Source organism: Nocardia sp. NPDC005745 (assembly GCF_040630775.1).
Lineage (GTDB): Bacteria > Actinomycetota > Actinomycetes > Mycobacteriales > Mycobacteriaceae > Nocardia.
Genome location: NZ_JBEXYF010000005.1, coordinates 115344 through 173014, shown reverse-complemented (window position 1 = coordinate 173014; position 57671 = coordinate 115344). Strand labels below are relative to the sequence as shown.

Below are 57671 nucleotides of genomic sequence, written 5' to 3'. Positions count from 1 at the left end.
GCAAGGCCCCCGAGTTACGCGCCATGCTCGCCCGCACCACCGACCTGGGTGGGCAGATCGGAATGGTGACGAGCTGGGCCTTCGGCAATGGCAGCCTCATCGCGCCGGGAATCCGGCAGGTCTCCTACGACACCGCCGGGCTCACCCATTGGCCATTGCTCGCCGGCGTCACCTCGCTCGGCTCGGCCGTCACCGCCGTCACTCAGTGGGTGTACAACCGCCCGGTCAAGCGTTGTCCAGCACCACGATCGCCGGACACGGGCGCAGTGCGCGCAGCTCGGTCAAGGTGCGGGCCAATTCGGACGCGCGGTTACGCGGGGCGATGACGACGGTGGTCTTCGCCACGGGCACCGCGCTCACGCCGACCGTCCCGCGAGCAGCGTCGAGCAGGTCCCTGGTCAAGGCGTCGACCGCCGGGAACCCCCGTCGACGCGCGCGTTCGCTTGCCTGCTGCGCCGGACACCGGTGCCACCGCTGGTCGAACGCGCCTGCGGCGGCGGATCGCTCGGCGGAGACCAGCGCGGGCCGGTCCGATGCCCTCGCCTGCGTGGTGACCTTCCCTCCACCCGCGATGGGGTCGACTGCCGAGACCGGGACACCCGCTCACAGTCCCGGCGCCGAACCGTGCGAGCACGTGGTGACCAGCGCGTCGAGGCAAGTACCCGCATGTGTCCGCGCGTACCCGCTGCACCGCAGGTCAATCCGCCGCGCGAGCGGTCACTCCGCTCGGTGACCGCACCGTCGAACATCTTCTAGTGGGGCGCCGGGCGCAGGTGCACGACCTTCGTCCGAGTCATCTCGTCGAGCAATTCGGGTCCGTAACCGAAGCCCGACCCGCTGGCCCGCCGCGGGTGCGCCGCTCCGCCGGGCGCCCCACCGAACACAGCGTTGATCTTCACCGTGCCGACCGGCAATTCTCGCCAGGCGTACTGGGCATGGGCCATCGATGCAGTGAGTACGGTCGCCGCGAGCCCGTAGTCGTCGGCGGCGGCCTCCGCGATGCCCTGCTCGAACGTGTCCACCCGCCGCACCGGCGCGACCGGACCGAAGGTTTCCTCCCGCATGACGCGCATGTTCGAATCGCAGTGTGCCAGCACGGTTGCCGGATAGTGCGCCCCGGCGCCGTCGGGCACCACTCCGCCGGTCAGCAGATCGGCCCCGAGGTCCACCGCGTCGCGCACGTGGGCGTGGACCTGATCGCGATGACGCCGATCGACCAACGGCGCCGTCTTCCAGGACTCGGCTTCCGCTACCAGCGCCGCTAGAAAGGGCTCCGCGACATCCCGGTGCACGAAGATCCTTTCGACGGACACGCAGATCTGGCCGGAATTCGCGAACGCGCCGAGCGCCGCCTGCCCGGCGGCCCAGACGGGATCCACCCCGGCGTCGATGACGAGCGCGTCGTTGCCGCCGTTTTCCAGCAACGCCTTGGTGCCCGTAGCCGCCACACTCTTCGCGATCGACCGCCCCGTGGACGTGCTGCCGACGTGCGCGACGACGTCCACATCGGTGCGCGCGGCGAGCAGCGCGCCGATCCTCCCGTCGCCTTGGACCGTCTGCAGCACCCCCTCGGGAAGCGCACGGGCGAGCAATTCGCCGAGTAGACCGCCGGTATGCGGTGCGCGTTCGCTCGGCTTGTAGACGACCGTGTTCCCGGTGGCCAGCGCCGCGCCGAGCAAGCCGCAGGACACCGCGACCGGGTCGTTCCACGGTGTCAGCGCGACGACGACGCCGCACGGCTCCCACACCATGAGGTCGGTTGCCTCGAAGTCACCTTGCAGGGTCTTTCCCCGGTGCAGTGGCCCCAGCTCGGCATACTGCTCCAACGTCGCGGCGCCGGTCAGCACACCTTGTTCGCCTTCAGACCGCGGGCGGCCTGTTTCGACACGGTTGAGCTCGGCCAGCTCGTCGGCGCACTCGCGCAGCAAGGCGGCACCGGCACGCAGTGCGGCGGCCCGCTCCGCCGACGCGGTGCGCGCCCACGTCGGCTGAACCCGATTGGCCAGCTCGACCTGCCGATCGATCTCCGCGAGGCCGGTCATGGGCACATGGCCGACGGTGGCACCGGTGGCGGGATCGAGTATCTCGATCATTTCGGTTGCCCGATTCGCGGTGGGAAACGTGACAGCGTTCGGTGCGCTCATATCGCGAGCCATTGCCTGGGACCCACTGTTCAAACTCGTCGGCACCGCCCTCCGCGTCAGCGGCCACCGGGAAGCGACGGCACACGCACGTCGATAGCTGACAGATTGCTAACAGGTGCGGAAATCGGGTTTGGTCGCGGTGGTCATAGGCAAGAGCTACCGGCATGGCCGCAATCACCGAACGGCTGACCGTGCTGCTGTGGCACGTGCACGGCTCATGGACGACCTCGTTCGTCCGAGGGCCGCACCGATACCTGGTGCCGGTGGTGGACGGCGGTGGCCCCTGGGGGCGCGGACGGTGCGGCCGCGACTGGCCCTCCGCCGAGGAGGTGCCCGCGACGGCGTTGCGCGACACCGAGCCGGACGTGGTCGTTCTCCAGCGCCCGGAGGAAATCGACCTCACCGAGCGATGGCTCGGGCGTCGTCCCGGCGCCGACATTCCGGCGATCTACGTCGAGCACAACACACCACGTCCCAGCGCGGCCACCACCAGGCATCCGCTGGCGGATCGCACCGACATCCCGATCGTGCACGTCACGCATTTCAACAACCTGATGTGGGACAGCGGACGCGCGCCCACCCGGGTTGTGCCGCACGGCATCGTTGACCCCGGCCCGCTGTACACCGGCGAACTGCCGCACGGCGTGGCCCTGATCAACGAACCGATGCGGCGCGGAAGGATCACCGGAAGCGATCTGTTGCCCGACTTCGCGATGGCGGGACCGGTCGATGTGTACGGCATCGGAGCGGACGCCTTCACCACCGACCGGCCTACCGCCCACCCGATTCGCGGCATCGGTGACCTCCGGCAGTCGGTGTTGCATCCGGAAATGGCGCGCAGGAGGGTGTATCTGCACACCGCGCGGTGGACCTCCCTCGGATTGTCGCTCCTGGAGGCCATGCACCTGGCCATGCCGGTGGTCGCCCTCGCCGCCACCGAGGCCGTCGGCGCGGTGCCGCCGGAAGCCGGTGCCCTCTCTTCCGACGTCGCGGCGCTCACCGCGAAATTCCACGAATTCCTCCACGAACCCGATCTGGCGGTGCTCGCGGGCAAGTCGGGACGGCAGTTCGCGCTGGAACATTACGGCCTCGAGGTCTTCCTGCGCCGGTGGGATTCCCTCCTCGCCGAGGCCACCCGATGAAGGCAGCAGTGCCCCGGAGACAGAAGGCGGAATCATGAAGATCGCGATGGTGTCCGAGCACGCCAGCCCACTCGCCGCGCTGGGCGGGGTCGATGCCGGCGGACAGAACGTTCATGTGGCGGAACTGTCCGCGGCCCTGTGCAGACAGGGGCACGAGGTCACCGTCTACACGCGCCGGGAGGAGGCGCGGGCGCCACACACTGTGACCACCGAACAGGGCTATCGCGTGATCCGCGTCCCGGCCGGGCCCGCCCATCCCCTGCCGAAGGACGAATTGCTCCCGCACATGGGCGATTTCGGCGCATTTCTGCGAGCGCACTGGCGGCATCAGCGCCCAGACGTGGTGCACGCGCATTTCTGGATGTCCGGCCTGGCCGCCCTGCGAGCCGCTCGTCCCGCCACCCTGCCGGTGGTGCAGACCTTTCACGCGCTGGGGGTGGTGAAACGCCGCCATCAGGGGGCGGACGACACCAGCCCGGCCGACCGGGTGCGCCTCGAACGATTGATCGCCGCACAGACCGACCGCATCATCGCCACCTGCACCGACGAGATCTTCGAATTGGCCGGGATGGGTGTGCCACGGTCGCGGACCTCGGTGATTCCGTGCGGCGTAGATCCCCTCCAGTTCACGCCCGACGGACCGAGCGCACCGCGGTCGGCCGGGCACCGGATGGTCAGTGTGGGCAGATTGGTGCCGCGCAAAGGTTTCGACACCGCGATCACCGCGCTCACCAGCTTGCCCGACACGGAGTTGGTCTTGGTGGGCGGCCCGGACGACGGCGACGTGGCCGATGACCCCGAAGGCAGGCGGCTGCTCGCGCTGGCGGCGGAACTCGGTGTGCGCGACCGGCTCCATCTGCTGGGCCAGGTGCCACGGACTCGGATGGCCCCGCTACTGAGGTCGGCGGACGTGGTCGTGTGCACGCCATGGTACGAACCCTTCGGCATCACACCGCTGGAAGCGATGGCTTGCGGGGTTCCCGTGGTCGCGACCGCGGTCGGAGGTCTCATCGACACCGTCGTCGACGGGGTGACCGGCAGGCTGGTCCCGCCCCGGGCACCGGCGGAGCTGGCCGACGCGGTCCGCGAACTTCTCGCCACGCCTGCGCTCAGGCAGAACTACGGTCGCGCTGGGCGCGAACGCGTCGAAGCGCGCTACTCGTGGGATCGGATCGCCACCGAGACCCTGCACGCGTACCGGCGGGTGGCCGCCGCGACCGTACGGGCGCGGAACGAAAATGGGCCCACCGACGGCCGCGCCGGGGACAGCGACGGGCTTGCCACCGGGTCATCCTCGATAGATCACAGCGTTCCCGCGAACGGCAACGGGTAGGCGAGACCATGTCCGCACAATACGAACGCGCCTTGGTCACCGGCGGTTGCGGATTCGTCGGATCGCACCTGTGCGAACAGTTGCTGGACGCGGGCACCGCCGTGGTCGCGCTGGACAACTTCGCCACCTCCACGGTGGACGATGTCGCCCGGCTGCTTGACCGCCCCGAGTTCGACCTCATCCAGCACGACGTCACCGAGCGATGGCCCGCGCTGGGCTTTTTCGACGTCGTCTTCCACCTCGCGTCGGCCGCCTCGCCTCCGGACTACCTTCGGCTGCCGATCGAGACACTGCGCGCCGGATCACTCGGCACTGCCAACGCCCTCGACCTGACCGAGCGGAACGACGCGCGATTCGTCCTCGCGTCGACGAGCGAGGTCTACGGCGACCCGGCTGTGCACCCCCAGCCCGAGCAATACTGGGGACACGTCAATCCGGTCGGTCCGCGCAGCGTCTACGACGAGGCGAAACGGTATGCCGAAGCGTTGACCATGGCGCACCGCCGGGAACGGGGCCTGAATACCGGAATCGCCCGGATTTTCAATACCTATGGTCCCCGCATGCGTACCGACGACGGCCGGATGGTGCCCACATTCATCGCACAGGCGTTGTCGGACGCACCGCTCACCATCGCCGGAACCGGCGAGCAGACCCGCTCCCTGTGCTATGTCGACGACACGGTGCGCGGCCTGCTGGCGCTGGCGGCCACCGACCATCCGGGACCGGTCAACATCGGCAATCCGCACGAGATCTCCGTGCGCCGCCTCGCCGACGAGATCCGCTCGGTAACCGGCAGCCGGTCGGCGGTGACCTATGTCGACGGCGCGATCGATGATCCGAAGCGGCGCTGCCCGGACATCACGCTGGCCCGTCGGGCACTGGGCTGGGAGCCGTCGGTCGGCAGAGCGGAGGGACTGCGCCGCACGATCGACTGGTTCGCAGGGCGCGCGGGCGAGTCTGCTGAGAAGTTGCTACGACGATAGCCGTCAGGCATGAATCGGTTTAGTGGTGACTTCAGCGGGTAGCGCCACCCGTATGTCAGCGGGCAGACCGACAGGTCCCGCGTCTCCAACAGAAAGGCGGCCCGTGCGCATTCTCGGAATCAACGCGGTATTCCACGACCCTGCTGCCGCCCTGATCGTGGACGGAGAAATCGTCGCGGCGGCCGAGGAAGAGCGGTTCACCCGGCGCAAACACGGCAAGCGGCCGGTGCCGTTCTCGGCGTGGGAGGTGCCCGAGCAAGCGGCCGCGTGGTGCCTGGAGCGAGCGGGATTACGGGCCGATCAGCTCGACGCGGTGGGCTATTCCTACGACCCGAATCTGGTCGATCATTCGCTCGGCGGTCTCGATCAGAACAGCGAACCGACCCGGACGGACTACGCGTTCCGCGCGCCCGCATTCCTCGCCGCCGCCTTGCCCGGCCTGGATCCCTCGATCGTGCGCTTCGTGCGCCACCATCTGGCCCATGCCGCGTCCGCGGCTCTCGCGGCCCCTTTCGGCGACTCCGCGGTCCTGGTGGCCGACGGGCGCGGCGAAAGCCATTCCTATCTCGCCGGAGAATATCGGGACGGCAAATTCGTCGAATTGGCGGCACAGCGGTTGCCGCACTCACTCGGACTGATGTACGAGGACCTCACCGAGCATCTCGGATTCACCCGGTCGAGCGACGAATACAAGGTGATGGCTCTCGCCTCCTACGGCGCGCCCCGCTTCCTCGACCGATTCCGCGAATTGCTTTATTCCGTCCGGGACGGCGGTTTCCACACCGAAAAGGTGGACTGGGAGGAGTTCGCTCCCGCCGTGACCGGCGGTGTGCTCGGCCGGGACCATGCCGACCTCGCCGCGAGTGTCCAGCGGCGACTCGAGGACGTGTTGCTGGAACTCTGCTCCTGGCTGCATCGCCAGACCGGACAGCAGAACCTCACGCTGGCCGGTGGCATCGCGCTGAACTGCGTGGCCAACAGCCGGCTGCACGCCGAAGGCCCCTATCAACGGATCTGGGTGCAGCCGGCCGCCGGTGACGCGGGCACCGCGCTGGGCGCCGCACTGCAATTGACGGCCGAGTTCGGTGAGCGAGCCACCCCGATGCGGGGGGCCGCCCTCGGCCGCGAGTGGACCGACCAGGAACTGGAGGTCATTCTCCGTACGGCGAAGGTCAAATACACCAGGTCCGAGGACATCGCGGCCGAAGTGGCGCAAGCGCTCGCGGACGACCACGTGGTGGCCTGGTTCCAGGGCCGCGCCGAATTCGGCCCGCGCGCCCTCGGGCACCGCTCGCTGCTGGCGCATCCCGGCCGGTCGGCGAATCTCGAACGCCTCAACGAGGTGAAGGGGCGCGAACAGTTCCGGCCGCTGGCACCGATGGTGCTCACCGACCGAGCGTCCGAGATCTTCGGACGCGGGCCGTTGCCGAGCCCCTACATGCTTTTCGTCCACGACGTGGATCAGGCGTGGCGGGAGCGGATCCCGGCCGTGACGCATGTGGACGGCACCGCCCGGGTGCAAACCGTCGATCCCGCGGACAACCCGCTCCTGGCGCGGATGTTATCGGAGTTCGACAAGCGCACGGGGTTGCCCGTGGTGATCAACACGAGCTTGAACACCGCGGGCAGGCCGATGGTCGACTCGCCACGCGACGCTCTCGAGTGCTTCGGTTCCGCCCCGATCGACCTGCTCGCTCTCGGCTCGTTCGTGGTCCGCCGCTCATGAACGGCCACACCGTGGACTACAGCATCGTGATCCCGACTACCGGCCGGGAAAGCCTTCGGCTGCTGCTCGAGTCGCTCGCCGCCGCGTCGGGTCCGAAGCCACGGGAGATCATCGTGGTGGACGATCGGCCACGGGGCGGGGAGTTGACGCTGCCCGAGACAGCGCCCCCGGCGCGGGTCATCCGGTCGGGTGGCCGCGGACCCGCCGCGGCGCGGAACGCGGGGTGGCGGCACGCCGCGGGCACGTGGATCGCCTTTCTCGACGACGACGTGCTCACCGCGCCGGATTGGCCCGCCCGCCTGGCCGACGACCTGCGCGATCTGGACCAGCACACCGCGGCGTCCACGGCCCGCATCGAGGTTCCGCTGCCGAAGCACCGGCGACCGACCGACGCGGAACGCGCGACGGCACGGCTAGCCACGGCGCGGTGGATCACCGCGGACATGGCCTACCGCAGGTCCGCGCTGGTCGCGGTCGGCGGCTTCGACGAGCGGTTCCCGAGGGCCTTTCGCGAGGACGCCGACCTCGCGCTTCGGGTCTGCCTGGCGGGGTACGCCATCGCGTCCGGGAACCGGCTCACGCGCCACCCGGTCCGCGAATCGGGGCCCATGGCGAGTGTGCGAGCGCAACGCGGGAACGCCGACAACGCCCTGCTGCGACGGAAGTACGGCGCTCGATGGCGCCGGCGCATCGGCGAAGACCAGGGACTGCTGCCCCGCCACACGCTCACCACGGCAGCGGGCGCGGCGGCCATGGCGCTCGGCATCGCGGGCCTGCACCGGTCCGCGATCCTGCTCGCGGCGGCATGGACGGCGCTGACCGGTGCGTTCGCCGCGCGCCGGATCGCGCCGGGGCCCCGCACACCGGCGGAGATCGGCCGGATGACGGTGACCAGCGCGCTCATACCACCGGCCGCGTGCTGGCACCGACTGCGCGGTGAGCTGCGCCACCGGAACGCGACCCACACCTCGCCCTTGGCGTTGTTGTTCGACCGGGACGACACCCTCATCATCGATATCCCCTACCTCGCCGATCCCGGCCGAGTGCGACCGGTGCCGGGGGCGCTCGACGCACTGCGGAAGCTGCGCGCGGCCGGCGTCCAGCTCGGCGTCGTGAGCAACCAGTCCGGGGTCGCGCGAGGGCTGATCAGTCGCGAACAGCTCGCCGCGGTCAACTCCCGGGTCGAGGAGTTGCTCGGACCGTTCGCCACCTGGCAGGTGTGCGTGCACGGCGAGGACGACGGCTGCGCGTGCCGCAAACCCGAGCCCGGCTTGATTCGGCAGGCCGCCGCGGACCTCGGCGTCGATGTCGGCAGGTGCGTGGTCATCGGTGACACCGGCGCGGACGTCACCGCCGCGATGAGCGCGGGCGCACGCGCGATCCTGGTGCCGACCGCGAGAACTCGCCCCGAAGAGGTGCATCGCGCGCGTCGCGACGCGACCGTGGCGCAAGACCTGGCCGAAGCCGTACGGCTGGCGATGGCGGGCGTGCCGTGACAGGCCGGGCGCTGGTGGCACGCATGGACAACTTCGGCGATGTGCTGCTGGCCGGTCCGTGCGTGCGCGCGGTGGCGGCGCACGTCGATTCGGTCACACTGCTGACCGGGCCTCGCGGCCGCGCCGCCGGTGACCTCTTGCCCGGTGTGGACCAGGTCTCGAACTGGTGCGCGCCCTGGATCGATCCGGAGCCGCCCCCGGTCACCTCGGCGGACTCCACCGCGTTCATCGAGCGGATACGCGCTCTCGAGGTGGATCTCGCGCTGATTCTCACCTCTTTCCACCAGTCCCCACTGCCGCTGGCGCTCCTGCTCAGGATGGCCGGAGTCCCCTGGATCGGCGCCATCTCCGAGGACTACCCCGGTTCGCTGCTGGACCTGCGTCATCGCGTCCACGGCGATCCGCCCGAAGCGGAACGCGCGCTGTCGCTCGCGCAGGCGGCGGGTTTCCGGCTGCCGCCCGGCGACGACGGGAAACTCGCCGTTCGGCAACCGTTGCCGAAGGTCGGTGGTCTCACCGGCGAACCGGGGTACGTGGTGGTCCATCCGGCCGCGTCGGTCCCGGCGCGGCAACCGTCGTCCTCCCGTTCCGCGGCCATTGTGGCAGCGCTGACCGCCGCCGGACACCGGGTGATCGTGACCGGCGACCGATCCGACCGGCCGCTCACCCACGCGGTCGCCGGTAGGCACGCCATCGACCTCGGCGGAGCCACCACGCTGCCCGAGCTCGCCGCCGTGCTCCGCGACGCGAGCGTGGTGGTGGCGCCCAATACCGGGCCCGCGCACCTCGCCGCGGCCGTCGGCACGCCCGTGGTCTCGCTCTTCGCACCGGTCGTGCCCGCCGAGCGGTGGGCTCCCTACGGCGTGCCGGTGGCCATGCTCGGTGACCAACGCGCCCCCTGCCGCGGCAGCAGGGCGCGCGAGTGCCCGGTGCCAGGGCACCCGTGCCTCGATTCGATCACCCCGGAGCAGGTCGTCACGGTGGCGGAAGAACTCGGTGCGGGCAGGCATGAGCGTCTGCGGACAGGAGGTGCGCGGTGATCGAGGAGCATTTCGCGGCTTTGGCCACGGCACTGGAGCGCACCAGTCGCTTCGCACCGAATATCCGCAGGTGGGGACGGGAACTGGCGATCGTGCTCGACAACGGTGGCAGGTTGCTCGCGTGCGGCAACGGTGGCAGCGCCGCCGAAGCCCAGCACCTGACCGGGGAACTGGTCGGCCGCTTCCGCAACGAGCGGCGCCCGTTCTCGGCGATCGCCCTGCACGCCGACACCTCGGCGGGCACCGCGATCGTGAACGACTACGGCGGAATCGAACTGTTCGCGCGGCAGGTTCGCGCGCACGGCAGGCCCGACGATGTGCTCATCCTGCTGTCCACGAGCGGCACCAGTCCCAACGTGGTGGCCGCGGCGAAGGCGGCGCACGACATCGGCGTCACCACGTGGGCCATGACCGGCCCCGTGCCCAATCCGCTTGCGGCACTGTGCGATGACGCCGTGGCCGTGGAGGCGGCCACCACTGCCACCGTGCAGGAAGTGCATCTGGTCTTGGTGCATGCCCTGTGCTCGGCACTCGACGACGCGCTGGGGGTATCGACGTGAAGCCGTTGGTCGTGGTCGGCGACAGTATTCTCGACGTCGACATCGAGGGCGTCGCCAACCGGTTGTCGCCCGAAGCGCCGGTGCCCGTGGTGGACGTCGAACGCCGGTGGGTACGTCCCGGCGGCGCCGGTCTGGCCGCGGCGCTCGCCGCGCAGTCGGTCGCCGACGTTTCGCTCATCACCGCGACGACCGACGACCGGGACGGCCACACCCTCGCGCGGCTGCTGGGCCGGGACGTTCGAGTCGTCAGGATGCCGCTGCGAGGTGAGACGGTACGCAAGACCCGCATCCGCGCCGCCGGTCAGTCGCTGCTTCGGCTGGACACCGGTGACGGGACGGCGGATGGCGGCCAGCTCACCGCTTCGGTCACCAGGACCCTGCGGGCGGCCGGCGCGATCCTCGTCGCGGACTACGGCCGGGGCGTCGCCGCGCACCCGCAGATCCGGCACGTGCTGACCGAACTGACTCGGTCGGTACCGGTGGTGTGGGATCCGCACCCCCGCGGCCCCGCCCCGACGCCGGGTGCCTCGCTGGTTACGCCGAATCTGAAGGAGGCGCGCCAGTTCGCACCGGGATATGTCGAAGCCGACGAATTGGCGAAAGTACTCCGTGACGAGTGGGCCGCGGATTCGGTCGCGGTCACCACCGGTTCGGCCGGGGCGGTGCTGGCCAATGGGAAGCGTCTCACCGTGGTGCCGGTGCCCGCCGAGATACGGATCGCCGGGCACGCCGGTACCGACACTTGCGGCGCGGGCGACCGATTCGCCTCCGCCGCGACCGCCGCACTGTGCCACGGGTCCACGGTGGCCGAGGCGGTGTCACACGCCGTGGACGCGGCGGCCAGGTTCGTCGCGGCGGGCGGCGCGGCCACGTTGTCCATCTGCGACAGCACCGCTGCCGCGGAGTCCGACACCACGGAAACGGGCAGGTCGGCGTTCGAGGTGGCGGCGCGAGTGCGGGCGGCGGGCGGCAGGCTCGTTGCCACCGGCGGCTGTTTCGACCTGCTGCACCCCGGCCATGTGAGCCTGCTGCGCAGGGCTCGGGCCATGGGCGACGCGCTGGTGGTCTGCCTCAACTCCGATGCGTCGGTGCGGCGTCTGAAAGGTCCGCACCGCCCGATCGTGCCCGCGCGCGATCGAGCCCGGCTGCTCATCGCCCTGTCCTCGGTGGACGCCGTCGTCGTGTTCGACGAATCCGCACCGAGCGCACTGCTGGACCGCCTTCGCCCGGATGTGTGGGTCAAGGGCGGCGACTACACCGGCGTCGACCTCCCCGAAGCCGCGGTGGTCCGCGGTTACGGCGGCGAGATCGCGCTGATCCCGACTGTTCGCGGTTACTCGACAACACAACTGGTCGCCGCGACCCAGGCTCGCGGCTGACACGACGTAAGGAGCGCGATGCGAACCCTCGGCAATGTCTTGATCACCGGTGGCGCTTCCGGGCTCGGCGCGGCGGTCACCGCCGCCGTCCGCGAGAACGGGGGCCGCCCCTATGTGATCGACCGGGTGGAGCCGGAGACCCCCGTCGACTTCGTGTGTGCCGATCTCGCCGACACCTTCGCCGCCGAACAAGCCGTGCGCGAACTCATCGAACGCGCCGGTGGCCGGATCGACGGCGTGTTCACCGCCGCGGGAATCGACGCGTGCGGGCCCCTGGACAAGGTGCCCACGAAGAAGTGGGAGTACGTGGTCCAGGTCAACCTGCTCGGCACCGCCGCCGTCATCCGCGCCGCCCTTCCGTCCCTGCGGGAGAGCCAGGGCACGGTGGTGACCTGCGCTTCCACCCTGGGAATCAAGGCCGTCGGTGACGCGACCGCTTATTGCGCCTCGAAATTCGGTGTCGTCGGCTTCACCCGGGCGCTCGCCGCCGAAACAGCAGGCAGCGTCGGGGTGACCTTGCTGATCCCGGGCGGAATGCACACCGCGTTCTTCGACGACCGCGACGAGCAGTACAAGCCGCCGCCCGACGCGAAACTCAACCGGCCCCGGGACGTCGCCGACGCGGTGATCTTCGCGCTGCGTCAGCCGCCGGGCTGCGAGGTCAGGGAGATGGTCGTGTGCGCCTCGGAAGAGGGATCGTGGCCCTGAGCCACTCCATTCTCGTGCTCCGCGCACTCGGGCTCGGTGACCTGCTCACCATCGTGCCCGCCCTGCGCGGGCTGAGAAAGGCCTACCCGGACGACCGGGTGGTACTGGCCGCGCCGGAAGCGCTCCGCGATCTGGTCGGTCTCATCGACGCGGTGGACGACCTGCTGCCGACCGCGGGACCGGGTGCGCTCCGATGGGACGGCGCGGCGCCGAAGCTGGCGGTGAATTTGCACGGCAGTGGGCCGGAGAGCATTCGGGACCTCCTGGCGGCACGTCCCGGCACTGTGCTGACCCACCACCATCCGGATTTCCCCGATCTCCCCGGCCCCGAGTGGCACGACGACATGCACGAGGTGGATCGCTGGTGCCGGCTGCTGCGATTCGGACGCATCGACGCCGATCCCACCGCCCTGCTGCTACCCGTGCCACCGGAGCCCGCCCCCGAGTCGAACGTGGTCGTGCTGCATCCCGGCGCGGCCTATCCCGCACGTCGCTGGCCGTCCGAACGCTTCGCCCGAGTGGCACGGGAACTCGGCGCCGACGGCCACCGCGTGGTGATCACCGGTACGTGCGGCGAGATCCCGTTGGCGAACGCCGTCGCCGAACAAGCCGGACTACCACCCTCGGCGGTGTACGCGGGACGCACCGGCCTCGCCCAACTCGCCGCGCTGGTGGCCGGCGCGGCGCTGGTCGTGTGCGGCGACACCGGCGTAGGGCATCTCGCCACCGCCTTCGGCACCCCGTCGGTGCTGCTGTTCGGCCCCACGCCGCCGCACCGCTGGGGACCGCCCGCCGACGCGAAACACCATGTGCCGCTGTGGGCCGGGGCCGTGGGCGATCCGCATTCCGACCATCCGGATCCCGGGCTGCTCATGCTGCGACCCGAGCATGTGCTCACCGCCGCGGCCGGGCTGCTCGGCGAGAAGGTGCGCCATGGGTAGTCGCGTCGGTGTGGTGGGTGCCGGTTACGTGGGGCTCACCAGTGCCGCCTGCCTCGCCCATTGGGGACACCATGTGGTCTGTGTCGACAACGACCGGGCCAAAATCGCGGAACTTCGCGCGGGCACCGTCTCTATCGCCGAGCCGGGCTTGCCGGAAATGGTCCGGGAAGGACTTTCGGAGAACCGACTCGTCTTCACGCCGAACCCCGGCGAGTTGCACCGATGCGAAGTGGTTCTGCTGTGCCTGCCCACGCCGATGGGGACCAGCGGAACGGCCGACCTGGGTGTGATCGAGGAGGCGCTCGAGACGTTGTCCACCGTCCTGTCGCCGGACTGCGTGCTGGTCACCAAGTCCACCGTCCCGGTGGGGACGGCCGCGCGGATCCCCGACCGGCCCGGTCTCGCGGGCACGCCGGTCGTCAGCAACCCCGAATTCCTCCGGGAGGGCCACGCGGTCGAGGACTTCCTGCGCCCCGGCCGCGTCCTCGTCGGTGCGGCCGACGACGACCGGGAAGCGGCCGACCGCGTCGCGGCACTGTACGCCGCAACGGGCGCGCCGGTGCTGCGATCGGACCCGGCCAGCGCGGAACTGGCCAAGTACGCCAGCAACGCCTTCCTCGCGGTCAAACTCTCGTTCGTGAACACCTTGGCCGAGCTGTGCGAACGGGTCGGCGCCGACATCACGAAGGTCACCGACGCGATGGGAATGGACGACCGGATCGGTCCGGCCTTCCTCGCGCCGGGCCCCGGTTGGGGCGGATCGTGCCTGCCCAAGGACACGCACGCGCTCCTGCGGGCCGCGGAGGCATCCGGGGTGGATTTCGCCATGGTGCGTGATGCCCTGCGCGCCAACGACCGTCAGCAGGCGATGGTGCTGCGTAAGATCCGCCGCGCGGTCACCGGCGCGGTCGACGGCTCGCTGTCGGGGACGCGGATCGGCGTGCTCGGCCTCGCGTTCAAAGCCGGGACGGGAGACCTGCGCGACTCCCCCGCCCTCGCGATCGCACGGCAGCTCGCGAGGCACGACGCCACGGTCACCGCCTACGATCCGTGTGTCCCGGCGGGCACCCCAGGCCTCGACGGCGTTCGGGTGGTGGACGACCCGTATCTGGTGGCCAAGGACGCCGGTGCGCTCGTAATCCTCACCGAGTGGCCCGAGCTCCGTTCGCTCGACTGGGCGAAATTCGCGACCGTCGTCGACCGGCCCGTCGTCGTGGACACCCGCAACCTGCTCGACGAGCACCTGCTGAGCGGCACCGGCTTCACCTTGCTCGGCACCGGCGTTTCTCTCCGAGGCCCACGGATCTGAACGGCGCGCCGGCACGCCGCTCCTGCGACCCGTACCGCCACAGCTCCGGCACACCTGCTGCGGCACTGGGCCGTGGACGCAATGGACGCGGCCATCCGCGCGCTGATTGCGTCCTATCACACGGCCTCGACGTGACACAGAGGAACATGCCGAGACGCTCGCGGTCGCCCCGTCAGCCGCGACAGGCTGATCGGGGTGCGGCGTGGCCCATGCCCGGGGCCGTACGCTCCGCCCCCGTCCGAAATCCGGCCCGATCCGGCCGGTGCCTCCCCGCGCCGGATATCGGTTCGGTAACCGTCGTGGGGTCCGAGGGCTGCCAGATAGCCGGCACGCCCGCAGGCCGGGACGAAGCTTCCCCCACGCTCACGCCCCCTTTTCGAAGCCATGTCACGATTCGATCACGCGCGACCACTCCTGGTCGTAAGAAAAAACAGGCCTTTTCTCGTTCTGGCATTACCGCCACACTGTCGGTAACCGATAGTTAGCCTCATGAACGTCGTAGAGCGGCTGTAGTGCCCGCCTCACGCGACGACTCGGCCGCCGGTGACGGCGATCGAGCGTCCTGTTCCATACCGAATCGCTACCTCGGTCGATCGGAGCGTCGGCCCGGAGAACGTTATGGCTATCCCAGCGTCCATGCCCAGCCCATTCGATGCGGCCGGTAGCGGCGGCCCCCCTGCCGCCCGATCGAGCCGCGGCGCCACCGCGGACCCGGCGCGGTCCGCACGCGGCTTCGACGAGCAACTCGCGCCGCTGAGAATCCCGGCGCTGGTCCTGGGCGCCCTGATGATCTGCCTGGGCCTCGTGGCGCTGCTGCCGTTGCGGGCATGGTTGCACGACTACGGCGCATGGCTGGTGATCGCCGCCTACGTGCAGTACTTGGGCGTTGCGGCGACCTTGGAGATCTGGGGTCTGCGCATGACCGCGAAAGGCGGCCGCGCCAGGTGATATGCGGCGAGGCGAGCACGTCATGTGAGGGCGCGTACCGCAGAGAGGCCTGACCACGTTGGTCACCGGCGAGGGGATCGGCGGTTCCGGCCCGAGGTTCCGTCTTCGACTGCGACCGGATCGTTCGAGCGGCGCCCGGACGACGGGCTTCACGATGGCTCGGTCTGCATCGGCGACGACGATGCCACCGCACCGGGACTTGCCTTGACATCGGCGGCAAGGTTTACCGTTGCGACGCCGGGGTGGTGCGGAGGTCGCCGGTACCAGGGTGCGACCGCATGCAACCGCTCCGCTCTCCGTCCGAAGGTCTCTACCGATAGATCCGCGCCGACGCGCGCGCAAAGGATTGTCTGTGAAATTCGCGATCAGTTACAGCACGCCGTTCAACGGAACCGATCCCGACCGGCTCGTCACGTTTGCCCAGCATGCCGAGAGGTGCGGATTCGAGGCGCTGTATCTACAGGATCACATCGCGCTGTATCCCGGTGCGTCTTACGGGGCCGGAGAACTGCCGCCGGAATCGCCCTACTTCGATCCGCTCGATTGTCTGAGCTTCGTCGCCGCGGCCACGCGACGGCTGCTGCTGGGCACCGGTGTCCTGTTGCTGCCCTACCGCCACCCGGTGGTGCTGGCCAAACGCTTGGCCACCATCGACGTCTTGTCCGCAGGACGCATGCGGCTGCTCACCGTCGGACTCGGCGCCCTGCCGGGCGAGGCGCGGGCGATGGGAGTGGACTTCCACACCCGCGGTCGCCGCGCCGACGAGGCGATCGACGTGCTGCGGCTGCTGTGGTCGGGCGGCCCCGAGGGCGTCGACTATCACGGTGAGTTCTACGCCTTCGACAAGCTCTGCAGCTACCCCAAACCACTGGGGACAACCGAGCTTCCGATCCATGTGGGCGGGTCAAGCCGAGCTGCCGCACGCCGCGCCGGTCGACGGGGCGACGGCTACTTCGCGGGTGGCATGCTCGACGACACCGAGCGTGATCTGCAAATCGAACTGGCACGCAAGGCGGCCGCCGAAGCGGGCCGTGACCCGGCCGCTCTCGAGTACACCCGCTGGGGCTCGGCCGATCTGTCGGTCGAACAGGTCCGGCAACTCGAAGATCGAGGAGTGACGCGGATCGTCGTCAACCTGGTCCCGGGGACGGCCGATGAACAGCACGACCGAATGTCGGAATTCGCCGAACGATTCGATCTCACGAGGGGTTGGATCGAGAGTTGCGCATCCGCGATGCGATGACCCGGGCGAGGAAGAACGGCGCTTTGACGTCGACCGCGTAGACGCGGCCGAGCAGGTCCTCGTCGGCGGTGACCGTGGTCGACGGCGGGATAGATTCCCTGGATGAGGCGACCCGACCGAGATCGGCCGCTGACACGCCGCATACCTGATCGGTGCCGCAGGCCGGGCCGCGAAGCGGACATTCCAGCTACCATCTGGCAAATGTACGTACAGCGCTGGTTCCCGGCCGGTGATCCGCATCCCTCGACCTGGTCCGCAGCGGCCCGGAGCAGGCAGGCCACCCCCGTCACCCGGACAAGTCGTCAGGACCGGTTTTCCCAGACCTGACAAGTTCGGCGCTCCGGAGCCGCTGCGGCGCGACCTAGGATGATCTTCCCGATCCCGAGCACGGTGGGCCGCGAACGCGGAGGGAACGACATGCTCTCGACGACGAACGAATCGGAATCCTTCGGTCATCGAACCGGAAGAAAGAGGAGGGATGCGGGTGGGCTCGGCAGAGCGATCTGGGAAGCAGCGGGTTGTTCGTGGTCGGCTGAGAAAGACCGGCGCTGTCATGGCGACAGCCGTGCTCATGTCATCGATCGGGGCGACCGTGGCTACAGCCGCGCCGATCCACGCACCGATAGCGCGCGCGCCGGTGGGCGGATACACGGAGCTATCCGTGCCATCCAGCATGGGGCCGATCAAAGTCCAGGTCCAGTGGGCGGCCCGCGGCGGGAGCGCGGCGCTCTATGTGCTCGACGGTCTGCGTGCCCCCGCCGATCACAGTCAGTGGACGACCGATACCGACGCCCTGCGCCAGTTCGCGGACGACAACGTCACAGTGGTGTTCCCGGTCGGTGGCCACTCGAGCTTCTACACCGACTGGTACCGATCCAGTAGCACCAACGGTCAAGCGGCGACGTACAAGTGGGAAACCTTCCTCACCAAGGAACTGCCTGCCTATTTGCAGGGATACGGCGTGTCGCGCACCAACAACGCCATCGTCGGCGCCTCCATGGGCGGCAACGCCGCGCTGACGCTGGCCGCCTACCACCGCAATCAGTTCAAGTTCGCCGGATCCTTCTCCGGATTCCTGCACCCGACATTCCCGCTCTGGAGCGAAGCGATGCGCGCCGCCATGTGGGATGAGGGCAACTTCAACGTCGACGACATGTGGGGTCCGGCCGGGGACCCCGCCTGGAGCCGCAACGACGCCACCGAACAGGCGGAATTGCTGCGCGGACTGCCGATCTACGTCTCGAGCGGCAACGGCCTGCCCGGCCCGCTCGATGTGCCGTTCGGATTCGGGAACACCGTCAACGCGATGGGGCTCGAGACGATGACGATCACTTCCGCCCAGATGTTCCGCGATCGGCTCGCGGAACTCGGCATCACCGCCCGCATCGACATCATCGATGGAACGCATACCTGGCCCTACTGGCAGCAAGCGCTCGCGACGGCGCGTCCGATGATCCTCGATACGCTCGGCGCGCACTGAAGGCAGCGGTCATGGGGTCGGGCAGCGGGACAACGGTCCAGCCTTCGCGGTATAGCGGGGCTCGAAGACGCGATCAGGGTGCCACCGCCGCCGGAGCATCGCAAGGGCGGGGTGCGCTACCCGATTCACCGGCGCACCGGGGCCGTTTCGATGCCGGAAGACGGGGTAGATGCCGGGAGTGGGAAACATGCCGCCTGACGGGGTCGATGAGGCAGTGGTCGCCGCCGCGCGACAGGTGATCGAGCAGGCGAAGGGTGCGGTGATGCTGGTCTACAGCGTCGACGCCGACCACGCCTTCGAGGTCCTGCGAACCGCCTCCCAGGACACCAACATCAAACTCCGCGACATCGCGGCCGCGGTGGTCGAGGAACTCCCCGAGATCGGCGCACCTCGAGGCATGGAAGCGCTACGAGAATCCTTGGATCGCGTGCTGTTCAGAGCCACCACCCACCAGCCGCACCACTGACAACCGTCCACGGCCCGTCGGAGGTCGGTAGCCGCCGAAGCCAGCCCGGCCCGGCTCAGGAAACGGGATGTGACGACTCGAACCAGCGGGCGCTGCCGCCGGGCAGGGGGAAAGTGCTTGGTCCGGCGGCAGCGCGTATCCGACAGCGGGTACCGGCCACCCCCAGTGGTGACCAAAACATCTGTACCCGACTGTTATTCGTCACAGCAGCGCCCAGCGTTACATGACGGCGCCATCTTCTGAGTGTGACGCTCGTCGCACATTGCCGCCGACTGCTGTCACCACATGATCAGTTGCCCGCGCGCCGTGTCCGGGCCGCAGGTGCTCTGCACCGGTCAGGCGACACCGACCGTCGACGCACGAACGTTGCAGCCTGCCGCGCGAGATGGTTTGCATCAGCCCGATCGCCCAGCAGGTCGGGCACCCGCGCAGTGCGAGCAGACCCACCGGTGCCAGCAGCAAGCCGAACATCCCGAATGCCGGCAGCAACGCGATCGCGCCGATCAGCGCGCCGAATCCCACGACGCCGCGTACCAGATGCCGAGGCACCGAGGCGCTGGCGAAGTTCTGCTCGTCAGTCATTCTGTCCGCTCCTTTCCGGAGTTGGGTGCGGTGTATTCCGCAGCTGGTGCTGCACCGTTGCCCGGGCACGGTGCAGCCGTGACTTCATCGCCGCCACACTCAAGCCGAGCATGCCCGCGACCATCCGGCCGCTGTACCCCTGAACGTCTCGCATGATCAGCACCCGCCGCTGGTCGGCGGGCAGCGCAGCGATCACCGCCGCCACTCGGGCGGCCTCGAGTCGCTGCACGGCCTCGTCCTCGGCCGAGGCCACGAAGGAATCGGGCATCGGCTCGAATTGCCTTGTCACCATGCGCCACTGCCGTACGCACTCGTTACGGACGATGCGGAACATCCACGACGCCAGCGCACCGGAGGCCCGCAACGTCCCGATCTTGCGATAGAGGATGATCAGCGCTTCTTGTGCGGCGTCCTCCGCGTCTTCGGCGGAGGCGCACAATGTGTGAGCGAACCGGCGCACATGCGGGTACGAGCCGGATACCAGTGCGGCGATCGCCGCGGAGTCGCCTTCGCGCGCCGCGGCGATCAAACGCTCGTCCGGCCAGGTGTGGTCAGTCACGCGAGCGGCTCCAGCGGCGGAGCACGGTAACGCTGCACCAGCCCACCAGCACGGTCACCACTGCGATGGCGGCAATGATCACGACAACCTCCTCGATTCGCGCCGACCGGGTTGCCGGCACACATATGAGAGGGCCGGACATCACCAAAGGATTCACTCGAATGTCAGCACAGCCGATGCGGCAGTTTCGAGCAACTGCCGGGAGTTGCCCCCGACCTGTTGCCGCCACGCCGCTGCGGTACGCAGAATTGTCGCCGTGGCCGGTGGTTCGACTCGACCGTTGTTGTTCTTGGACGTCGATGGGACATTGCTCCCCTACGGCACCGCCGTTCCAAAGGTGAGCGAGGTGGACTGGTCGGCATGGCAGCAGCCATCGAATCCGCTCCTGTCCGGGCTGACCCGACGCCTCGGCGACCGACTGATTGCACTGGACTGTGAGCTGAGGTGGGCCACCGGCTGGGGCGAGGACGCCAACCGCGTGCTCGCGCCGATCCTCGGTCTGCCGCAGTTGCCGGTGGTGGCGTTGCCCGACTATCCCGGCGGCGACTATTTCGACGACGAGTTGCACTGGAAGACCAGAGCTGTGGTCACCTCGGCCGCCGGACGCTCGTTCATCTGGATCGATGACGAGATCAGGGAGCAGGATTCGGCCTGGGTCTGCGGCAACCACCACGGCCGCGCCCTGCTGCATCTTGTCGACGGCGTTCTGGGTCTGCTCGATACCGACTTCACAGCGCTCACCGATTGGCTACGGACCTCACCGTAGCTGTACGGGGTGATCGACCACCGCAGGCGAGTCATCCCGGCCACCACATGGCACCATCCGCTTCGCGGCTCGGGTTCACCCGCGTGGGTAGGGTCTCGGCAAGGCCCGCATCCGGCGGGCGACCCGGAGAAGGAGTGCCGCGTCATGCCGCTGTTCGGCCGAGACACCGAGCTGAAGGACCTGCGCGCACTCGTCGACGGTCCCGCCGAACGCAGCGGTATCCTCCTCCGAGGGGAGGCCGGCATCGGAAAGTCGGCGCTCGTGGACGAGACGGTCGCCGCCGCGGCCATCGCGGGGCTGCGGGTGCTGCGGACCGCGGGCGTCGAAGCCGAACAGAACTACGCCTACGCCGGATTGCACCGCCTGCTGTACCCGCTGCGCCACGGGTTCGACGCCTTGCCCCCACGTCAATACGAGGCGCTGACAACCGCATTGGGCCTGTCGGACTCCAACGCGGAGCCGAGCACCTACCTGGTCGGGCTCGCCGCGCTGACGCTGCTGGCCGACGCGGCGGGCGAGCGGCCGCTGCTGATCGTCGCCGAAGACGTGCACTGGCTGGATCACGCCGGCGTCGAGGTCCTCGCCTTCGTCGCCCGCCGCATCGACAGCGAACCGATCGCCATGATCGCCACGCTCCGCGACGGCTACCACTCACCGCTCGCCGACGCGGAACTGACTCTCACGCCACTCGGGCCGTTGCCCGACGATCATGCGGCGGCACTGCTCGACCACGCCGCACCCGAGCTGTCCGTGCCGACCCGTCGGCGGCTGCTGGCCGCGGCCCACGGCAACCCGCTCGCGCTCACCGAGCTACCCACGGTGGCCGGTGACCTCGAGGAACCCGCCCCGGCCCTGCCGCTGACCGAACGGCTCGAACGCGCTTTCACCGCGCGCGGCGCGGCACTCCCCGCGCCGACCCGATCCGCGTTACTCGTCGCCGCGCTCAACGACAGCGACTCCATCACGGAAATGCTCAGCGCCACAAGCATTCTGCTCGGATCCACGGCCGAGCCCGAAATTCTCACGCCCGCGGTCGAGGCCCGGCTGATCGAACTCGGCACCGCCACGATGACCTTCCGGCACCCGCTGATGCGATCGGCCATCGCCGCCACGGCGACGGCCGACGAACGCCGGCGCGCGCACCACGCGCTCGCCGACATGATCGAACGGCCGGACCGGCGCGCCTGGCAGCGCGCCGCGGCCACGGTGGGTCCGGACGAACAGGTCGCCCTCGCACTCGAAGACGTCGCCGAACGCGCCCGCCACCGCACCGGCGCGATCGCGGCGCTGGAGCGGGCTGCCGCCCTGACCGGCCACCCCGACCGGCAAGCGGACCGTCTGCTGCGCGCGGCCGAACTCGCCGTCGACTCCGGCCGCCGCGCCACCGCCGAACGACTCGTCCACGCCGCACGCGCACTCCCTATGACACCCCGCCACCACGCCACCGCATCCTGGTTGCTCAGCGGATTCGACGACGGAGTACGCGAACATCCCTCGCGCATCGCCGAGTTGGCGGCGCTGGCAGCAGCCGTCGCCGCCGAAGGCCACGCCGACGCGGCGATGCGGATTCTGTGGGGTGCGGCCATGCGGTGCTTCTGGTCCGAACCCGGCCTCGCCACCCGTCGCGCGCTCCTCGCCGTCGCCGACGAACTCCCCATCCCCGAGGACGACCCGCGATTGGTCGCCGTCGCCGCGTATGTGGCCCCCTTCGAACGCGGCGAACGCGTTCACCACCACCTGCGCGCACTGGCCTCCGGCCTCGGCCGCGACCCCGAGACCGATCGTTTCCTGGGCAGCGCGGCCCTCCAGGTCGGCGCCTTCGACCTCGCCGCCCACTTCTCCACCGCGGCCGCACCCGGCCTGCGCGCCGCGGGCAAACTGGGACTGCTGCCACGCGCGCTCACGGTGCGGGCCTGGAGCCTGACCAGGCTCGGCGACCTCGCCACCGCGGCGCCCGTCGCGGCCGAAGCCGCGACCTTCGCCCGCGAGACCGGGCAACCCTTCATGCACGGACTGGCCGTCGCCGTGCAAGCCGAGATCGCCGCACTGCACGGGGATTATCCGCACGCCGCTGCCCTCGGCGCGGACGCCGAACGGATCGGCCGGGCCTCGGGCGCACGGCCGGTACTGGCCACCGTCCAGCTCGCTCGCGGGATCGCAGCCCTCGGTGAGGGACGGTTCGACGACGCCTTCGCCGATCTCCGCCGGATGCACGACCCCGGCGATCCGTCGCACTCGCCGGCCCTGCGCGCGTATTTTCTTGCCGAACTCACCGATGCCGCGATCCGGGCCGGGCAGGCCGACGCCCTGCGGGAGCTGCTGCGCGAACTGGAACCCGCGGCTGCGTCCACACCCGCGCCCGCCCTGCACATCGGATTGCGCTACGCACAGGCCCTGCTCGCGACCGAAACCGCCGAAGAGCATTTCACCGGTGCGCTGGCGGCGGACCTGAGCGGCTGGCCTGCCGAACGCGCGCGACTGCACCTTTCCTACGGTGAATGGCTGCGGCGGCAACGCCGGGTTGTCGAATCCCGGACCCATTTGCGCACGGCCAGAGAGACATTCGACGCTCTCGGGTTCGCCGCCTGGAGCGAACGCGCGCGCCTCGAACTGCGCGGCGCCGGCGAATCGAGCCCCAACCGGAGCCCGGACGCCCGCGAGCAACTCACCCCGCACGAGCTGAGCATCGCGCGCTTGGCGGCTCAGGGCCTGACCAATCGCGAGATCGGGCAGCGGCTGTACCTGTCGCACCGCACCGTCAGCACCCACCTGCACCGGATCTTCCCCAAGCTCGGCGTCAGCTCACGAACCGATCTCGCCGGACTCCTACCGGCCGGAGACGACGCCACCGCATAACGCGCCTCACCGGAGCCCACCATCTCGGTACCCGCCATCACCATCGCCGGCGACCTCGACGGAGCGGCCAGAGACGGAAACCCCACCGGGACACGTTCTTCGGCAGATACGAGCACCGAGTCCTCGACGGCAACGGCCACAACGTCCCGCGGGAAGCGCCGCACCCGTTCGTCCAGGCGATCATCGACGCCGCCCACCTGTGATCAGCGCCTCGGCGCAGAGGCAGTGGCGAATGCCGGTGCCGCGGCGGCCACCATGCAGGTCCGCCCAATGGGTGGTGCGGAACGCGTATCGCGCATGGTGGCCGCGCCGGTTCGTCAGTGGCCGAGTTCCTCGAGCGTGCCGTGCCGCCGCAGATGGCCGTCCGTTCCGAGTTCGACGATGGTGTCGATGCCGATTCGCGCCAGGAACGGATGGTCGTGACTGACGACGATGACCGCGCCCCGGTAACCGGCGAGCGCCTCGATAAGCTGCTCGACGCTGGCGATGTCGAGGTTGTTGGTGGGCTCGTCGAGAATCAGCAATTGGGCGGGTGGGTCGGCGAGCAGCAGCCGGGCCAGCGAGACGCGGAAGCGTTCACCACCCGAAAGCGTCGACACCGGCCGGTCCGCGCTGTCACCACGCAGCAGCAGCCGGGCCAGCTGATTGCGGATGGTGGCCGGTGGGGTGGTGGTGGCGACGGCGTGCACATTGTCCACCGCGCCGGCGTCCTCGACGAGTCCGTCCAGGCGTTGCGGCAGGTAGCCGACGCGGTCGGTGAACAGGGCGCCCGCCACGTGTCCTGGCGTGTGAGGCCTGATGCCCAGCAGGTTCTCGATCAATGTCGATTTCCCGGCGCCGTTGGGTCCTACCAGCGCGACCCGCTCGGGGCCCTGGATGACGAGGGTATGGTCGCCGTCGCGTAGTTCGGCGATGCGCCTGCCGCGTGGCACATCCGGGTCGGGCAGGTCCAGGTGGATGTGTTCCTCGCGCCGTACGCGAGACGCGGCGTCATCGAGAAGTTGCTGAGCGGTCCGGACTTTCGCGTCGAGACCGGTGCGCATCGCGCCCGCCGAGGCCTGTGCTCTACTGGCGCGGTTGCCGGCCAGGATGCGCGGGATGCCGCCGTGCTGCTGCGTCGCCCGTGCGGTGCGCTCGCGGCGCGCGAGTTTGGTCTCGGCTTCGATCCGCTGCCGTTTTTCGGTCTTCAGTGCCTGTTCGGCGGTCCGGGCCGCCTGCACGGCCGCGGACTGTCGCTGTTCGAGGTGTTGTTTCCAAGCACTGTAGGGGCCACCGAACACTTCCATCGCCGCCGCGTGCAGTTCGGCGGTGCTGTCCATGCGTTCGAGCAATTCGAGGTCGTGGCTGACCACGACGAGGGTCCCCGGCCAAGTGTCGACGAACGCGCCCAGTTGCGCGCGCGTGGCCCGGTCCAGATTGTTCGTCGGCTCGTCGAGCAGCGTGATCGGAGTGCGGCGGATCCGCAGCCCGGTGACCGCCGCGAGCACGGCTTGCCCGCCGGAGATCTCGTCGACACGCCGGTCGAGATCCGCTGCGGTGAAGCCGATCTCGTGCAGCGCCTCGTCCGCGCGCGCTTCGATGTCCCAGTCGTCGCCCACCGCCTCGAAGTGCCGTTCGTCGGTGTCTCCGGATTCGATCGCGCGTAATGCGGCGAGCGTGCCCGCGATGCCGAGCAGTTCGGCGAGGGTGGTGCCGTGGCCGAGGGTCAGCGTCTGGGGTAGGTAGCCGACTTCGCCCGCGACCTCGATGTGGCCCGAGGTGGGCGTCAGGATCCCCGCGATCAGGCGCAGCAGGGTGGACTTGCCTGCGCCGTTGCGGCCGACGAGTCCCGTTCGTCCGGCGCCGAAGACGCCGTTGAGCCGCGCTAGCGCGACGCTGCCGTCGGGCCATTCGAACGACAGATCGTGCAGCGTGATCGGCGAATGCGTAGATGTAGGCATGTGTGGTTCTCCTTGTGCCCGTGAGGGATGCTTTGCGTTTCGAAGCCCGGTTGCGGACTGCGCACGCGGCAGCGGGCAGCGACGATCACCGTGGAACTTTCGGAGACGTCAGGCCCGCGGACGATTACCGCGCGATGAGATCTTCGAAGGCTGAAGCGACGGGCACCGTGCGCCGAAGCCGATTCCACGACCTATCGACGACATGGTGAGGGTGCGCACAAGGGTGTCCGCGCGATACGCAAACGCGCGACTCGGCGGTTCATCGGAGTGATGAACGCCCGACCCGGAGACGCCGCCTTCGAACAGGCGGCTACAGTCTGTCGACCTCGATGAGCACGCGGCCACCTTATCACCGGCGCGCACGCCTGTACCTGCCGGTCGCGGATACTCTGACCCGGTGCCCATTTCGTTCGACACCGGTCGGACGCCGTAGGTCGAATGTATCCAGCCATCTCGAGGGGAAGATGTGGGGGCGCGATGACGCGGAGTGCGGACTCGACCGGCGCGACGGTCTCCACCGGATGGGCGATCTTCGCGCTCGCCGCGGGCATCGCGGCGCTGCTGGCGCAGGCCGCTCTGGTGCCGTTCACCGCCGCGCCGCAATTCGGCTTGCTGGTCAACCACGGTGATTTGGCGATCTACCGCAATGCCGCCCGCGCGGTGCTCGATTCGCAGGCGCTCTACTCCGCGCCGATTCCACCAGGGGGTTGGTTCACCTACCCGCCGTTCGCAGCCTTGTGTTTCGTTCCGCTCGCGATCGTGTCGTTCGGCGTCGCGAAAGTCGCCTGGTTCGCGATGTCCTGGGTTGCTTTGTGGGCCACGATCTGGCGATGCTGGCGAGTGCTCGGTTACCGCGGCGATGCGCGCCTGGCACTGCTGTGTCTCGGACTGGGGTTGGTCGCGGTCGACATCGAAGCGGTACGAGGCACGCTGTGGCAGGGGCAGATCAACCTGCTGCTGATGGCGGTCCTGGTCTGGGACCTCACCCGTCCGGCCTCGGCGCGGCTGCGTGGTTTCTCGGTCGGCCTTGTCGCCGGGATCAAGCTGACCGCGATCGTGTTCCTGCCGTATCTGCTGCTCACACGGCAGTGGCGCGCCGTGGCCACCGCGGTGGCCACCGGCTCGGCCACCGTGGTCGCGGCCTGGCTGATCCTGCCGGGCGACGCCTGGATGTTCTGGCGCGATGCCGCCGGCGACGTCGACCGCATCGGTCCGGTCACCCACCCGGGAAATCAGTCGATCAACGGCGTGCTGTCGAACCTGTGGGCACCGCAGCTCGCACCGGACTGGCTCTGGGCGACATGCGTCGCCGGCGCCGCGGGTTTCGGCTATGCCGCCGCGGTCCGCGCCCACCGGACCCGAAGGCCGCTGCTCGGGGTGGTCGTGACCGGGTTGATCGGATGTGTCGTTCCGCCGCTGGCTTGGGGCCACCACTGGGTGTGGTACGTGCCGTTGCTGATCGTCTTGCTGCACTCCACCGCGCGGGTGAACACGTGCCGCATGCTCCGGATCACCGCGGCGACAGTTACGTTCGCGGCGTCCTCGATGTGGCTGACCAGTTGGCTCTACGCCGAAATCAAGACCCTCGGCATGACCGGGGCACCCAGCTACGTCCCCGCCATGACCGCCGCGAGCGAACAGATGCCCCCCACGGTCCGAGCCATCGTCTGCGGCGTCCCTGTCGCGGTCTACCTCGCCGTGGTCACCGCGATCCTCACCCGGACACCGACCGGACAGCGAAAACACGACCCTGCCGCCGAAGTACCCGAGGTCCCCGCGCACAGTTGAGGCGACCACCATCGCGGTGACGCCCGAAAGTGTCGTTGTATCAGACACCTGCGCAAGGATTTTGCTCGAAACGGTGCTCACCGGAGATCGATCCGGCCGAGACCGAAGTCCCCCAGGAACACGAATTCGTCGTTCGCCCCGAGAATCGTCGATCAGCGTCAGCGGGTGATGCGTCGACGAATTCGAGGACATACGCGGCGCGATACCTCTTTCGAGGTATCCGACAGGCCGAGTTATCGCGGCAGAACCGCTCGCAGCACAATGTTCCGAAATTTCTTGATGGTTCGAGTTAGGTTCCATCTTTCGCAGCGAAGCCGTATGTTTCAGCACCCGTAGGCATTTCAGACCCGCGTGATGTCGCCTTCGCCGAATAACATCGAGTGACGAAGACCCGCCAGATCGTCCGCCGCGTGCACACGGGCATAGATGTGGTAGCTCTTCGGCTCGTCCGGTGGGTATGCGCTGCTCGAACCCGGGTCCGATGGGATAGCTCGGTAGTACGGACGATGCCCGACCGGGCCGATCTCACCCTCACGCCTCGGCGATGAACAACTCTTGCGGTGGTAGTACGGCCCGGTCGTATACTCGCAATATGGCGGATGAATCGTCCTCCACCGAATTTCCCGATGCGCCGGTTCTCGTGGTGCAGACCAGGGAACGCGTCTATCGGCTACGTGCCGGGGGCGCATATAATGTCGGCCGGGATCCAGAGGCCGACGTCGTCGTCACCGATCCGCGCGTATCTTCCTTGCATGCCGTTTTGGAACGGGATTCGGAAGGTTGGAAAATCGAGGACGCGGGCAGTCTGAACGGAACCTTTTTCGACGGTCACCGCGTCGAGGAGATGGTGATCGACCACGACGAGACGTTCCAGCTGGGTCACGCCGTCGACGGCGAGCAGTTGGCCTGTTCCTTGGAAGGACAAGACGGGCGGCCAACCCCCGAGGCCGGTGCCGAGGCCGGTGGAGACACGATGCTCGTCCCCGATCCCGGCTACGACCTCGACGACGAAGCCACGGTCACGAAGTTCCTTCCGGGCCTCCCCCGGCGAGTTTCGCCTCCGACCGCCCACCCCACCGCGGTCGTCCGGATCACCGAACCCACGCTCCGGATCGGACGGGCGACCGACAACGACATCGTCACGCCCGACCTCATGGTCTCCCGCCATCACGCCGAGCTGCGCACGATCGGCGCGGGAAAGTACCGGATCGTCGACCTCGACAGCCATAACGGCACCTACGTCAACGGCTCCCGAGTCGAGGCCGCCGACCTCACCGACTTGGATTCGATCGGTCTGGGGCATACCACGTTCCGGCTGGTCGGCGACGAGCTGCGCGAGTCCGTCGACACCGGTGAGGTGTCGGTTTCGGTGCAGAATCTCACGGTACGGACACCGGAAGGCAAAGTGCTCCTGGACGGGGTGGGGTTCCCCATCCCGCAGCGCTCGCTCGTCGGCGTCATCGGGCCGAGCGGGGCGGGCAAGTCGACTCTGCTCGGCGCGGTCACCGGATTGCGGCCCGCGACGGAAGGGACGGTCCGCTACGACGGACGCGACCTGTACACCGATTACGACGAGCTCCGGCACCGGATCGGACTGGTCCCGCAGGAGGACATCCTGCACAACCAGCTTCCGACGCGGCGCGCGCTGCTCTACGCTGCCGAACTGCGCTTCCCCGGTGACACCGGACGTGAGGAGCGCGAGCAGCGGGTCGACGAGGTGCTCGAAGAACTGGGCCTGGCACGGCACGCGGATACCCGCATCGACAAGCTCTCGGGCGGTCAGCGCAAACGGGTGAGCGTCGCACTGGAGTTGCTGACCAAACCGTCGCTGCTGTTCCTCGACGAACCGACCTCCGGTCTGGACCCCGGTCTGGACAAGACGGTCATGGAGATGCTGTCGGAACTGGCACACGACGGACGGACGGTCATCGTCGTCACCCACAGCGTGGCGAACCTCGATTCCTGTGACCGTCTGCTGGTCTTGGTGCCCGGTGGCAAGCTGGCCTATTACGGACCGCCCGCCGAGGGTTTGCAGCAGTTCGGGAAGCGCACCTGGGCCGAGGTCTTCCAGGCATTCGACCGCGATGAGGAGCGCGACTGGGCCGGTGAATTCCGGGCTTCGCCACGCTTCGAGCAGTACGCGGCGGTCGCACCGACCGACGATGTCGGCCCCGCGGAGGTGCGCACACCTGCCCCACCGCCCGCGCCGCAGTCCAAGTTCAGCCAGCTCAGTACGTTGTGCAGGCGATATCTGGCGGTGATCGCCTCGGATCGCAGCTATCTGGCACTACTCGGCGTGATGCCCGTACTGCTGGGCGGCTTGATCGCCGCGGTGCCATCGGGCGAGGGGTTCATCGGGGCGCCGGGAACCAACGTCGATGCCCCGACCAAGCTCATGGTCTTGGCCTTCGCCGCCTGCTTCGTCGGCACCGGCAACTCGATTCGCGAGATCGTCAAGGAGCAGACGATCTACCGCAGAGAACGCGCCGCGGGTTTGTCGGCGGGCGTATATCTGATGTCGAAACTGCTCGTCCTCGGGGTGATCACCACCTTGCAGGCGGCGGTGCTGGTGCTGGTCGGCACGATCGGCGTGAGCATGCCGCCGAAAGGGCTTTTCACCTCCGTCGAGCTGGAGCTGATCCTCGCGATGGCGCTGCTCGGCATCGCGTCACTGGCTCTGGGCTTGCTGGTATCGGTGGCGGTGAACACCTCGGAGAAGACGCTGCCGCTGCTGATCGTGCTCTCCATGGCGCAACTGGTACTCACGGGCGGGCTGGTGCGACTCCCCGGCACACCCGTTCTGGAGCAATTGTCCTACCTCTCGCCGTCCCGCTGGGGATTCGGCGCAGGAGCCGCCACACTCGACCTCGACACCCTCTCACCGCATACGGGCGCACCCGACCCATTGTGGAAGAACACCCTCGGCACCTGGCTCCTCGATATGGGAGTCGTCGCCGGCCTGGGGGCCGTCTTCCTCGCCCTGGCCTGGTACCGCCTGTATCAGTTGCGCCCGCGTCGTCGCGGCGCACGCCGACCGGGGCTCTGACATCCCGGTAGTCGTTCGAAGTGGGAGACGGGCCAAACTACGCCGTCAGTCAATGGCTCGTCGTACAGGTAAAATCAGCGCAGGAGTTCCTCCCGGTACATGATAGAGGTGGCCTCCAGTCGGATACCCCTTCACCTGATCCGTTTCACCGCAGTTCATCGGCCTCCGGCAAGCCGGATAATTTGTCACGTCAATGAAGGTTCCATGCGATCTGTATCACGCCTACACTGAGCCGTTATATAACGGCACGTTATCCAGGTGCGTGTGAACGGCTCGTTCGCCGCCCTCGACGAATGGATATCGACATGGTGGCGGCTTCGGCGAAACCTTCCGACTGGTCCTTCGAGCGCAAAGGCACCGAGTGGGTCGCCGATGAAGAGCGCCGCGGCAAACCCAGGACCCTTTTCTGGCCGTGGGCCGGTACCAGCTGCAATGTGCTCTTGGTTTCATTCGGTCCGTACGTGACGGCGCTCGGTCTCGACTGGCATCTGGCCGCCCTGGCCGCGGCGATCGGCGCGGTCCTTTCCTTCCTGCTGCTGGCTCTGGTGTCGTTGGCCGGACAGCAGGGCGGGGCGGCGACCATGGTGGCCGGTCGGGCGGCGTTCGGATTCCACGGCAACAAGGTCCCGACCTCGATCAGTTATCTGGCGCTGGTCGGGTGGGAGACCTTCTCGGCCGTCCTGGCGACGCTCGCCGCTCGCACCGTGATGCGTCGACTTGCCCCGGCGGCGGATACCAGGCCGCTGATGGTCTTCACTCTCCTCACCGTCATCGTGGTGAGCACGGTGCTCGGAATCTACGGCTGTCACGTGATTCTGCGGATCCAGAAGTGGTTCGCCCTGACCTTCACCGCCCTCACCATCGTCTACATCGCGCTGACCCTGCCCAGGATCTCGTTCGCCACCCACGGCCACGGCGGCCTGGGCACATTCGCGGGCGGAGTCCTGCTGATCGCCAGCTTGCTCGGTCTCAGCTGGGTCAACTGCGCGGCCGACTACACCAGGTATCTCCCTCGCGAGACCAGCAAACGCGCGCTGGTGGGATGGGTCACCTTCGGCGGTACCGCCCCCGCGGTAGTGCTGATGGGATTCGGGACGCTGCTGGCGGCGGGCGATCCGGAAGTCGCGGCACTGGCCGAGACCGATCCGATCAGCGCCTTGTCGGCACATCTGCCCACTTGGTTCCTGGTCCCGTACCTGATCCTGGCGTTGGTCGGCTTCGTGTCCGGCTCCACCATCGGCCTGTACTCCTCAGGGCTCGCGCTGCAGACCTTGGGCGTGCGGATGCCTCGCCACTACACCGTGCTGATCGACGCGGTTCTGATCGCCTGCGCCGGCGGATATGTCGTTTTCGCCGCTCCGGGCTTCTTCGCCCCGTTCCAAGCATTTCTGACCACCACTGCGGTCGTCATGGCCGCCTGGTCCGGGATCTTCGTGGTCGACCTCTGGCAGCGCCGCCGCGTCGGATACGACCGGACAGCGCTGTTCAGTCCGGTCGGCGGCTACGGCGGGGTGAACCGCGCGGGAATCGGCTGTCTCTGCGTGGCGGTGATCGTCGGGTTCGGCCTGATCACTTCCCCCGATCCGCACATCGGCCCACTTCTCGGATATCTGTTCACCCACGCCGCCCGAGCGAGCGGCCTGGGCAGCAGCAACCTCGGCATCTTCGTCGCCCTTGTCCTTGCCGCGCTGGGATACGCGGCACTGCATCGAGTGCGTCCGGTCGTCGAGCCGTCCCTCGACGAGAGCCAGGAAACCGAGCCGGTCCGCGTGGGTGCGTAGACGCGACCCTGGTCGAGCCTTCATCACTCATTGCCGAGGATCAGCTCCGGGCCCGACCGTCGTGCGACAGCGGCATCTCCGGCGCGGTGCCCCCGGTCGTCCGACGGGACCGCGACGAGGCAACGGGTGAGCAACTCTCGTCGCAGCCGGCCGTCGGCCGACCGCCGCTTGCTCATCGGCCCGCGAAACGAGGCGGTCTGCGGTCCAGCATGGCCGAGACGGCCTCGTGGTGGTCCTCGGTATGGTGCGCGACGGCCTGCATCGCCGCCGACAGTTCGAGCAGGCTCTCCAGGCTCTGATGTGCTCCTTCGCGAAGCAGCCGCTTGGTCATCCGCAGGGCTTGCGGCGGATTGGCGCAGACACGCGCGGCCAGCCGGTGGGCCGCGTCCGAGAGAGCACTCGGCTCCACCACCTGGGAGACCAGCCCCCAGTCGAGCGCGGTGACCGCATCGATCGGCTCACCGGTGAAGGCCATCACGCATGCCCTGGCCATGCCGATCGCCCTGGGCAGCAACCAGGCGCCGCCGTCACCGGGGACGAGGCCGACCTTGACGAAGCTCTCGGCGAACACCGCGGTGGTTGCGGCGATCCGCATGTCGCACAGCAGCGCCAGATCGAAACCCGCGCCGATGGCCGGTCCGTTGACGGCAGCGATGGTGGGTACCTCGCAGTGATACAGAGCTTTCGGGATGCGCTGAATGCCGTGCCGGTATTCCTGACGCAGCCGTGCCGGTGCGCCGCCGAACATACCGGTCCGCGCACGCATGTGCTTGACGTTGCCTCCGGAGGAGAACGCCGCCCCCGCACCGGTGAGGATGGCCGCTCGCACACTGTGGTCTCGGTTGGCCGCCGCCACCGCGTCCTCGAGCGCGCTGATGGTGTCGGCATCGGAAATCGGATTGCGCGCTTCCGGGCTGTTCAACGTCCAGACGACGATGTCTCCGGTCCGGGCGATCAAGATCGGGTCATTCATCACGCTCTCCGGATGTTCGCCGGGACAGAACGATGCGCACGTCGACCGGCATGAAGCCACGACCGGACGCGATCACCGGGTTGAGATCGAGTTCGGATATCTCCGGGTGCGTGGCGACGAAATCGCCTATCCGGACGAGCAACCGAGCGAGCTCGGTGCGATCGACCGCGGGCAGATGCCGGTAGCCGTCGAGCATGCGCGAGACGATCGTCTCCTCGATCATTTCGCGGGCTTCCGGTTCGGTGAGCGGGACGGCTCGGAAGGCTACATCGCGCACCGCATCGACCAGCACGCCACCGGTACCGAAGGCCAGCACGGGCCCGAAGATCGGATCGCGTGTGGCGCCGACGAGCAGTTCCACCCCGGTGTCGGCCATGGGGGTCACGATCAAGCCATCGATACGGGCGTCGGGGATCGCGGCACTCACCGAGCCGATGATGGCTTCGGCGTGCTCGGTGGCGTTGGAGGCCACCACGTTCAACCTGACCCCTCCGACGTCCGATTTGTGCACCACCTGCGCGGAGACGACCTTCAGCGCGCACGGTCGGCGGTATGCGGCGACAGCGGCGGCCACCGCATCGATGTCGCGGACGAAAGTCCAGACGCCGAGGTCGACTCCCGCGTCCGCCAGCACTCGCCGGGCGGTCGGCTCGTCGAGAATTCCCGAGCCCGGCAGAGGCGAGGCCGGCGGCGGCAAGATCAGCGAGGATCGCGCGGCATGGTCGGCCATCAGACGGCCACGCCGGTGCAAGGCCACCGCCACTCGCACGGCGTGCTCGATCGAGCTGAGCACAGGTACGCCACCGGCCCGCAGCCGGTCGTGGTTGGCGATGTCCAGACTCGCGTAGCAGCTCTGAACCAGCAGGGGCACGTCGTATTCGATGGAGAGCGCGAGCAGGGCTCCCGCGGTTGCCTCTTCCGCATCGCGCAATCCCGGATCGAATCGAAGGTGGTAGCCACCGTATAAGCCGATGATCAGCACGAGACCGACCGCGGGGTCGCGCATGAGGATTTCGGTGGCCTCGGCGAAGACCATCGGGTCGGCGTCGGTGGCGCCCGCCGCGTCGACCGGGCCGGAGACCGCGGCGGCGGGGCCGAGCAGGTGCCGCAAGTGCTGCCGAGTTCGCTCGCCGAGCCGCGCCGATTCGATACCGTGCGCGGCCAAGGCGTCCGCCGCCAACGCGGCGTGGCCACCGCCGTCGCTGAGGATCGCGACTGTGCGACCAAGGGCGATCGGAGCGCAGGTGGCGAGGGCTCCCGCCACGACCGCGAGTTCGTCGGAGCGGTCGACCAGTTCCACCCCGGCTTGACGCAGTACGGCGGTTGTCACGGCGTCCGAGCCGGCGATTGAGCCGGTGTGCGAGGCCGCTGCGCGACGACCGCCCTCCGAGCGGCCACCGCGCAGCAGGGCGACCGGCGTGCCCGGCACGGTCCGAGCCGCCGCGATCAGGAACGATCGTCCGTCGGTGAAACCCTCGGAGTGGATCGCCACGACACCGGTTTCCGGATGACGGGCGAGTTCGACGAGGCATTCGTCATAGCGGACGTCGGCTTGGTTGCCCAGCCCCACATAGGCGTGAAATCCGGGGCCTTTCAACGCGTGACCGTCGTTCACCAACGACAACAGCATGTTCCCGCTCTGCGTGATGACGCTGATCGGCCCGCGCGGAACATTTTGCAGGCCGACGAGATTGGCGCCCGACGTGAGATTGAGCAGGCCGGAGGTGTTGGGACCGATGACTCGGATGCCGGTGTCGTCGACGGCTGCTGCCAGCGCGGCGGCGAGATCGGCGCCGTCCTCCCCCACCTCGCCGAATCCGTTGGCGAGTACGACCGCGCCGGCGATGCCCGCGGCCGCGCACTCCCGCAGCGCGCCCGGAACGGCTGGGGCGGGCACCGCGATCAGCGCGACATCGGCACCGTACGGAATCTGATCGATCGATGCGCAGACGTCGAGGCCGAGAATCTGCCCGGTCTTCGGGTTGACCGGGTAGACCGGATAGGCGTACCCGGACTCTTGCAGGGCGCGGATGGCCTGGTAGCCGCGCTTCGCCGGGTTGGCGGACGCGCCGACCACGACGATGGAACGGGGGTCCAGCAGCCGCTCCAGGGCAGTGCGGGCCGGGGTGTCGAGTGTGGTCACGTCACTTTCCTTCGAAGACGGGAATGCGACGTTGGGCGAATGCCGCCACGCCCTCGGCCCAGTCCCGGGTCGCCATCAATTCCAGGATCTGGCGCGGCTCGGTGGCGAGCGCGACTTCGAGGGAATCGTCGCGGCGCAGCGCGGCCTTCATCCGCGCCAGTGACAAAGGCGCCTTGCCCGCCAACGATTCGGCGAGGCCGCGCGCCGCATCGAGGAGGACATCTCCAGGGACGGTCGCGTAGGCCAAGCCCCAGTCGAACGCTTGTGCGCCCGTGCAGCGCTCACCGAGGATGAGCAGATCGGTGGCCCGGCGCAGACCGATCAACCGGGGTAGCCGATGAGTGACGCCACCCCCGACGAATGTGCCGATGGCGACCTCCGGGAAACCGAGCTGCGCGTCCTCGGCCATGACGAGAAAATCCGCGCTGACCGCGATTTCGGCACCGGCACCGAGTGCGTAACCACCGACGGCGGCGATCACGGGCGTGTCCATGCGCTGGATCTGTTCGCACGCCCGCTGGGCGAGGTCGAGGTAGCGCGCTTGCTCGGTAGGCGTGCGCGTGCCGAAGCGGTGCGCCTTCAGGTCAGCGCCCGCACAGAACGCGCGGCCCGCCCCGTGAAGTATCACGCAGCGCACCGCCGGGTCGGAATCGGCGACGACGAGATGGCCGATCAACGCTTCGTAGAGCTCTTCGCTGACTGCGTTGAGCCGCTCCGGGCGATTCAACGTCAGCGTCGCTGTGCTACCGGACCTGCTCACCAGCACCGTGGACATCTCACTCACTTCCTCCTGCTCGGGATCACGGCCACACTATGCCATAACGTTTGCATTCCCATGGCTGAGTGCAATTTAGATTGCACTCAACGGGTGGCAGGTGTTGCATCACCGACCGACAGTTACCCGGGTCACAGCCCACGGTCCTTGGGAGGCATCGTGCCCACCACAATCCCCCTCGGGGGAAATCTGAAGCACAGCATCAACACTCGCCAGCTGACGATGATCGGAATCGGCGGCGTCATCGGCGCGGGATTGTTCGTCGGCAGCGGTAAGGCGATCGCGGCCGCCGGACCGGGCATCATCCTGGCCTATCTGCTCACCGGCCTCGTTGTCATCCTGGTGATGCGCATGCTGGCCGAGCTGTCCACGACCAGTCCGGAGACCGGCTCGTTCTCGAGCTACGCCTCCCGCGAACTCGGGCCATGGGCCGGGCTGTCGGTCGGGTGGGTGTACAGCTACCACTGGTGCGTGACAGTTGCTTTCGAGGCCATCGCCGGTGGCGCGATCGCCAATCAGCTGTGCCCCGCACTGCCCACGTGGGCCTTCGCCCTCCTCTTCCTGAGCGTTCTGACCGGAGTCAATCTGGCCGCGGTGAGTTCATTCGCACGCTTCGAGTTTTGGTTCGCCCTGATCAAGGTCACCGCGATCGTCGTCTTCATCGGCATCGGCGTCGCGGCGATCTGCGGGGCGTTCCCCGATTACACCGCACCGGGGACAGCGAACCTGCTGGGACGGGGTGGCCTGTTACCCAATGGATTGGCTCCCCTGTCGGCCGCGTCGCTGACGGTCTTCTTCTCCTATTTCGGCACCGAACTGGTCACCATCGCCGCGGGCGAGGCCGCCGATCCGGTCCATGCGGTGCGGGCGAGCATGCGCAGCGTCGCCGGGCGCATCCTCATCTTCTATGTGGGCTCGATGCTGGTCGTCGTGACGTTGCTGCCTTGGGACAGCGCCGAGATCACCGAGAGTCCGTACACCGCGGTGCTGAATCAACTCGGCATCCCCGGCGCGCGGACCATCATGAACGCGATCGTCCTCACCGCGGTGCTGTCGTGCCTGAACTCGGGGCTCTACTCTGCCTCACGTATGTTGTTCGCGCTGGCACAACGCGGAGAGGGACCACGACCGCTGGGCCGCGTCACCCGATCCGGCGTGCCCGCCACCGGGGTTCTCGCCGCCGCCTGCGCCGGATTCCTGGCGGTGGCCGCGAACTACTTCCTACCCACCGGAGCAGTCTTCAGCTTCCTGCTCAGCTCTTCCGGTGCCGTCGCGGTGATCGTCTACCTGTGCATCTGCGCTACCTACATTGCGAGTCGGCGCCATCGTGCCGCGGCATCCGCTGCGCCGCCGGTGCGGATGTGGGGCGCCGCCTATCTGCCACACCTAATCTTGATCACGCTGGTGGGCATCGTGGCGGGGATGGCATTCGGATCCGATACCCGTACACCGCTGGCGCTGACCGCCGCGGTAACGACCCTGGCCGTGGCCGCGGGCCTGCTGCACCAGCGCCACGCCGCCAAGGCCGCGGCGATGATACCCGCGAAATAATCGGCGCCGGAACGGGATCAGACGCCATCGGCGGTGTATACACCGAATTCGCTCAACAGTTTCTCCTCTTCCAGCAGCGTCTCGCGCACCTCGTGGCCGAGCAGATGCGCTACCGCACCGCACATCGCCTGGACGATCGAAGTGAAGGCGGTCATCGAACGCAACACACTCGCACTCGACGCCTCGACATAGATGGTCTGGTGCGCCGCTGCCGCCAGCGGCGAGACCGGGGTGTCGGTCAAAGCCACCACGTGCGCACCACGCCGGCGTGCCCACTGCGCCGCGCGGACCGTATCCGCGCTGTAGCGATGAATCGAGATCGCCACGAAGCAGTCCCCCGAGCGAACGCGACGCAGTTCGTCGGTCAGCGCTCCCCCGGTCCCCGTCACGGTCGCCACGTCCTCTCGCAGGAGACCCAGCAGATAGCCCAGCAGATACGCGGGTGCGTGACATTTGCGCAGACCCATCACGTGCACGCGCGGCGCGCGCGCCAACTGGGCGGCCACCGCTTCCCATGTGGCATCCGCGATGCCGGCGAAAGAGCGGGCGATATTCGCCCGGTCCAGGGCCACCTGGTTCTCCCGCAGGCCACCGCCCCGCGCCACCATGTGTTCGAGGTTGTCCAAACGGCGCAGCAACTGCGCCTGCTCCTGCAGCCGCTCCTGGCACAGCCGGGCCAGACCGGGAAAACCCTTGAGCCCCATACCGCTCGCGAAGCGCACCACTGTCGCCTCGTTGACGCCGACCGCACTCGCCAGATCGGACACGGTCATGAACGCCACCGCCTCGGGATCCGACAGCACCCGCTCGGCCAGCTTCTTGTGCGAAACCGACAGCGAACCCCACCTGGCGCGGATCTCGGTCACAAGATCGTCGAACGCCACCGGACCCGTCGCCGACTCCGCATCCGCGCCCACCGCGCCTCCTTCATCACCTCGACGACCCGGAATTCTTCTCAATCTATCCGACCGAGCCGACCGCGTCCTCCGGCCCGATCCCTGACCTTTCCCGATCCGGAGGAGCCGCGGACCGGTGCGATACGGCCCGCTGAACGTCAGTCCGATCGACATCGGGGCACCTGGGGCGAACCCCTGGCTTCGTGATGAGCGCACGATCGGCACTGAAACCATGGCGAATAGCATGCTAGCTTGCTAGCATTGCTCCATGGGCGAGGAAGTGAAGCAGTTCAACGTCTATCTGCCGGTCGAGTTGATCAAGCAGGTCAAGTACCGGGCGATCGAGTCGGAGATGTCGTTGTCGGCGCTGGTCACCGACGCGCTGCGCGCCTACCTCGCCGACGAGCACCCGCAGTCACCGTCTGGAGAGGATCGACAATGACGACCGAGGGCATCGAGGCCGTATTCCTGGAGACCCACAACTGGGGCAGGATGGCGAAATTCCTGCAGGGTTTAGGTTTCGCCGTGGAGTTCGAGACCGATCACCACTCCGGCCGATTCCGCAACGGCGACGGCCCTTACGTCTTCGTCGCCGAGGTCCCGCCGACGCAGCAATCGCGCACCCAACTGGTGCTGAAGGTTCCGAGTTCGCAAGAATCTCCGGGCGACGGCGTGGAGATCGTCACCGGCTTCGAACCGACCCACTACGGCACCCAGGAGATGACCGTCCGCGACCCGGACGGGCGGCTGTGGAGCCTGCAGGCGCCGGGCGAGGAGTGAGGCATTGGCACACGAGACGCTCACGCCGGACAGCACCGCCGTCCGGGTGGCACTGTGGCGTGCCCTGCACGTCCTAAACGACCCGCCCCCGCACGTGTTCGACGATCTCACCGGTCTGCGCCTGGCCGCGCCCGAGGAGGGCTGGCGGCACCGGCCCGACATGGATCCGCAGACCACCGCACCGATGCGCGCAGGCATCGTGTCCCGCGCTCGCTTCCTGGAGGATTTCCTCGCCGAGCAAGCCGAACGCGGCGTGGATCAGTACGTCGTGCTCGGCGCGGGGCTGGACACCTTCGCCCAGCGCAGGCCCGACCTCGCCGCACGGTTCACCGTCTTCGAGGTCGATCAGCCCGGCCCCCAGGCGTGGAAACGGCAGCGTCTCACCGAACTCGGTTTCGACATCCCGCCGTGGCTGCGGCTGGTACCGGTCGATTTCGAGGTGGACGCGTGGTGGCGGCGGCTGATCGAGGCCGGCTTCGACCCCACTCGCCCAGCCCTGGTCGCCTCCGCCGGCGTCTCGATGTACCTCACCCGCGAGGCGAACATCGCGACGCTGCGAGAACTTTCGCAGCTCGCGGCGGGTTCCACCCTGGCCACGACGTTCCTGCTGCCCCTCGAACTCGTCGACGCCGACGAGCAGCGACTACGCCGGTTCGCCGAAGAGGGCGCCCGCCGGTCCGGCACCCCGTTCCTCAGCTTCTTCCGGCCCGAGGAGTTGGTGAAGCTGGCCGAAGACGCCGGCTTCGCCGCCGCCCGGCACATCTCCTCCGCCGAGCTGACCACCCGCTACTTCGCCGACCGGACCGACGGCCTGCGGCCGGCCGAATCGGAGCAGATCGTCATCGCGACAACTTGATCGGCACCAACCGACCCCGATGAACAGCATCGGATCGGAGTTCGAGTCGGCATTTCACAGCTCCCGATGAGTTCTCGGACTCCGATCCGACGTGAACGGCGCTATGTCCCGCAGCGAGCGACGGCCTCGAATTCCACCGCACGGTTCGAGTTCACCAACGGGTGCTGTGATCAGCTGATTTCGACTTGCGCCCCGTCGGTGAAGCTGTGCCCCTTGGCGACATAGGTAATGCCGGGGCCTTTCGGCAGTCCCCCGATGCAGGTGACGCCCGCGTAACTGATGCGGGTGCCCTGATACACCTTCCCCTCCGGACGAGGCACGTCGGTGATCCACCGGCTGCCCGGACGACCGTGTGCGCCGGCCGATCCGAAGGTCGGATGCGCGGGAAGGAACGGGATGTCGATCGCGACATCGGAGATCGGGACGATGCCCCACAGCGTATGGCCGGGCGGAAGGTCGCAGCCCACATCACCATTCGGGTGGATGGCACAGTTGGACGCCCCGAGCCACCCGGAGAAGTACACCGTGTCACCGACCATGAAATCCGCCGGGTCGGCCTCGATCAGATTGGGATTGTTCACGTCCGGCGTCGCCGAGGCCACAGCGGTGCCGGTCAGCGTGACCGCCACGGCGGCGACGGCCGTGCCGAGGAATGTACGTGTGTTCATGATCACGACCTTAGACTCGTCGCACGCGAGCGCGGATCGCGCCGACCATCATGTCTCCGCGTACAGCGCCATCCGCGACGCTCCCATGCTTCATCTGTTGGCGAGCGCTTCGCCGCGGATCCACTGGAGCAAGGTCGGGTTGTCGTCGGTGGTGACGACGCTGACGGTGGCCCGGAGGTGATGGTCGTCGTCCAGCAGGGCCAGCATGCTCGCGGCCAGGTCCACACGGGCGGTGAACCTGCTGTCGGCGTGGCCGTCCACGATGGTGTAGTCGGTGACCGATGGCAGGTGGTAGAGCCCGCTCGGGCGCACGATCGTCCAGTCCAGATCGCTGGCGCGGACCAGCGCTTCCATCCGCCGCATGTCGTCGTACAGCGTCTTGCCCAGCACCCGCGTCACGTAGGGCAGCAGTATCCGGTTGAACAGGAACCCCCCGTCGGAGTACGAGTGCGGCTCGACCCCACTCGAGCTGACCACGGCCAGCCGGCGGACCCGGTGCCGATCCATCGCGGCGACGATATTGGCCACACCGCGCGAATAGGTGGTGATCGGTTCTTTCCCGGCGGGCACTCCGAGCGTCGACAGCACCGCGTCCCGCCCGGCCACTACGGCGTCGACGGCCGCCGGATCGAGCACGTCGGCACCCGCCACCTCGAGCCGATCATGCCGCAGCGGAGAGGAATCCGGCTGCCGGGTGACCGCGGTGACCTGATGACCGGCGGCCAGCGCCTGTCCGGTGAGCAGGCGGCCGGTGGGACCATTCGCTCCGAAGACCGTGATACGCATGTCGACTGTCCTTTCCTGGTTTCCACACTTATTGCAAACGTCCAGGAAGCTGCGGGCAGCGGGCCGAGCACCTGCGCCACTAGTTGGTCGGCGAGCCATATACCTCCGGCCCACGTCTACTGACTGCACGTCAGCCTTTCCGAGTAACTGGACGACCACTAGACGCCTGCCGCACCGCCCACGTAACAGGGCGGTCGTATGACGTGCGTCACCGGTACTCCGCCCCGCACAGCGGCGGCGAAGGGCGATCGTCGCGGTGGCCGCCTGATTCCGATGACCGGGCGGCCCCCGGCATGGATCGGTGCCGCGTCCGACACAGGCTGGTCGGACAGCCCGGGTAACCCCTAGGCGCTCATCGTGTCGGCATGGACCAGGTGCGTCCCCGAATCCACCGCGGTAGCGGGGCGGATGCCGTGGGAGGCCAGTAACTCTGTCGCGGAATGGTCGGCGCTCCCAACGAAACCGAAGAGCCATCGCGGATTTCGTCCGCCGGCCCTGTGCTCGGCTCGGACCCGACCGACGCTTGACCTGCCGCCCATCAAATGAGAGCATTGCTCTTTAGAAAGAGCGGTAGTCACTGGAGGTAGCTATGTTCAGCACTGTCAAAGCGCTCAATGCCGTCCTGATGTTCTTCCTGGAACTGAGCGTGCTGGCGAGTGCCGGATACTGGGGTTTCACCGTGAATGCGCAGTGGCCGATCAAGGTGGCGGCGGACATCGGCGCGCCGGTGCTCCTGGCGGTGCTGTGGGGGCTGTTCGCAGCCGGCGGCGGGACCAATGCCACCTTCCCGCTGCACGGCCCAGCTCGGATGCTCTTCGAACTGGCGTGGTTCGGCGCCGGTGCGGTGGCACTCTACGGCGCCACGTCCCTGCCGCCTGCCGCCATCCTGTTCGCCTGCTATCTCGTCAACGGCGTACTGCGCCTCGCGTGGAATCAGGTGTAGTCCCGATGGCCGGGCCACGGCCGGAATATCTGGTGCGCTCCACAATTCGTCCGCTCTTCGATTGGATGTTGGAATATATTCCACGAATCGCAATTAGTGGCGTGTATCACGTTACCGCTCCGGCGGGCCGGCGATGTCGATCCAGTTCTCGCGAAAGATGTAGAGGCCTATGACCGCGGCCGCCGACCATTACGATCATCTGCTCGCCGAGCATTACACCTTTATGGTGGGCGGAGACATCGAGGCTCGACTACATCGATGCGGACACGGTTCTGGTCCACGACCTGCTGCACGACCGGCGCGGTTTCGTAGGCGCTTCGACCGTCGTTGACAGCCGGTGGGGGTCGCCTTATGTTCATCGCGCCGACATGGAATGTGCCGGTGATACAGCTGCTCCGCTGTCGTGACGAGAGGTCGTCGATGTCGGCACAATCGTTGACGAGCCCCGGTCGGTTCGGCAGACATCGTGACGGTGTTCTGCGTTTCCTGAAATCCGGCATGGTGTCCATCGCGCTGGTCGTCGCGATCGCGGCGCCGAGTGCGTCGGCGCAGCCGAACGGGCCGGAACGTACCGAGACAGCGGTCGCTTCCTCATCACCGATCACATCGGTAATGGAATCCGTTGTAACCCTCCGAATTCCCTTGCCGGAGTCGGTCGGGCCGCATCCAGCCGCCTGCGACCGGCTGTCGTATCTGCGCTACCGGGATGCCGCGGGCCCGGCCCGCTCGGCGGACGCCGACGCCGTTCTGGTGGCGCAACCGGGGGATCTTCGAAGGCGCGGGCGCGTTCGACAGCGTCGCGCGCAACACCGTTGCCGCGGCGGCGAAGCAGGGCAGGCATCTGGAGTTCTGGGCATTGGATCGTCGCTCCAACTGCTTGGAGGACCATCTCGGCATGCGGGCCGGTCTCGCATCGCGCGACGCGCACCTCGCGATCGACTACTACTATCGCGGCGCCGATATCGACGGCCGCCGCTTCGGCGGCGTGGTGCCGAACGAGCAGCTCGGGTGGCTCGGTCGAGTCGGTGTGGCGCAAACGGTGCAGGACCAATACGATCTGCTCACCGCCGAACTGCCGGATCCGGCATCGCGCAAGCGAAAGACGCTGTGCGGTGGTCATTCCCTGGGCGGAGTCCTCACCGCGTTCTTCGCCGAATGGGATTTCGGCGGTGTCGCGGGCGCCGACCAGTGCGCCGGTTATTTCGCCCTCGACTCCTCGATAGACACCTCGCTGTCCGCCCTCAACGGCATCCCCGACATCCTCGACCTCTCCGTCGGCGGCATCGGCTCCGCCGCGGCCGAGGCGGCGCTCGACGGCGGTGTGATCCCCCGCGTACTGGCCCTGCCCGCGGTCATCAATCCGGAGACGATGAACCTGCTCGGCATCGCGGGGCTGGCCGCGTATCTCGCGCCCGATACCGAATCCGATCTGGCGGCTTACGTTCCCAGCAGCCTCAACCAGGAAGCCACCTACCGCGTCCTTGTGTCGCGGAATGTGGCGGCCGCCGCCACCGGCTCGCCGTCGGTGCGCGACTTCCGGATCACCAATGCCGCCGCGCTCGGAGCGTTCCTCGACGCCAACTCTCAGCCGCTGGCGCTGCTGCAAGCCGGATTCGGCTTCTTCGACGGCGGCACCGTAGTGGACAAGGACTTCCCGCTTCCCGGTGACGTCGCCGCGGTCCCCGCACTGCGTGGCCTCACCGGCATGTTGTTCGGCCCGGATCGCAAAGCCATCCCGGATCAGCCGAACGGCCCCCTGTACACCTGGCGCGACTACGACGACCCGGCCGTGGCCGCGGGCGCGGCCGACCGCCACGGCGTACCGTTCACCGACGCCACCCATGAAGTCACCGACATCGCGGATCTCTCGCGCAGCCTGGCGGCGCAACCGCTGGACTTCACCGAGTGGTATTTCCCGATGAGACTCGCGTTCGACGTCTTCCAGTCGCAGGCACCCGAGCTCACGCGCCACCGCACGCACCTCGGCGGCATCTTCGCCAATCCGACCATCAACCTGATCGGCGGCGCCGGGGTGGTGGTCGCGGCCGGGGCGCGTGGTCACGGCGAGACGGTGACCGCCCCCGGCTACCACCACATCGACGTGCTCACCGCCGCCGCGAGACAATCCGGCGGGCAACCGGAGATCATCTCCACCAATCTGGCCCGCTTCGCCCTCGAACGCGTCGATCGGCCCTGATCCCCAGCGCCCTGCCCGCAGCATTCAGCCGCCGAAAGCGTGGCCTCAGGCGAACAGCATCTCGCTCGATACCCGCCACAGCCGGGCGGCGGCGTCGGGATCGAGCGCGTACGCGGCGACCCCGTTGCGGGCGCTGAGCACGCCGACCTCGGCTTCGCCGCAGTCCTCGAAGTAGCGCCCCCCGACGCCATCGAGCAAGGGCGACGTCGCGACCAGAACGGATGTGGCCGCGCCCTGCTCCGGCGTCTTCCACATCATGCGCGCCCCGCCCGCGGCAGCTCGGAGCTGCGCGAGTTCCTCGTCGGAAACGTGGCGCTGCAGATTGGTGCGGATTCCGCCGGGCATCAGCGCGTTGACCGTGATGCCGTCTTCGGCCCATAGCCGGGTCCCTTCCACGGCGAACAGCACGTTGGCCGTCTTGGACTGGCCGTAGGCAGACCACGGATCATAGGGGCGGCGCTCGAAATGGATGTCGTCGAAGACGACCGGTGACCGGTGATGCGCACTGGAACTGACCGACACGACGCGCGCGCCGCCCGCCGCGGCCAGTGCCCTGTGCAGGCCGGTGGCCAGCGCGAAGTGGCCGAGGTGGTTGGTGGCGAACTGCATCTCCCATCCCTGCGGTGTGCGCGTCAGCGGCGCGGCCATCACACCGGCGTTGTTGATCAGCATGTGCAGCGGTCCATCCCATCCGGCCACGAACGCCGCGACGGACGCCTGATCGGACAGATCGAGCGAAGCGACCAGCACCCGCTCGTTACCGGTGGCGCCGGCGATGTCCGCCGCGGTGCGTCGCCCCGCTTCGAGGTTGCGGACCGCGAGGGTCACCTCGGCACCGGCCCCGGCCAACGCCCGCGCGGTCTCGATGCCGATTCCGGACGAGCCGCCGGTGACGATGGCCCGCCGCCCGGTGAGGTCGATGCCCGCGATCACCTCCGCGGCGGTCGATTCGGCGGTGAACGGGGTGATGATTCGGTCGGTCATGACAGGTCCCATCTCGGTAGACTCGAACCGGAGGACACTCCGGTACTCCCTGTAACCGGAGGTGCCTCCGCTTTGTTCCCGGGAGGACTCGATGACATCCGCACGCCCGCTGCGCGCCGACGCGCGACGCAACCGAGACCGGTTGCTCGAGGTCGCCGTGCGCGCGTTCTCCCACGAGGGACCAGAGGTCACGCTCGAAGCCATCGCCAGAGAAGCGGGCGTCGGCATCGGCACGCTGTACCGCCACTTCCCCACCCGCGAGACGCTCATCGACGCCGCCTACCGCAACGAACTCGCTCGGCTGTGCGATTCGGTCGGCGATCTCTTGACCGCCCTCCCGCCGGACCAGGCGTTGCGCACGTGGATGGACCGTTTCGTCGACTACATGACCGCCAAACGCGGGATGGGCGACGCCCTGCGGGCACTGATCGCCTCCGGTGGCAACCCGTTCTCCGAAAGCCGCGACCGCCTGACCGCCGCGGTCGCCACCCTGCTCCGAGCCGGAGCGTCGGCCGGAACGCTGCGGTCGGACGTCGCACCCGACGACGTGCTCGTCGGCCTCAGCGGCGTCTCGCTCGCCACCGAGAACGCGGAACGCCGGGAACAGGCGGGCCGCCTGCTCGACCTGCTCGTCGACGGCTTACGTCCCCGCCCCTGAGCCCCGGCAGCCCGGCAGCCCGGACACTGCACCGAATCCCCCGCATGGTTTCTCGCTGAAGTCGCCTATTTCGATCCGGGTGACCGTAATGCTGGCCGGGCCGTGGTGAGCGTGGTTTTCTCTGAGCCGATCGTCGGGTTCGAGCGAAAGGCTCTGTGATGAATGACCGTGTTATCCGGCGATTCGCCCTCCGCGCGCCGAAGGGAATCGAACGCGCGGTATCGATTACTCTTTGACGGCTCGCGCCCCCGGACGACCGATCGCAGACAGGTACGGCCTGATCTTCGGCTGACGATGGGAATCCCGTGAATCTATGGAACTACATCCGAGGGCGGGGCGAAGTTCTTGCGTTCCTCACATATCAGCATGCCTCCCTGGCGTTCCAGACGGTCTTGGTCGGAACGATTGTCGCCATCCTCGTCGCGGTGGCCGTGTATCGGCTCCCGCTGTTGTCCGCGCTTTCGCTGACCTCCAGCCGGGTGGCGCTGACGATTCCCTCGCTGGCACTGCTGGCGATCCTGCTGGTCCCATTCGGACTGGGTGTGGTCCCGTCCTTCGTGATGCTCGCGTTCTTCGCGGCATTACCGGTGATCGGCAACGCGATCGTGGGTTTGCGGTCGGTGCCCGCCTCGGTCGTCGAATCCGCGCGCGGGATCGGCTTTTCGCGATGGCGCATTCTGCTGACCGTCGAATTGCCGATCGCCTGGCCGGTGATCCTCACCGGGATCAGGGTGTCCACCCAGATGATCGTGGGTGTCGCCGCCATCGTCGCCTATGTCCTCGGACCGGGCCTCGGATCGCTGATCTTCAACGGCCTTTCCCGCCTCGGCGGCGCGAACGCCCTGGAGATGGCGCTGACCGGCACCATCCTCATCGTCATCATCGCGCTGGTGTTCGACGCGCTCCTCGTCCTGCTCGGACGCCTCACGATCGCAAAGGGACTGTCATGACCGACGATGTGACCAGTCAGCCCGCACCGGAGCGCAACGTCACCGGTGCGTCCATCCAGCTGGACTCGGTCGTCAAGCGCTACAAGGGCCAGCAGAAGCCTGCGGTGGAGCGTCTCGACCTGGAGATCGAGGCGGGCGGCATCGTCGCGTTCGTCGGCCCGTCCGGGTGTGGCAAGACGACCACACTGAAGATGATCAACCGGCTGATCGAGCCGACCGAGGGCCGGATCTTCATCGGCGGCCGCGACGTCACCAGGGAGGACCCCGACAAGCTGCGGCAGTCGATCGGGTATGTGATCCAGTCCGGTGGCCTGTTCCCCCATTGGACGGTCGCCAAGAACGTCGGCGCCATCCCGCGGGTGCTGGGGTGGGACAAGAAGCGGATCGCCGAACGCACCGAGTACCTGCTCGATCTGGTCGGTCTCGACCCGGGCACCTTCGCCGACCGGCTGCCGAAGGACATGTCCGGCGGCCAGCAGCAGCGGGTCGGCGTCGCGCGCGCACTCGCGGCGGACCCGCCGGTGCTGCTCATGGACGAGCCCTTCGGCGCGGTCGACCCGATCACCCGGGTTCGCCTGCAGGACAGCTTGATCGCGATCCAGCACGAACTCGGAAAGACCATCGTGCTGGTCACCCACGACTTCGAGGAGGCGACCAAGCTCGGCGACAAGGTGCTCATCCTGTCCGAGGGGGGTCACGTCGAGCAGTACGCGAGCCCCGAGGAGATCCTCACCGATCCGGCCACGCCGTTCGTGGAGGAGTTCGTGGGCTCCGGCGCGAAGCTGGCGTATCTGACCGTGTCCCGGGTGCGCGACGTCGCCTACGACGAGGTGATCACCGCTCGCGTCGGCGAGTCGGCGCACAGCGTGATCGAGCGCGCGAAGGCCGCCGGACAGACCTGGGTGGTCGTCGTCGACGAGGCCGGACGGCCGCGGTCGTGGCCCTCGCTCGGCGAGCTGGCGACCAAACCGGAGGTCTCCGACTACCTCGATCGGCGATTGCCCGTCGTCGCACGATCCTCGACCCTCAACGACGCGCTCGACGCCATGCTCGCCACCAGCCAGGGCGCCGCGCTCGTGACGGACGGTCGCGGCGCGGTCCTCGGCTCGCTCGGCATCGGCACGGTCACGGAGGTGATCCGGAACAAGCTCGCCGAGGGGCGCGCCGACGAGGAGGACCTCTCCTACACGACCTACGTCGACGGAACCGACCCGGCGCCGACCCCGGTGGTCGCCGCCGACGACGAACCCGGATCGGCCGGGCCGTCATGAGCCGCCTGCGCCGCGTCCCGCTCGACGTGTGGTTCGAACCGATCATCATCCTCGTCATCGGTGTCGGATACGTCATCTGGTATCGCTCGACCACGTTCACGCCGACGGAGAAGGCGTCCCTCGAATGGGCCAACCTCCAGACCACGATTCTTCAGCACGTGAAGTTGACCGTGGTGGCCACGGTGATCGTGGTGGTCGTCGCGATCCCGCTGGGCATCGCGCTGACCCGGCCCGCGTTCCAGCGGCTCGAGCCCATCGCCGTCAACATCGCCAATGTCGGCCAGGCCGCACCTGCCGTCGGCCTGCTCGTCTTGTTCACCTTCTGGCTGGGCACCGGATTCCGCACGGCGATCGTCGGTCTCGTCGTGTACGCGGTGCTGCCGATCCTGCAGAACACGATCGTCGGGCTTCGGCAGGTCGATCAGCGCACGATCGAGGCGTCGCGGGGCATCGGTTATTCCGCTTCGCGAACCCTGTTCCAGGTCGAGCTGCCGCTCGCGGTGCCGGTGATCCTCAACGGGGTGCGCACCGCGCTGGTGATCCTGGTCGGCACCGCGACGCTGAGCACGTTCATCGGCGCGACCAGCCTCGGCACGCTGATCACGACCGGGGTCACCCTCTTCCTGCCGAAACTGCTCGTCTCCGGCGCGGTTCTGGTCGGGCTCCTGGCCTTGCTCATCGACTGGCTCGGCAGACTGGTGGAACTGGCCGCGACCCCACGGGGTATCTCATGAGATCGCCACGAGCACGAGTGGTCACGGTGCTGTCCGCGCTCGTCGCAGCCGCGATGCTCGCCGGGTGCGGCCTGGTGAGCTCATCGGGAACCTTCCACGACGCGCGTCTGCCGGACGGTGCGCGGCCGCTGGACGGGGCGAAGCTGGTCGTCACCTCGAAGAGCTTCACCGAGGGCGTGTTGCTGGGCAAGATCACCGCGACGTACCTGGCCGCGGCGGGCGCGGACGTCACCGACCTGACCGGGGCGCCGGGTTCCGCCTCGTCTCGGCAGGCCCAGCTCAACGGTGACGCCGACGTGCTCTGGGAGTACACCGGCACCGGCTGGGTCAACTATCACAACCAGACCGAGACGATCTCGGACCCGCACGAACTCTGGCAGCGCGTCCACGACGTCGAGAAGCGCGACCACGACCTGGAGTGGCTGCCGCCCGCCGAGTTCAACGACACCTACGCGTTCGGCGCGTCGACGCCGACCGCGGAACGCCTGAAGGTCCGGTCGCTGTCGGACGTGGCGGCGCTCCCGGTCCCCGATCGGACGTTCTGCGTCGACGACGAATTCTTCAGCCGCTCGGACGGTTTCATTCCGATGCTGCGGAAGTACGGGATTCCCTACAACGATCCGAACGGCGTGCCGTTGGGCAACGTCACCCGGATGGACGCCGGTGTCGTCTACACGGCCACGGCCAAGAGCTCCCCGTGCAATTTCGGCATGATCTACACCACCGACGGCCGGGTGAAGAACCTGAATCTGGTCGTGCTCGACGACGACGAGAAGTTCTTCCTGCCCTACAGCGGCACAGCGGTCGTGCGCGGCGCGATCATCGACCGCTATCCGCAGTTACGCACTCTGCTCGGAACAATTTCCGAGCACCTCACCGACGAACTGATGCAGGACCTCAACGGCCGCGTCGACATCGATGGTGAGGATCCGGCCGACGTCGCTTACGACTGGCTGAAGAGCGAGAAGCTGATCCGGTAAGAAGGCGATCAGCCTCTTTCCACTTCCAATCTATAGCGCACCCGGGGGCTTGCGGCAAGACCCGGGTCATGCCGCAGAATCGCTGGCCGTGGCCAGAACCTGCGGAAATGGGAGTAGCGACATTCGGTACGAAGACGAATTGCGGTCCGAGCGCGACTACGTGGCCGGGCTCTACACGCGGCTCGACGCCGAGCGCGCGCGGGTGAAAGGTCGCTACGCCGCGGCGTTGCGGGGAACCGGCGGGACGCCGATGGAACGTGATGTCGAGGTACGCGCGCTGGCCAGGGAGGCGAAGCGGCTGGATGTGGCGGACAACGGGCTGTGTTTCGGCCGGTTGGACACCCTTTCGGGCGAACACTCCTACATCGGCCGGATCGGCCTTTTCGACGAGGAGAACGAGTACGAACCGCTGTTGCTCGATTGGCGGGCTCCGGCCGCGCGCGCGTTCTATGTCGCCACCGCCGCCAGCCCGGAGAACATGCGCAGACGCCGCCAGTTCCATACACGCGGGCGCTCAGTGGTCGATTTCACCGACGAGGTGCTCGGCCGACCCGGTGGTGGCGAGCGAGGCGACGCGGCGCTGCTCGCGGCGGTCAACGCGCCGCGCGGTACCGGCATGCGCGACATCGTGGCGACGATCCAGGCCGAGCAGGACGAGATCATCCGGCTCGACCACCCCGGCGTGCTGGTGATCGAGGGCGGCCCCGGCACCGGGAAGACGGTGGTGGCGCTGCACCGCGTCGCGTACCTGCTCTACACCCAGCGGGAGCGGATGGAACGCAACGGTGTGCTCGTGGTCGGCCCCAACCCGGCGTTCCTCGATCACATCAGCCGCGTTCTACCGTCGCTGGGCGAGACGAACGTCGTGTTCATGACCACCGGCGACCTGGTGCCCGGTCTGCGCGTCACCGCCGAGGACACCACGGAGGCCGCCCGGCTCAAAGGCTCGCTGCGGATCCTGGACGTGCTCGCGGCAGCGGTGGCCGATCGGCAGCGGCTGCCGGAGCAGCCGCTGCCGATCGAACTAACCGACGTCACGGTGCGCATCGACGCCGAGACCGCCGAGTGGGCCAGGGAGGAGGCGCGCGCGAGCGGCCAGCCGCACAATGAAGCCCGCGCGGTGTTCCGCGAGATCGTCACCTGGGTGCTCACCGAACGAGCGATAGCCCGGATCGGCCGAGGCTGGCTGACCCGCGAGGAGCGCGAAGCATGGGAGAACCTGCGCGCCGACCTGATCGCCGAACTCGCGGACAACGACCAGTTCACCGCCGCACTCGACGAACTCTGGCCGATCCTGTCGCCGGAAACTCTGTTGGCGCAGCTGTACGAGTCGCAGGAGCGCTTGGCGGCGGCAGGCGCCGACGGGGCGCTGTGGCGCGCCGACGGCGATGCCTGGACGGTGTCGGACGTGCCGCTGCTCGACGAGTTGGTCGATCTGCTCGGCCGCGACAAGTCGGACGACCGCGCGGCGGAGCGGGAACAGCAGGCCGAGGCCGCGTACGCCGCCGGCGTCCTGGACATCCTCGTCAGCCGTGAGGACCTGATGGACGACGAGGATCACCTGCTGGCCCAGGACATGCTCTTCGGGCACGATCTGGCCGATCGCTTCCTCGAGCGCGACACTCGCGAACTCGCCGAACGCGCCGCCGCGGACCGGGACTGGACCTACCGGCACGTCGTGGTCGACGAGGCCCAGGAGCTGTCCGAAATGGACTGGCGAGTGCTGATGCGGCGCTGCCCCGGCCACTCCTTCACGGTGGTCGGTGATCTCGCCCAACGCCGGTCGGTAGCCGGAGCGACCTCGTGGCACACGATGCTCGAGCCGTATGTGCCCGGCCGCTGGGTCTATCGGTCGCTGTCGGTGAACTACCGCACCCCGGCCGAGATCATGTCCATCGCCGCCGCGTTGCTCGCCGAGTTCGCGCCCGGGGTGCAACCACCGGAGTCGGTTCGCGCGTGCGGCGTCCAGCCGTGGTCCAGGCGGGTCACAGAGCACGAATCAGCCACGGCCATCGAGGATTTCGTCCGCGAGGAAGCCGGTCGCGAAGGTACCAGCGTCGTGATCGGGCCGCCGGATGTACCGGGCGCGGTGGCGGCGTCGGAGACCAAAGGCCTGGAGTACGACGCCGTCCTGGTCGTGGAACCGGAACGGATCCTGGCCGAAGGACCGCGCGGAGCGGCCGAGCTCTACGTCGCCCTCACCCGCGCCACCCAGCGTCTCGGCGTCCTGCACCGGGGTCCGTTGCCGCAGGCCCTGACCGGGTTGGCCGAATACGGTGCGGCGGGCGGCCGCAACCACCACCTCCCGAGCGGAGACTTCTCGCACTCCTACCCTTCCGGGTAGAAGACGAACAGCGTGCAGCCGGTCGTGGTCGCGGGCACATGCCACGACCCGGCCGGGGCGTGCAGAAAGGTCCCGGCCGGGTAGTCGCGTGCGCCGTCGTTGAACGTGCCCGCGACCACGTAGACCTCCTCCGGGCCGGGCTCGTGGACATCGCGGCGCGGCCACGAGGTACCCGGGTCCATCTCCAGCACGTTGGCCTGTGCTCCGGAGGGACCTTTCCAGAGGTGACGTAGCCGGATGCCGGGGAAGAGTTCGCGGACCGGGGATTCGGTGACGGAGACGGAGGTGTAGCCCTCCTGGGCGAGGATCTCGGGGTACATGCCTCCCACGGTGCCGCGCGCGGCGACGCCGGGTAAGTGTCCGGTCAGTCATCACAGGGTACTTTGTTGCCATGCATCGTGTGGTGGCTTTGGTGCGGCCGGTGCAGTCGACGTTCGAACTCGGCTGCGCCGCCGAAGTATTCGGGACCGAGCGGGCCGGCGTGCCGCAGTACTACGAGTTCGAGGTGTGCGCGGAGACGCCGGGCCCGATCGCGACGACATCCGGCTACGCGCTGTCGGTGTCGCGGGGACTCTCCGCACTGGCCTCCGCGGACACCGTGCTCATCCCCGGCTGGGCGCCGGTGGACGCACCGCTGCCCGACCGCGTGCGCCGCGCGCTGCTGCGGGCGCACGCCCGCGGGGCGCGGCTCGTCACGATCTGCTCCGGGGTGTTCGCGCTGGCCCGCACGGGGTTGCTGGACGGGCGTTCGGCGACAACGCACTGGGCCCGCGCCGCCCAGCTGGCACGGGAGTTTCCCGAGGTTCGCGTGGAACCGGATGTGCTCTACGTGGACCACGGCGATGTCGCTACGAGCGCCGGTGCGGGCGCGGGTATCGACCTGTGCCTGCACTTGGTCCGGCGCGACCACGGCGCCGCCCACGCCGCGCTCATCGCGCGGCACATGGTGATGCCCCCGCACCGCGAAGGCGGCCAGGTACAGTACGCGCCGCCACCACCGCCCGCCGACGCGCTGGACGGTCTGCTCGAATGGGCCGGAGCGCGCCTGGCAACACCGCTGTCGGTGGGCGATCTGGCCGCGCATCTCAGCGTCTCGCCCCGCACGCTGGCCCGGCGCTTCGCCGAACAGCTCGGCACGAGTCCCGGCGCGTGGCTGCTGTCGCGCCGGGTGGCCGAGGCCCGCCTCCTACTGGAGGAAACCGACCTGCCCGTGGAGGCGATCGCGGCACGCGTCGGCCTCACCTCGGCCGTGAATCTGCGCCGCCGCTTCCGTGCCCAGGTGGGCACCACCCCGGGCGCCTATCGGCGAGCGTTCCGAAGCCCGTAGCACCCCGGCGACGTGCTAACCGCTCGGTCAGCACGGACTGCCGGTAGACGAGGTCGGCGCGCGGAGTGCGCGGCCGAAGAGTTGCGCTGGAGTGGTTCCCGGCACCGCAGACGACGCGGTGGCAGCCTCACCCATCCGGGCGCTCGTTCGCGGGCAGCCGGCAGCCCACGGTCGCGGTGATCGTCATCGACCGGGTGTCCGCGAAGACCGACAGCTCGGTGTTGCTGTCCCACTCCGCACCATCGGCACCCTCGAACGTGACGTGCCGGTCCGGCGAGGAACTACCGCCGGGCAGCATATCCGTCGCACCCACCGACGCGGTCAGCGCGCGGGCCGTCTCCTGAAACCCCGGCCATGCTCCCTCGGGCAGCGACCCGCCGGCTCGGTAGCGCGGCAGGACGACGCGCCTGCCGCCGGTGTGCTCATACGGGCCGTAACAGGGGCCGAGGGCTCGCTCCTCGCCGCGGGTCCACCGCAGCGCCGGTTCGATCGCAGAGGCGGCGGCCGCGATCTGCTCGACCACCGCCGCCACCTGCCGCTCCGCTACCTCCGAAGATGGCAAGGCGGCCAATTCGGCTGTCGCCGCGGCGATTTCCTCGGCGGACGGCGGCGGAGCGGGCTCACCGAGCAGGGTGGCGCATCCGCCCGTCGAAACCACCACCGCGAGTGCGGCGGACCAGCGCAGTGCGGCGGCCGGCCTGCGCAATCCGGTCATCGTCGCCTCCCGCCATCCCCGCGGCCACACATCGTGAGCGCGCTTTTGCCGCAATCGTATTCGGGACCGGCGCCGCGAGAGCAATGTCGCGGGCGCGCCCCGACTTCCTCTCCGGTGCCGACGAACGCGGCCGGGCGAAGGAGATCTCGCGATCCATTGACTCAATGAAACACTCTTTGTATGTTTGTATCATGACCGAGGGCAGCGACGGCGTCGACGAGAGGATCATGGACGCCGCGCTGGAACGCATCCTCCAGGTCGGGATCCGCCGGGCCAGCCTCGAGGACATCGCCCGCAGGGCCGAACTCAGCCGGATCACCATCCATCGCCGGTTCGCGGGCAAGGACAACCTGATCGAGGCGGTACTCGCCCGCGAGACCCGCCGCATGCTCGCCGAGGTCACCGCGATCGCGGCCACCACCGCCGACGTGGACGCCCAGATCGAGGACACGATGCTGTACGTCCTGCTACAGACCCGCATCCACCGGCTGGTCACCCAGCTGCTACGGGTCGCGCCCGAGGAGGCGTTGCGCTTTTCCACCGTGCAGGGCGAACGCCTGGTGTCCATCGGAATCGAGTACATCGTGGGCATGCTCACCCACGCCCAGGCCGCGGGCCTCGTCGACGACTACGACCCGCGCCCGGTCGCCGAACTCGTCGCCCGCCTCGCCCACTCGCTGATGCTCACCCCCGGCGGCGGCAGCGTCGACTTCACCGACGACGCACACGCCCGCGCCTTTGTCCGAACCACCATCGTGCCGTTGATGAAGCACGGCATCACCCGCCCCGACGAGGAGCCCACCCATGACCACGTCCGCGACCATCCCGGCACGGCACCCCGACCGGCCCCGTAAAGCGCCCGGTCTCGGCCTGTTCGCCGCGCTGCTGCGCATCGGGAAACCGTCCCCGCAGCGCTGGCGGCTGCTCGGTGAATCACTCCTCGTCGGTGACGAGCCGATGGACCGCCTCGTCGAGTGGATGTACACCGAAGGCATGGCTGCCACGCGGCCGTTGTTCGAGCGGGCACTCACGTCGGGCGTCGACAGCATCCCCGGCGCTCCCCCGCCGCTGCGCGACTTCTTCACCGCCGTCGAGGACACCCCGGCGTGGGTCGACCCGGACCTGTTGCGCGACGGCGAGCGAGTGTTCCGTTCCGGGGGCAACGACGGGCTGTATTTCGCACGCGACGTGTCCTTCATCGGCGGCTACCTGGCCTCCGGGTTCAACAAGACCCTCCTGCGCACCGGCGCCCTCGAGAAGGGCCCCGCCCGCCGTTTCGCCGAGACGTTGCAATGGGCGATGGACGTGTCCACCGAGAACGGCATGGACCGTTACGGTGTCGGCTACCGCTCCACCCTGCATGTGCGGCTGATCCATTCCCTGGTCCGCAGGCACGTCGCCGCCATGCCCGACTGGCGCACCGACGAATGGGGACTGCCGATCAACCAGACCGACATGGCCGCCACCCTGGTCGGCGCCCTGCTCGCGCCCGTCGTCGGCGGCATGGCGCTCGGTGTGATCCTCTCCCCCCGCGAACTGGCCGCCGCGGCGCACCTCACCCGCTACGTCGGCTGGCTCATCGGCGTCGAAGAACACTGGCTGCCCAACGGCTTCCGGGACGGCATCGCCATCCTCGACCACTGCCTGACCGCCATCACCAACCCCGACGAGACCAGCCGCCAACTCGCCCGTCCCATGGCCGACGATCCACTGCACTGGTCCTACCCCGACCTGCCCGGTCTGCGAGGCCGCCTCGCCCGCGCCCAGCACCTGTCGGTCAGCAGCGCCTTCCTCGGACCCAAAGCGATGCGGATCCTCGGACTGCCCGCCTATGTGCCGCCCTGGTACCCCGCGTTGCGCATCCCCGTCAACCTCGTACGCACCGCCTACACCCACCTGACCCCCGGCGGACTCGACCGCGCTGCCATCCACGGCCGCAAGCAACAGGAAGCCTTCCTGCAACGCCTGATCGGCGAAACCAGTGCCACGATCGGCCACTCCGCACCGCAACTGGAACGAACCGCCTGATCGCCCACCCGGGCGGCCGGTCAGAGAATTTCGCGATCGGCAAGGAGACGGTTGTGTCAGGTCCTCATCGGCTCATCATCTGGGGCCCCGGCGACATGGGCGGACGCGCCTTGCGCACGGCCCTCGAGTCACCCGATTTCGACGTGGTCGGGGTCAAGGTGTTCAGCCCGCACAAGAACGGCAAGGACATCGGCGAACTCGACGCCATTCGCCCGATCCACGAGCAGGAGCCCGGGAGAGCTCGACGAGATCTCTCGATCACCGGCCTGCTGCTCGACGACCGGCTCTCCGTCTGAGCGCTCGGCTACCCGGCCGAGAAGGCAGCGACTGGTTTCCGATCGTCCTCGCGCACGAACTGTTCCGCCCTCCGCCCTAGGAGGACACCGCCGCACAGTCCCGCTTTGTCAATGCGTCCTGATGTCCGGCACCGCGCGCGGAGGCCGGAATCCGCGCCGCGGAACCGGTTCGACGCGTCGACGACTGCTGCGCGGACCTGGACGAACAACTCTCGGCGGGCCGCGACCGCCGATCCGCACGGTGACGACGGACGGCAGCCTCCCCCCGCATTCACCGCGCACGAGTATGCGATGTTGCCGACAACGTCACCGGTGGGCTCTCTACACTGACAACGCTGACTGCAACCGGGTCGATGCCTTGTCCGAAAACCCCACCGCGACGGAGAAGCCTATGTCCGGCCGACGAAATCACAAGCGCTCCAGCAGCATCCGTCGATCCGATACCGTGCCGGCGATCCGATACCCGGCCCGGTCCATCATCGACACTCTGCTACCGGCCATGATCTCGCGCCGCAGCAGTGCGTCCGGTACCGACCTCGGCCTCGTACACATCTGGGGTTTCACCGGCACCGGGGACGACGACGCTTCGAGCGCGGCAGG

52 protein-coding genes (2 of these 52 cut by a window edge) are annotated in these 57671 nt (G+C 68.4%); 38 read left to right on the top strand and 14 right to left on the bottom strand.

What is annotated here, in order from left to right:
• Window positions 1–326 carry the end of a hypothetical protein gene (locus ABZ420_RS07820; protein ID WP_357118502.1) on the top strand. Its footprint begins 391 nt before the window's first position, so the window shows 326 of its 717 coding nt (coding positions 392–717); the start codon falls outside the window, past its left edge; its stop codon occupies window positions 324–326.
• A 426-nt stretch (window positions 327–752) separates the two neighbouring features.
• On the opposite strand, the gene ABZ420_RS07815 is transcribed toward ABZ420_RS07820, so the two are convergent.
• Window positions 753–2093 (bottom strand): aldehyde dehydrogenase family protein, encoded by a 1341-nt coding sequence (locus ABZ420_RS07815; protein ID WP_357118499.1) that lies wholly within the window; start codon window positions 2091–2093, stop codon window positions 753–755.
• Between the two features lie 215 nt (window positions 2094–2308).
• On the opposite strand from ABZ420_RS07815, the gene ABZ420_RS07810 reads away from it, so the two are divergent.
• From ABZ420_RS07810 to ABZ420_RS07750, 13 genes are all read left to right on the top strand, one after another.
• Window positions 2309–3286: a glycosyltransferase gene (locus ABZ420_RS07810; protein WP_357118496.1), complete on the top strand. Its 978-nt coding sequence runs from the start codon at window positions 2309–2311 to the stop codon at window positions 3284–3286.
• 34 nt (window positions 3287–3320) lie between these two features.
• Window positions 3321–4619, top strand: coding sequence for a glycosyltransferase (locus ABZ420_RS07805; protein WP_357118492.1), 1299 nt, complete (start codon window positions 3321–3323; stop codon window positions 4617–4619).
• Window positions 4620–4627: 8 nt separating this feature from the next.
• Window positions 4628–5602, top strand: coding sequence for an NAD-dependent epimerase/dehydratase family protein (locus ABZ420_RS07800; RefSeq protein WP_357118489.1), 975 nt, complete (start codon window positions 4628–4630; stop codon window positions 5600–5602).
• A gap of 103 nt (window positions 5603–5705) precedes the next feature.
• Window positions 5706–7328, top strand: coding sequence for a carbamoyltransferase C-terminal domain-containing protein (locus ABZ420_RS07795; protein WP_357118486.1), 1623 nt, complete (start codon window positions 5706–5708; stop codon window positions 7326–7328).
• A complete protein-coding gene (locus ABZ420_RS07790) occupies window positions 7325–8824 on the top strand; it encodes an HAD-IIIA family hydrolase (RefSeq protein WP_357118483.1) in 1500 nt (499 codons plus the stop codon). The genes ABZ420_RS07795 and ABZ420_RS07790 overlap by 4 nt, the downstream gene beginning before the upstream one ends.
• Window positions 8821–9864: a glycosyltransferase family 9 protein gene (locus ABZ420_RS07785; protein ID WP_357118480.1), complete on the top strand. Its 1044-nt coding sequence runs from the start codon at window positions 8821–8823 to the stop codon at window positions 9862–9864. The genes ABZ420_RS07790 and ABZ420_RS07785 overlap by 4 nt, the downstream gene beginning before the upstream one ends.
• Window positions 9861–10424 (top strand): SIS domain-containing protein, encoded by a 564-nt coding sequence (locus ABZ420_RS07780; RefSeq protein WP_357118477.1) that lies wholly within the window; start codon window positions 9861–9863, stop codon window positions 10422–10424. The genes ABZ420_RS07785 and ABZ420_RS07780 overlap by 4 nt, the downstream gene beginning before the upstream one ends.
• A complete protein-coding gene (rfaE2, locus tag ABZ420_RS07775) occupies window positions 10421–11803 on the top strand; it encodes a D-glycero-beta-D-manno-heptose 1-phosphate adenylyltransferase (RefSeq protein ID WP_357118474.1) in 1383 nt (460 codons plus the stop codon). Before ABZ420_RS07780 ends, rfaE2 begins: the two co-directional genes overlap by 4 nt.
• A gap of 18 nt (window positions 11804–11821) precedes the next feature.
• On the top strand, window positions 11822–12511 hold the full coding sequence (locus ABZ420_RS07770; RefSeq protein ID WP_357118471.1) for an SDR family oxidoreductase: 690 nt from the start codon (window positions 11822–11824) through the stop codon (window positions 12509–12511).
• Window positions 12502–13452, top strand: coding sequence for a glycosyltransferase family 9 protein (locus tag ABZ420_RS07765; protein ID WP_357118468.1), 951 nt, complete (start codon window positions 12502–12504; stop codon window positions 13450–13452). Before ABZ420_RS07770 ends, ABZ420_RS07765 begins: the two co-directional genes overlap by 10 nt.
• Window positions 13445–14761: a UDP-glucose/GDP-mannose dehydrogenase family protein gene (locus ABZ420_RS07760; protein WP_357118464.1), complete on the top strand. Its 1317-nt coding sequence runs from the start codon at window positions 13445–13447 to the stop codon at window positions 14759–14761. The genes ABZ420_RS07765 and ABZ420_RS07760 overlap by 8 nt, the downstream gene beginning before the upstream one ends.
• A 636-nt stretch (window positions 14762–15397) precedes the next feature.
• Window positions 15398–15709 (top strand): hypothetical protein, encoded by a 312-nt coding sequence (locus tag ABZ420_RS07755; RefSeq protein WP_357118461.1) that lies wholly within the window; start codon window positions 15398–15400, stop codon window positions 15707–15709.
• A gap of 352 nt (window positions 15710–16061) precedes the next feature.
• On the top strand, window positions 16062–16952 hold the full coding sequence (locus ABZ420_RS07750; RefSeq protein WP_357118458.1) for a TIGR03619 family F420-dependent LLM class oxidoreductase: 891 nt from the start codon (window positions 16062–16064) through the stop codon (window positions 16950–16952).
• Here the strand turns inward: ABZ420_RS07750 and ABZ420_RS07745 are convergent.
• Entirely contained in the window at window positions 16909–17088 is a 180-nt protein-coding gene (locus tag ABZ420_RS07745; RefSeq protein ID WP_357118455.1) for a hypothetical protein, read from the bottom strand. The two genes, ABZ420_RS07750 and ABZ420_RS07745, sit on opposite strands and share 44 nt — an antisense overlap.
• Window positions 17089–17505: 417 nt before the next feature.
• Here ABZ420_RS07745 and ABZ420_RS07740 point away from each other — a divergent pair, with 417 nt between their 5' ends.
• The gene (locus tag ABZ420_RS07740) at window positions 17506–18432 is read left to right on the top strand and encodes an alpha/beta hydrolase family protein (RefSeq protein ID WP_357118452.1); all 927 of its coding nucleotides are present in this window, start codon (window positions 17506–17508) and stop codon (window positions 18430–18432) included.
• Window positions 18433–18619: 187 nt separating this feature from the next.
• Window positions 18620–18898: an ANTAR domain-containing protein gene (locus ABZ420_RS07735; protein ID WP_357118449.1), complete on the top strand. Its 279-nt coding sequence runs from the start codon at window positions 18620–18622 to the stop codon at window positions 18896–18898.
• 219 nt (window positions 18899–19117) lie between these two features.
• On the opposite strand, the gene ABZ420_RS07730 is transcribed toward ABZ420_RS07735, so the two are convergent.
• Window positions 19118–19480, bottom strand: a complete 363-nt coding sequence (locus ABZ420_RS07730; RefSeq protein ID WP_357118445.1) for a hypothetical protein — start codon at window positions 19478–19480, stop codon at window positions 19118–19120.
• A complete protein-coding gene (locus tag ABZ420_RS07725; RefSeq protein WP_357118442.1) occupies window positions 19473–20039 on the bottom strand; it encodes an RNA polymerase sigma factor in 567 nt (188 codons plus the stop codon). The genes ABZ420_RS07730 and ABZ420_RS07725 overlap by 8 nt, the downstream gene beginning before the upstream one ends.
• A 256-nt stretch (window positions 20040–20295) precedes the next feature.
• Here ABZ420_RS07725 and ABZ420_RS07720 point away from each other — a divergent pair, with 256 nt between their 5' ends.
• Window positions 20296–20805 (top strand): hypothetical protein, encoded by a 510-nt coding sequence (locus ABZ420_RS07720; protein ID WP_357118439.1) that lies wholly within the window; start codon window positions 20296–20298, stop codon window positions 20803–20805.
• A 144-nt stretch (window positions 20806–20949) separates the two neighbouring features.
• Window positions 20950–23661 carry an AAA family ATPase gene (locus tag ABZ420_RS07715; RefSeq protein ID WP_357118437.1) on the top strand — a complete coding sequence of 904 codons (2712 nt, stop codon included), beginning with the start codon at window positions 20950–20952 and terminating at the stop codon, window positions 23659–23661.
• A 317-nt stretch (window positions 23662–23978) separates the two neighbouring features.
• On the opposite strand, the gene ABZ420_RS07710 is transcribed toward ABZ420_RS07715, so the two are convergent.
• The gene (locus ABZ420_RS07710; protein WP_357118434.1) at window positions 23979–25601 is read right to left on the bottom strand and encodes an ABC-F family ATP-binding cassette domain-containing protein; all 1623 of its coding nucleotides are present in this window, start codon (window positions 25599–25601) and stop codon (window positions 23979–23981) included.
• A gap of 477 nt (window positions 25602–26078) precedes the next feature.
• On the opposite strand from ABZ420_RS07710, the gene ABZ420_RS07705 reads away from it, so the two are divergent.
• The 3 genes from ABZ420_RS07705 (at window position 26079) to ABZ420_RS07695 (ending at window position 32216) form a co-directional block, all read left to right on the top strand.
• Window positions 26079–27389 carry a glycosyltransferase 87 family protein gene (locus ABZ420_RS07705; RefSeq protein WP_357118431.1) on the top strand — a complete coding sequence of 437 codons (1311 nt, stop codon included), beginning with the start codon at window positions 26079–26081 and terminating at the stop codon, window positions 27387–27389.
• 592 nt (window positions 27390–27981) lie between these two features.
• Window positions 27982–30435 carry an FHA domain-containing protein gene (locus ABZ420_RS07700; protein ID WP_357118428.1) on the top strand — a complete coding sequence of 818 codons (2454 nt, stop codon included), beginning with the start codon at window positions 27982–27984 and terminating at the stop codon, window positions 30433–30435.
• 305 nt (window positions 30436–30740) lie between these two features.
• Window positions 30741–32216, top strand: a complete 1476-nt coding sequence (locus ABZ420_RS07695) for a cytosine permease (RefSeq protein ID WP_357118425.1) — start codon at window positions 30741–30743, stop codon at window positions 32214–32216.
• Window positions 32217–32388: 172 nt separating this feature from the next.
• On the opposite strand, the gene ABZ420_RS07690 is transcribed toward ABZ420_RS07695, so the two are convergent.
• The 3 genes from ABZ420_RS07690 to ABZ420_RS07680 are packed head-to-tail and all read right to left on the bottom strand — an operon-like array spanning window position 32389 to window position 36107.
• Window positions 32389–33189 (bottom strand): crotonase/enoyl-CoA hydratase family protein, encoded by an 801-nt coding sequence (locus ABZ420_RS07690; protein ID WP_357118422.1) that lies wholly within the window; start codon window positions 33187–33189, stop codon window positions 32389–32391.
• A complete protein-coding gene (locus ABZ420_RS07685) occupies window positions 33182–35332 on the bottom strand; it encodes an acetate--CoA ligase family protein (RefSeq protein ID WP_357118419.1) in 2151 nt (716 codons plus the stop codon). The genes ABZ420_RS07690 and ABZ420_RS07685 overlap by 8 nt, the downstream gene beginning before the upstream one ends.
• Before the next feature lies 1 nt (window position 35333).
• Complete coding sequence (locus ABZ420_RS07680; protein WP_357118764.1) at window positions 35334–36107, bottom strand: enoyl-CoA hydratase/isomerase family protein; 774 nt, start codon at window positions 36105–36107, stop codon at window positions 35334–35336.
• Between the two features lie 159 nt (window positions 36108–36266).
• Between ABZ420_RS07680 and ABZ420_RS07675 the strand changes: the two genes are divergently transcribed.
• Complete coding sequence (locus tag ABZ420_RS07675) at window positions 36267–37658, top strand: amino acid permease (RefSeq protein WP_357118416.1); 1392 nt, start codon at window positions 36267–36269, stop codon at window positions 37656–37658.
• Between the two features lie 17 nt (window positions 37659–37675).
• On the opposite strand, the gene ABZ420_RS07670 is transcribed toward ABZ420_RS07675, so the two are convergent.
• The gene (locus ABZ420_RS07670) at window positions 37676–38575 is read right to left on the bottom strand and encodes a MurR/RpiR family transcriptional regulator (protein ID WP_357118413.1); all 900 of its coding nucleotides are present in this window, start codon (window positions 38573–38575) and stop codon (window positions 37676–37678) included.
• Window positions 38576–38822: 247 nt separating this feature from the next.
• Here ABZ420_RS07670 and ABZ420_RS07665 point away from each other — a divergent pair, with 247 nt between their 5' ends.
• Genes ABZ420_RS07665 through ABZ420_RS07655 form a run of 3 tightly spaced genes read left to right on the top strand, consistent with a single transcriptional unit; the run spans window position 38823 to window position 40190 of the window.
• Complete coding sequence (locus ABZ420_RS07665; RefSeq protein WP_062970169.1) at window positions 38823–38996, top strand: CopG family transcriptional regulator; 174 nt, start codon at window positions 38823–38825, stop codon at window positions 38994–38996.
• On the top strand, window positions 38993–39334 hold the full coding sequence (locus ABZ420_RS07660; protein WP_357118410.1) for a VOC family protein: 342 nt from the start codon (window positions 38993–38995) through the stop codon (window positions 39332–39334). The genes ABZ420_RS07665 and ABZ420_RS07660 overlap by 4 nt, the downstream gene beginning before the upstream one ends.
• Before the next feature lie 4 nt (window positions 39335–39338).
• Entirely contained in the window at window positions 39339–40190 is an 852-nt protein-coding gene (locus ABZ420_RS07655; RefSeq protein ID WP_357118407.1) for a class I SAM-dependent methyltransferase, read from the top strand.
• Window positions 40191–40360: 170 nt separating this feature from the next.
• Here the strand turns inward: ABZ420_RS07655 and ABZ420_RS07650 are convergent, their stop codons facing one another.
• A complete protein-coding gene (locus ABZ420_RS07650) occupies window positions 40361–40858 on the bottom strand; it encodes a hypothetical protein (protein WP_357118404.1) in 498 nt (165 codons plus the stop codon).
• Between the two features lie 90 nt (window positions 40859–40948).
• Window positions 40949–41644, bottom strand: coding sequence for an NAD(P)H-binding protein (locus tag ABZ420_RS07645; RefSeq protein WP_357118402.1), 696 nt, complete (start codon window positions 41642–41644; stop codon window positions 40949–40951).
• A 589-nt stretch (window positions 41645–42233) separates the two neighbouring features.
• Between ABZ420_RS07645 and ABZ420_RS07640 the strand changes: the two genes are divergently transcribed.
• Both ABZ420_RS07640 and ABZ420_RS07635 read left to right on the top strand, forming a co-directional pair.
• A complete protein-coding gene (locus ABZ420_RS07640) occupies window positions 42234–42587 on the top strand; it encodes a YrdB family protein (RefSeq protein WP_357118399.1) in 354 nt (117 codons plus the stop codon).
• A 706-nt stretch (window positions 42588–43293) separates the two neighbouring features.
• A complete protein-coding gene (locus tag ABZ420_RS07635; protein ID WP_357118396.1) occupies window positions 43294–44784 on the top strand; it encodes a hypothetical protein in 1491 nt (496 codons plus the stop codon).
• 45 nt (window positions 44785–44829) lie between these two features.
• Here ABZ420_RS07635 and ABZ420_RS07630 read toward each other — a convergent pair whose 3' ends face one another.
• Window positions 44830–45768 carry an SDR family NAD(P)-dependent oxidoreductase gene (locus ABZ420_RS07630; RefSeq protein WP_357118394.1) on the bottom strand — a complete coding sequence of 313 codons (939 nt, stop codon included), beginning with the start codon at window positions 45766–45768 and terminating at the stop codon, window positions 44830–44832.
• Between the two features lie 91 nt (window positions 45769–45859).
• Here ABZ420_RS07630 and ABZ420_RS07625 point away from each other — a divergent pair, with 91 nt between their 5' ends.
• The 6 genes from ABZ420_RS07625 (at window position 45860) to helR (ending at window position 52705) form a co-directional block, all read left to right on the top strand.
• Window positions 45860–46426 (top strand): helix-turn-helix domain-containing protein, encoded by a 567-nt coding sequence (locus tag ABZ420_RS07625; protein WP_357118391.1) that lies wholly within the window; start codon window positions 45860–45862, stop codon window positions 46424–46426.
• A 305-nt stretch (window positions 46427–46731) separates the two neighbouring features.
• Window positions 46732–47376, top strand: a complete 645-nt coding sequence (locus ABZ420_RS07620) for an ABC transporter permease (protein ID WP_357118388.1) — start codon at window positions 46732–46734, stop codon at window positions 47374–47376.
• Window positions 47373–48647: an ATP-binding cassette domain-containing protein gene (locus ABZ420_RS07615; RefSeq protein ID WP_357118385.1), complete on the top strand. Its 1275-nt coding sequence runs from the start codon at window positions 47373–47375 to the stop codon at window positions 48645–48647. Before ABZ420_RS07620 ends, ABZ420_RS07615 begins: the two co-directional genes overlap by 4 nt.
• Complete coding sequence (locus tag ABZ420_RS07610) at window positions 48644–49381, top strand: ABC transporter permease (RefSeq protein ID WP_357118382.1); 738 nt, start codon at window positions 48644–48646, stop codon at window positions 49379–49381. The genes ABZ420_RS07615 and ABZ420_RS07610 overlap by 4 nt, the downstream gene beginning before the upstream one ends.
• Complete coding sequence (locus ABZ420_RS07605) at window positions 49378–50361, top strand: glycine betaine ABC transporter substrate-binding protein (RefSeq protein ID WP_357118379.1); 984 nt, start codon at window positions 49378–49380, stop codon at window positions 50359–50361. The genes ABZ420_RS07610 and ABZ420_RS07605 overlap by 4 nt, the downstream gene beginning before the upstream one ends.
• A gap of 121 nt (window positions 50362–50482) precedes the next feature.
• The gene (helR, locus tag ABZ420_RS07600) at window positions 50483–52705 is read left to right on the top strand and encodes an RNA polymerase recycling motor ATPase HelR (RefSeq protein WP_357118761.1); all 2223 of its coding nucleotides are present in this window, start codon (window positions 50483–50485) and stop codon (window positions 52703–52705) included.
• On the opposite strand, the gene ABZ420_RS07595 is transcribed toward helR, so the two are convergent.
• The gene (locus ABZ420_RS07595; RefSeq protein ID WP_357118377.1) at window positions 52690–53025 is read right to left on the bottom strand and encodes a cupin domain-containing protein; all 336 of its coding nucleotides are present in this window, start codon (window positions 53023–53025) and stop codon (window positions 52690–52692) included. The two genes, helR and ABZ420_RS07595, sit on opposite strands and share 16 nt — an antisense overlap.
• 71 nt (window positions 53026–53096) lie before the next feature.
• On the opposite strand from ABZ420_RS07595, the gene ABZ420_RS07590 reads away from it, so the two are divergent.
• Window positions 53097–54032 carry a helix-turn-helix domain-containing protein gene (locus ABZ420_RS07590; RefSeq protein ID WP_357118374.1) on the top strand — a complete coding sequence of 312 codons (936 nt, stop codon included), beginning with the start codon at window positions 53097–53099 and terminating at the stop codon, window positions 54030–54032.
• A 127-nt stretch (window positions 54033–54159) separates the two neighbouring features.
• Here the strand turns inward: ABZ420_RS07590 and ABZ420_RS07585 are convergent, their stop codons facing one another.
• Window positions 54160–54747, bottom strand: coding sequence for an LppA family lipoprotein (locus ABZ420_RS07585; protein ID WP_357118371.1), 588 nt, complete (start codon window positions 54745–54747; stop codon window positions 54160–54162).
• Between the two features lie 191 nt (window positions 54748–54938).
• Between ABZ420_RS07585 and ABZ420_RS07580 the strand changes: the two genes are divergently transcribed.
• The 4 genes from ABZ420_RS07580 to ABZ420_RS07565 all read left to right on the top strand — a co-directional run.
• The gene (locus tag ABZ420_RS07580; RefSeq protein WP_357118368.1) at window positions 54939–55601 is read left to right on the top strand and encodes a helix-turn-helix domain-containing protein; all 663 of its coding nucleotides are present in this window, start codon (window positions 54939–54941) and stop codon (window positions 55599–55601) included.
• Window positions 55552–56775: an oxygenase MpaB family protein gene (locus tag ABZ420_RS07575; protein ID WP_357118365.1), complete on the top strand. Its 1224-nt coding sequence runs from the start codon at window positions 55552–55554 to the stop codon at window positions 56773–56775. Before ABZ420_RS07580 ends, ABZ420_RS07575 begins: the two co-directional genes overlap by 50 nt.
• A 53-nt stretch (window positions 56776–56828) precedes the next feature.
• A complete protein-coding gene (locus ABZ420_RS07570; protein WP_357118362.1) occupies window positions 56829–57071 on the top strand; it encodes a hypothetical protein in 243 nt (80 codons plus the stop codon).
• A 499-nt stretch (window positions 57072–57570) separates the two neighbouring features.
• Window positions 57571–57671, top strand: the beginning of a protein-coding gene (locus tag ABZ420_RS07565) for a hypothetical protein (RefSeq protein ID WP_357118359.1). 460 nt of this gene lie beyond the right edge of the window; 101 of the gene's 561 nt are visible here — the first part of the coding sequence; it begins with the start codon at window positions 57571–57573; its stop codon lies beyond the right edge, outside the window.

Excerpts from the sequence above, each read along its gene's own strand:
- ABZ420_RS07815 (WP_357118499.1), bottom strand. The coding sequence starts at position 2,093 with ATGATCGAGATACTCGATCCCGCCACCGGTGCCACCGTCGGCCATGTG.
- ABZ420_RS07810 (WP_357118496.1), top strand. The coding sequence starts at position 2,309 with ATGGCCGCAATCACCGAACGGCTGACCGTGCTGCTGTGGCACGTGCAC.
- ABZ420_RS07805 (WP_357118492.1), top strand. The coding sequence starts at position 3,321 with ATGAAGATCGCGATGGTGTCCGAGCACGCCAGCCCACTCGCCGCGCTG.
- ABZ420_RS07800 (WP_357118489.1), top strand. The coding sequence starts at position 4,628 with ATGTCCGCACAATACGAACGCGCCTTGGTCACCGGCGGTTGCGGATTC.
- ABZ420_RS07790 (WP_357118483.1), top strand. The coding sequence starts at position 7,325 with ATGAACGGCCACACCGTGGACTACAGCATCGTGATCCCGACTACCGGC.
- ABZ420_RS07770 (WP_357118471.1), top strand. The coding sequence starts at position 11,822 with ATGCGAACCCTCGGCAATGTCTTGATCACCGGTGGCGCTTCCGGGCTC.
- ABZ420_RS07760 (WP_357118464.1), top strand. The coding sequence starts at position 13,445 with ATGGGTAGTCGCGTCGGTGTGGTGGGTGCCGGTTACGTGGGGCTCACC.
- ABZ420_RS07755 (WP_357118461.1), top strand. The coding sequence starts at position 15,398 with ATGCCCAGCCCATTCGATGCGGCCGGTAGCGGCGGCCCCCCTGCCGCC.
- ABZ420_RS07740 (WP_357118452.1), top strand. The coding sequence starts at position 17,506 with ATGGCGACAGCCGTGCTCATGTCATCGATCGGGGCGACCGTGGCTACA.
- ABZ420_RS07735 (WP_357118449.1), top strand. The coding sequence starts at position 18,620 with ATGCCGCCTGACGGGGTCGATGAGGCAGTGGTCGCCGCCGCGCGACAG.
- ABZ420_RS07730 (WP_357118445.1), bottom strand. The coding sequence starts at position 19,480 with ATGACTGACGAGCAGAACTTCGCCAGCGCCTCGGTGCCTCGGCATCTG.
- ABZ420_RS07715 (WP_357118437.1), top strand. The coding sequence starts at position 20,950 with ATGCCGCTGTTCGGCCGAGACACCGAGCTGAAGGACCTGCGCGCACTC.
- ABZ420_RS07710 (WP_357118434.1), bottom strand. The coding sequence starts at position 25,601 with ATGCCTACATCTACGCATTCGCCGATCACGCTGCACGATCTGTCGTTC.
- ABZ420_RS07705 (WP_357118431.1), top strand. The coding sequence starts at position 26,079 with ATGACGCGGAGTGCGGACTCGACCGGCGCGACGGTCTCCACCGGATGG.
- ABZ420_RS07700 (WP_357118428.1), top strand. The coding sequence starts at position 27,982 with ATGGCGGATGAATCGTCCTCCACCGAATTTCCCGATGCGCCGGTTCTC.
- ABZ420_RS07695 (WP_357118425.1), top strand. The coding sequence starts at position 30,741 with ATGGTGGCGGCTTCGGCGAAACCTTCCGACTGGTCCTTCGAGCGCAAA.
- ABZ420_RS07690 (WP_357118422.1), bottom strand. The coding sequence starts at position 33,189 with ATGAATGACCCGATCTTGATCGCCCGGACCGGAGACATCGTCGTCTGG.
- ABZ420_RS07680 (WP_357118764.1), bottom strand. The coding sequence starts at position 36,107 with ATGTCCACGGTGCTGGTGAGCAGGTCCGGTAGCACAGCGACGCTGACG.
- ABZ420_RS07665 (WP_062970169.1), top strand. The coding sequence starts at position 38,823 with ATGGGCGAGGAAGTGAAGCAGTTCAACGTCTATCTGCCGGTCGAGTTG.
- ABZ420_RS07660 (WP_357118410.1), top strand. The coding sequence starts at position 38,993 with ATGACGACCGAGGGCATCGAGGCCGTATTCCTGGAGACCCACAACTGG.
- ABZ420_RS07650 (WP_357118404.1), bottom strand. The coding sequence starts at position 40,858 with ATGAACACACGTACATTCCTCGGCACGGCCGTCGCCGCCGTGGCGGTC.
- ABZ420_RS07645 (WP_357118402.1), bottom strand. The coding sequence starts at position 41,644 with ATGCGTATCACGGTCTTCGGAGCGAATGGTCCCACCGGCCGCCTGCTC.
- ABZ420_RS07640 (WP_357118399.1), top strand. The coding sequence starts at position 42,234 with ATGTTCAGCACTGTCAAAGCGCTCAATGCCGTCCTGATGTTCTTCCTG.
- ABZ420_RS07635 (WP_357118396.1), top strand. The coding sequence starts at position 43,294 with ATGCCGCGGGCCCGGCCCGCTCGGCGGACGCCGACGCCGTTCTGGTGG.
- ABZ420_RS07630 (WP_357118394.1), bottom strand. The coding sequence starts at position 45,768 with ATGACCGACCGAATCATCACCCCGTTCACCGCCGAATCGACCGCCGCG.
- ABZ420_RS07625 (WP_357118391.1), top strand. The coding sequence starts at position 45,860 with ATGACATCCGCACGCCCGCTGCGCGCCGACGCGCGACGCAACCGAGAC.
- ABZ420_RS07615 (WP_357118385.1), top strand. The coding sequence starts at position 47,373 with ATGACCGACGATGTGACCAGTCAGCCCGCACCGGAGCGCAACGTCACC.
- ABZ420_RS07610 (WP_357118382.1), top strand. The coding sequence starts at position 48,644 with ATGAGCCGCCTGCGCCGCGTCCCGCTCGACGTGTGGTTCGAACCGATC.
- ABZ420_RS07605 (WP_357118379.1), top strand. The coding sequence starts at position 49,378 with ATGAGATCGCCACGAGCACGAGTGGTCACGGTGCTGTCCGCGCTCGTC.
- ABZ420_RS07595 (WP_357118377.1), bottom strand. The coding sequence starts at position 53,025 with ATGTACCCCGAGATCCTCGCCCAGGAGGGCTACACCTCCGTCTCCGTC.
- ABZ420_RS07590 (WP_357118374.1), top strand. The coding sequence starts at position 53,097 with ATGCATCGTGTGGTGGCTTTGGTGCGGCCGGTGCAGTCGACGTTCGAA.
- ABZ420_RS07585 (WP_357118371.1), bottom strand. The coding sequence starts at position 54,747 with ATGACCGGATTGCGCAGGCCGGCCGCCGCACTGCGCTGGTCCGCCGCA.
- ABZ420_RS07580 (WP_357118368.1), top strand. The coding sequence starts at position 54,939 with ATGACCGAGGGCAGCGACGGCGTCGACGAGAGGATCATGGACGCCGCG.
- ABZ420_RS07575 (WP_357118365.1), top strand. The coding sequence starts at position 55,552 with ATGACCACGTCCGCGACCATCCCGGCACGGCACCCCGACCGGCCCCGT.